A 56191-nucleotide genomic window follows, 5' to 3' on the forward strand; every position below is an offset into this window, starting at 1 on the left:
AGGGCTACGAGCCATGGCCCGCAACCCCACCCGACCACTCCAACTCCTCGGAATCCCCACCTGACAAGCCAAAATGACTTTGCCGGGACCCTGCCCGCCAAGGGGACCCCTGCTTTCATTTTTCCAGACAGGTCTGACAATTTCGGTCGGGCGACCGGTCAGCCCAGGTTGTTCGTGTCGAACGTGTTGCACCGCGCCGGGTCGCCGGTCTGCAGCCCGGTGTTGAACCACTTCTGCCGTTGCGCCGAGCTGCCGTGGGTGAACTGGGTCGTGTCCACGCGCCCGCCGCCGAGCTCGCTCTGGATGAAGTCGTCACCGATGCGCGACGCCGCATCCAGTGCCGCCGCGATGTCCTCCTGCGTGATGTTCGTGATCAGCGGCTGGCCGTTGGCCGACGGGGTCGTCGTCGCGGCCTTGCCCCACGCGCCCGCGTAGCAGTCGGCCTGCAGCTCGAGGCGCACCGAGCCCGAGGTCGGACCGGTCTCCCTGCCGACCCTGTCCGAGGTGCCGAGCTGGTTCTGCACGTGGTGGCCGTACTCGTGCGCCAGCACGTAGGCCTCGACGAACGGGCCGCCGGTCGCACCGAACTTGGTGCGCAGCTCGTTGAAGAAGTCGAGGTCGATGTACACCTGCGAGTCCGCGGGGCAGTAGAACGGGCCGGTCGCGGAGGTCGCGTTGCCGCAGCGGGTGTTGACGCTGTCGCGGAAGAAGTTGGTCTTGGTGACCTGGTAGCTCTTGCCGGAGCGGGCGAACTGGTCGGTCCAGAACGCCTGGATCGAGTTGATCGTGGCGACGATCCGGCAGTCGCCGTCGCGGTTCGCGTCGGCGCCGGTCTTGCACTTCTCGGCCAGCTGGCTCGACTCGACCTGGGTGTTGTTGCCCATGCCCTCCAGCCCGCTCGTGGGCAGCTGGATGCCGGTGAACTGCTGGACCAGGAAGTAGATGATCAGACCGACCACGCCGAGGCCGCCGCCGACACCGGCGACGCGTCCGCCGACGCCCCGCTGGTCCGAAACCTGAGAAAGATCGAGATCCGCGCCTTCGTTGAACTGCACCGCAATCCTCCTGTTAAGGACCCCATGGGTGCCGCAAACGATAAAGCACGAAACATGCCTTGGTGCGGAGCCCGACGTCGGGGCACCGCACCAAGGCTTTCCCATTTGGTAGTGACGACTACGGCCCACGAAGGTTGGCGTGGCGCTCGGCCGGTGACGCCATGAGACGTCAGCGATGCCGAGCTCAACAGCGTCGAAGTGCGCCGAGCGACGCCTGACGGCGCCTGGGCACCCGAAACCTCGTGTCCGTCGCTACGCAGTCGCGGTCGGACCGGTCACGTCCAGTCCGCTCGCGGGGATGCGACAGACCGCGTTTCGCCACAGCGAGGAGATACCTGCACAGCACCACCTACCCCTTCCGGGCGTGGCCCCCGGTGGTCTAGTTCATTCACCGTCCGGTTGCCAGCTCGTTATCGAGCATGCGCTTGATCACCCCATATCTCAACACCTCACGCCAAACCTGAATTGGTGAAGTCAACCGGGTGACCTGCGGAGATCGACTGTGCAGACAGCAATCGCCCGGTGAGTGGGCACTCACCGGGCGATTGTGGGAAATGATCAGGAATTGGTGATGCGACGTGCTCCGCGACGCGTCATCACGCCCGCGGTCATCAATCCGAGGCCGACCAGCAGGAACTCGAGCGGATCGGCGCCGGTCCGCGAGAGGCTCGGAACCGCGGCCGCCTGGGAGACCTTCTCCGACACCTTCTGGGACGCCTTGTCGCCGGTCTGCGGGGTACCGGCGCCCGAGTCGTCGCCGGTGTCCCCGCCGCCGGAGTTGTCACCGGTGTTCCCGTTGCCGTTGTCGTTGCCGCCACCGGGGTTCTGACCACCCGGCTGCTCCGGCTGCGGCTGTTCGGGCTGCGGCTGTCCGGGCTGCTCCGGCTCTTCCGGCTGGGGCTCCCCTGCCTGGGCCTCGCCGCAGTCGCCGGTTGCGGTGCCGAGCACGGCCGCGCTGGTGCCGCAGACGGTGATCGGCGCCTCGATCGTGCCGTCGGCCTGCTCGGGCTTCGTGTCGCCGCAGCTGCCGTTGCCGCCGCCGGCGACGCCGACCGCGTTGCCGCACACCGTGACGGGTGCGGAGACGAGCGCCTTGTCGGCCTGGACGCGCGCGGCGGGCTTCTCCTCGCACGTGGCGTCACCGGTGCCCAGCACGTTGATCGCGTTGCCGCAGATCTTGACCGGGACGCTCACGAGGTTGCCGACGCGGACCTCGTCGTCGACGTTGACCGGCACCGGGACCGCCTGGGCCCAGCCGGCGGTCGCGACGAGGATGCCGCCGGTCAGCAGAGCCGCGGACATCGTTCGGTTGAGGTTCTTGCGCATGACTGTTCTCCCTGACGCGTGAGGTGACTGATCCGGGTGGAAGCGCGGGAGATCAGTCGGGGGAGAACGTCGGTTCCTCCGCGCGCACGGTGCGCGGTGCGTCGCGTTGTTCGGTGCTGACGAGGGACGCCGTGGTGGTGGGCGGCCGCATCACGTGCGGCAGCGTGCCCGCCGGCGTCTGGGTGGTGCTCGTCGTCGCCCCGGCGCCGCTCTGCGGGAGCGTGCCGGTGACCGGCTGCTGCTCCGCCTGCGATCGCGGCTGCTGCGGGACGGGAACGGACTCCGCGGGTTCCGTCGCCGTTGTCGACGCCGGCGGGTTCTGCGCCTGTGGCGGTGTCTCGACCTGGACCGGCGCTTCGACGACTGGTGGTGCCTGCGGTGCGGGAGGTCGTTCGGGAACCTCGACGCGCGGGTCAGGTTTCGGCGGGACCGGTGTCTCCGGCGGCTGCGGCACGAGCCCGGTCTCGACCTCGAGCCCGATGTCCACCACGGGGAGCGCGACCTCGACCCGGAGCTGGTCGATCTCGATCGTCACGTCGGCGTTCGCCTCGCCTGCGCCGCCCAGCAGCCAGGCGCCGGTCACCAGACCGGCGAGCAGGAGGAGCCGACGCAACCACGACATCGACCCTCACCCTAGATCAAATGGAGCAACCGGACACGCGAAAAAGGCCATCCCGGCGACTTTCGCCGCCGGGATGGCCTTCGCACGCGTCCGCGGTTACGAGGTCTGCGTGATGCGGTCGAGCGCGGGCGGGGCCTGGTTCGGGTGCGCCGTCAGGTAGGCGGAGAACGCGTCCAGGTCGATGCCACCACCGGTGATGGCCGTGCCCTTGGTGAACTCGCTGAAGCCGTCACCGCCGCCCTGCAGGAAGCTGTTGATCGTCACGCGGTAGCTCGCGTTCGGGTCGAGCGGAGCGCCGTTGAGCGTGACGTTCGAGACCTTCGAGCCGAACGGGGCCGACGCCGACCAGGTGTACTTCAGGCCGGACGACGGCTGCAGCACGAACGTCCTGGCCGCGGTGAACTGCTGCTCCAGCACGGCCTTGATGTTCGTGCCGGTCAGCGTGACCGTCTGCAGGATGTTGCCGAACGGCTGCACGGTGAACGCCTCGCCGTAGGTCACCACGCCGTTGCCCTCGCCCGCGGGCGAGCCGGCGTAGGTGAGGTCCGCGCGGACGCCACCGGGGTTCATCAGCGCGAGCACCGCGCCGTTGCCGGAGGTGGCCGCGAGCTGCGAGTCCGCGATCAGGTTGCCGAGCTGCGACTCGCCGGCCGGGTTCTGCACCTTGAGGATGTCCGCGCTGATCGTGCCGACCTGCTTGTTGGCGATCGGGGCGGACTTCGTCTTGGCCAGGTCGATCACCGACTGGATGGCCGGGTCCGGCGTGACCGTGCGGGTGACGATCTTGTTGTCGGCCTTGGTCTCGCCGCGGATCACGTCGCGCGTGCGGCGGTCGATCTTCAGGTCGACGACGCTGAGCTCGCGGCCGAAGGCGAGGCCCTCGATGAACGGGCGCGGGTTGCCGGCCGGGTCCTTGACCACGCAGTTGTAGTGCTGGTGGCTGTGGCCGGAGAAGACCGCGTCGATCTTCGGGCTGACCTGCGTGGCGATGACGCTGCCGGGGTTGTTGGCCGCGACGTTGCACGCGTTGGGGCCGCCACCGGTGGAGGTGACCTGGTCGCCCTGGTGCACGAGCAGCACGATCGACTTGACGCCGATGGCGTCGAGGAGGTTGGCGTACTTGTTGGCCGCCTTCACCTCGTCACCGAACTGGATCTCCTTGATGCCGTTCGGGTCCACCAGGATCGGCACGTCCTTGAGCGGCATGCCGATGAAGCCGATCGGGATCCCGTCGCGGATCTCGACCCAGAACGGCGGCAGAGCCGGCAGCCCGTGCTTGGCGTCCGTGACGTTGGCGCCGAGGATGGGGAAGTTCGCGCCCTTGTACTTGTCGCTGAACTGGCACCCGTCGACCGGGTGGCACCCGCCGCGCTGGATGCGCAGGAGCTCCTTGTAGCCCTCGTCGAACTCGTGATTGCCCGCCGCGGTCGCGTCCATGCCGACCTTGTTGAGCACCTCGATCGTCGGCTCGTCGTGGAACAACGCCGACACGATCGGCGACGCGCCGATCAGGTCGCCCTGCCCGACGATGACGGAGTTCTTGACCTCCTTCTGGAGGTTCTTGATGTGCGTGGCGTTGTAGGCGGCGCCACCGGCGTCGACGGTCGTGCCGTCGGGAAGGATGACGCGTCCGGACGACCCGGTCGGCGGCTCGATGTTGCCGTGGAGGTCGTTGATGCCGATCAGGCGCACGTCAACCGTGCCCCGACCGCGCAGTGACTGGACATCGGCCTGGGCAGGCCCGGTAGCGCTGATGACAGTGGCCGCGGCGGCGGTGATCGCCAGAACGGAAAGCCGTCTGAACGAACTCATGGGTAGAGCCTTTCGAAGGCGTGGTTAACGCGCGTGTACGGCGGAGGAGTCTGCCTCCAGAAGGCCGCGTTTTCCAGAGGAATGACTGAACCGTCATCCGGCCGTCTAGCCTTGTTCCCGTGACACCAAGTGAGCACGAGCCGCACTGGCTCGACGAGGGCGAGATGCGCGCGTGGCGTACCTACGTGAGCGGTTCCTCCATGCTCATGGACCGCCTGCACCGAGAGCTGCAGGACGCCCACGGAGTGTCACTCGCCGACTACGAGGTCCTGGTCCGCCTCTCCGAACAGCCCGAGCGCCGCATGCGCATGACCCAGCTGGCAGAAGACGTCGCCTCCTCGAAGTCCCGCGTCTCCCACCAGGTCGCCCGCATGGAGAAGGCGGGCCTCGTCTCCCGCCGCGAGTGCACCGAGGACGGCCGAGGCGTCCTGGCCGAGCTGACCCCCAAGGGAATGACCTTGCTGGTGGCAGCCGCCCCAACTCACCTGCGAGGCGTGCGCGCTCACATCGTCGACCTGCTGACGCCCGAGGAGGGCGAGGTGCTGGCCAAGGTGTTCGACCGGGTCATGACACACCTGCGCGAGGCGAACGGCTAGGCTTCTCGCCGGACGCCCTCGGCGTCTTGGAAGCGTGGCAGAGCGGCCGAATGCACCCGCCTTGAAAGCGGGAGACGGGCAACCGTCCGGGGGTTCAAATCCCTCCGCTTCCGCAGTTCAGAGGGGTTGTGAAGGCTGTCGGGAGGCCTTCACGACCCCTTTGGGGTTCAAGGAGGCGCATTGGCACCCGGTGTGTCCGGGGGCTGACATGGCATCGACCTTGTCTGCGTGTGCGCCAGAGAGCATCAGGAAAACACCGCGACAGAAAACGAGAACTGAATTAGGCGAAGCGCGGCGACGAGAAGCGGACCATGTTGCCGGACGGGTCGCGGAACGCGCAGTCGCGGACGCCGTAGGGCTGGTCGACGGGCTCCTGCAACACCTCGGCGCCGGCTGCGCGGACCTGCTCGAACTTCGCGTCCACGTCCGGGACCGCGAAGATGATGCCCTGCAGGGAGCCCTTGGCCAGCAACGCGTGCAGCGCCTCGTAGTCGGTCGGCGGCACGGGCGGACCGATGTGGGACAGGCCGATCTCCAAGTCCGGCTGGTCGGCGGGACCGACGGTGAGCCAGCGGTAGTCCTCGATTCGCGCGTCGGTGCGGACCTCCAGGCCCAGGGCGTCGCGGTAGAACTTCAAGGCCTCGTCCTGGTCGCGGACGAAGAGGAACGTGTGCGAGAGCTTCATGTTCCGAGACGCTAAAGAGGACGGGCACCCGGCGCTTCTCGAAACCTGCTCGGTCTCGTGAGGCCGGAAAGACGGCACCCCGGCACTCCGGCCAGGGACGAGTGAGAACGGGCGCGGTAGGCCGAGGGGGACTCGCCGACCAGCTCGGTGAAGCGGGCGGAGAACGAGCCCAGCGAGGTGCAGCCGACCTCGACACATACCTCGGTGACCGTGAGCTTCCCAAGGCGCAGCAACGCTTTGGCGCGCTCGATGCGTCTGGTCATCAGGTAGCCGTACGGGGTCTCGCCGTAGGCCGCGCGGAACCGGCGGGAGAAGTGCGACGGCGACATCAGGGCGGCGCGGGCCATCGCGGGTACGTCCAGCGGTCTGGCGTACTCGCGGTCCATCAGGTCGCGTGCCCGGCGCAGGTGCGCCAGGTCCTCCGGGGTCACGCCGGCCAGCATGCCACCCGGGTCGAGCGGAACTTCACAGATCCATTGAAAGTGGAAGAAACAGGCTTTCGCGGGTGCGGTCGCTCAGGTAGCTTGGCCGCGGTTCTGCCGACGCGTGCGGGGGCTTGACGTCGGCGAACGATCATCGACGTTCTTAATGGGGGATTCATCTTGTCCGAGAGATCGGTCAGCCGTGCCCTGCTCAGAATCGGGGCACTGACCACCGCTGTCGTCCTGTCGTTCGGCGCGGCCACCGCCGGTGCGTTCGCGCAGGACGAGCCGGAGACGCCGTCGTCGACCAGCGTCGAGCAGGCGCCGACCAGCGTCGAGCAGACGCCGACGAGCGTGCCGAGCACTCCACCGTCCACATCGGAGTCGACGCCGCCGTCGAGCACCGAGTCGGCGCCGCCGTCGACCTCGGAGCAGTCGACGCCTCCCTCTACGCCGGAGAACGCGCCCGAACCGCCGAAGGGCGACGAGCCCGACAAGGCCGCGGCCGTCGGCAGCTTCAAGGTCAGGACCTTCCAGGACAAGAACGGGAACGGGTACTTCGATCCGGGCGAGCAGCTCGTCGGCGTCAAGGTCGCCTTCAGGGACAAGCGGACCGGTGCCGTCGCGGAGCGCAGCAGCGGTGCCGACGGCTGGTCCGAGTTCACCGGTCTCCCCGTCGGCGGGTACTGGCTCACGATCGACCCCGCGTGGAAGTTCACCAACGGGAGCGCCGGCCTGGACGTCCAGGTCACCGAGTCCGGTGGGGAGACGACGCTCGCGCTCGCGCCCGGTGCGGCCCCGCCGAGCCCGCGCGGCACCCTGTGGTTCGAGAAGTCGAGCTACCAGTCGCACGAGACCGTGCGCTTCTGGCTGAACGTCACCAATGTCGGCGGGCAGAACGCGGAGCACGTCAAGCTGGACTTCCCGATCTTCGACGTCACCACGCCGGAGGAGCAGTGGGGCGACTTCGGGTACCGCGGCGCCGGCATCCTGCTCGCTCCCGGTGAGTCCCGCACGTTCGAGGCCACGGGCACGATCCGCGAGTTCCGGGACGGCAAGCTCGTCCTCTGGGGCAGCATCGCCTACGACGGCCGGCCGAACCCGCACCAGAGCGGGTACCACGGTGAGGTCGCCGTCGTGCAGAGCAAGGGCAGCATCACCGGTGTCGTCTACAACGACAAGAACCGCAACGGGCAGCAGGACGCCGGCGAGGCCGCTGCGGACGCGGTGGTCGAGGCCAACGGCGGGGCGCCCTACGGCTACTTCAAGACGACGACCGACGCCAACGGTCGCTACTCGTTCAACGACATCCCGTCGGGCGACTACTACGTCGGCTACACCATCGCCGGCGGCTGGGTCGTGCACTCGGACGGCACGGAGTCGAAGGCCCGCGTCCAGCCGGGTGCACCGCTCGAGCTGGTCGCCCGCGCGGAGCGTCCGTACAGCGAGTCGCTGAGCGCGACCCTCACGCTCGACAAGGAGGTCTACCAGGCCGATGAGGACGCCCGGATCACGATCACGCTGACCAACTCGGGCGACCGGGCGATGACCGCCATCCAGGCCTGGTGCAACCGGATCGGTGACGAGAACCAGTTCGGCGGGCGGATCAGCGAGCCCAACCCGCCGGGCTGGGGCGATCTGCGCGGCGCTGGCGTGACGGTCGAGGCCGGTGAGACCAGGACGATCGTCGTGGTCGAGAAGGTGCCGCCGGCCGGCATCACCTTCGGCAAGGTCATCGCGTCCTGCGGGTTCGCGCCTCACGCCGGGTGGAACACCGACGCCGCCGAGGCGTTCGACTCGGCGCGGGTTCCCGGCGGGTTCGGTTCCGTCGCCGGGGAGCTCTACTACGACCGCAACGGGAACTGGACGGTCGACGCGGGCGAGGCGATCGGCAACACCCGGATCGTGCTGCGCGACCGGGAGCTCGGCGTGGACGTCGCCGAGACGTTCTCCGACGACAAGGGCCACGTGCGCTTCGACCGCGTTCCCGCGGGGACGTACTTCGCGTGGGTCGACGGGCCATGGCAGTTCGAAGGCGAGTGGGGCGGTCACGTCGCCGTTTACGCCGGCAGCGAGTGGAAGTACGGCTTCCCGGTCGTTCCCGGCCCTGCTCCGGACCACGGTGGCGTCACCGGGCCGGCCGCTCCCGCCGGTGGCGCGGGTGCCGGTGGTGGCAGCGTCGACGCGCTGGCCAAGACCGGTGCCAGCGTGCTGGGGCTCGGAGTCCTGGGCGCGCTGCTCGTCGCCTTCGGCGTCGGCGCCAGCGTGATCGGCAGGCGCCGGATCGCCTGACCCCGCCGGAACGGAACGGGCCGCCACTCACGCTGAGTGGCGGCCCGTTGTCATCAGCGCCACAGTTCGCTGGTCCGAACGGAGTGTTAGCGTCGCGAACCATCGGGTATCTGGGGGTGACATGACGGTCTGGGAAGCAATCGTGGTGGTCATCGCGGGTGTGTTCGCAGGCGGCATCAACACCGTCGTCGGCAGCGGCACGCTCGTGACCTTCCCGGTGCTGCTCGCCGTCGGCTACCCGCCCGTGGTCGCCAACGTGTCCAACAGCCTGGGATTGGTGCCCGGTTCGCTGTCGGGTGCCTGGGGGTATCGCGAGGAGCTCAAGGGGCAGGCCGGGCGGATCAAGAGGCTGCTGCCCGCGTCGATCTTCGGTGGCATCGTCGGCGCGATCCTGCTGGTGACGTTGCCGGACAAGGCCTTCACCGCGATCGTGCCCGTGCTGATCGTGATCGCGCTGGTCCTGGTGGTCGTCCAGCCGTGGCTCAACCGCAAGCTCGCGGACCGGCGCAACGACAACGACGGCGGCGTGCTGCTGTGGTTCGGCGTGTTCGCGGCGGGCATCTACGGCGGCTACTTCGGTGCGGCGCAGGGCGTGCTCGTCATGGGGCTGATGGGCGTGCTCGTCAGTGAGCACCTGCAGCGGCTCAACGCGCTGAAGAACGTGCTGACGGCGTTCGTGAACCTGGTCGCCGGGGTCATGTTCATCTTCATCGCCGACGTGGCGTGGCTGGCCGTGCTGCTGCTGGCCGTCGGGTCGGTCGTCGGCGGGCAGATCGGGGCGAAGATCGGCCGCAAACTCCCACCCGCCGTGTTGCGCGGCGTCATCGTGGTGGTGGGAGTCGCGGCGATCGTTCAGCTGCTCACCAAGTAGCTACAGCGCGAACGCGCGGGCGGCGGCCAGGAAGGCGTCGTTCTCGTCCGGCTCGCCGATCGTCACGCGGGCACCCTCGCCCACGAACGCGCGCACCACGACCTTGTGCGCCAGGCAGTGCTCGTTGAACTCCGCGGTGCGCTCGCCCAGCGGCAGCCACACGAAGTTCGCCTGGGTCTCCGGCACCTGGTAGCCCATCGCCAGCAGCTCGCCGCGCACGCGGATGCGCTCGGCGACGATCGCGCGGCAGCGGACCATCAGCTCGTCCTCGGCGTTCAGCGAGGCCAGCGCGGCCACCTGCGCCAGGGCGTTCACCGAGAACGGCACGTACACCTTGCGCAGCACCTCGGCGACGGCCGGCGGCGCCACCGCGTAGCCGATCCGCAGGCCCGCGAGACCGTAGGCCTTGGAGAACGTCCGCAGCACCGCCACGTTGTCGCGGCCGGTCGCCCACAGCTGCTTGGCCAGCTCGACGCCGTCCGGGACGTGCGCGTCGTCCACGAACTCCTTGTAGGCCTCGTCGAGCACCACCAGCACGTCGTCGGGCACGCGGGCGATGAACGCCTCGATCTCCTCGGTGCGCAGCGCGGTGCCCGTCGGGTTGTTCGGGTTGCAGACGAAGACCATGCGCGTGTTCGGCGTGATCGCCGCCAGCATCGCGTCCAGGTCGTGCGTGTGCTCCGAGTTCAACGGCACGCGGATCTGCTTCGCGCCCGCCACGTGCGTGACGATCGGGTAGGCCTCGAAGGACCGCCAGGCGAACAGCACCTCGTCGTTCTCGGTGCAGGTGGCCTGGACGAGCTGCTGGCACAGGGTCACCGAGCCGCAGCCGAGGGCGAGGTGGTCCGCGGGCACGCCGAGCTTCTCGGACAGGCGAGCGGTCAGCTCGGTGCTGCCGGAGTCCGGGTACCTGTTGATGGCGGTGGCGGCGTCGGCGATCGCCTGGACGACGCTCGGCAGCGGGCCCGCCGACACCTCGTTGCTCGCGAGCTTGATGGCGCCGGGGATGGTCCTGCCGGGCACGTAGGACGGCAGGGACGCCAGGTCAGCACGGGTTCGCACGGTCATGGTCCGATCCTCGCACTGCTCCGTCCGATTGGTCACGTTGACTGGAGTTCACCCTGACGTGCGAGGGTGGGTCATGACCACTACCCGCATCGAGACGCTTTCCCTCACCGACGGCCGTGAGCTGCGGGTGACGATCGCCGAACCCGACTCCGCCGTACGGGGTGGTCTCGTGGTGCTGCACGAGGCCCGCGGCATCACGACGGGCGTGCGGACACTCGTCAGCAGCCTGGCCGCCGAGGGCTGGCTCGCCATCGCACCGCACCTCTACGACGAGGACCGCGTGCACGGCGACGACATCCGGGACCGGGTCAGCAAGCTCTCCGGCGACCGCCTGCTCGCCGACACCGACGTCGCGTTCGTGTGGCTCGGGCAGCAGGGCGTCAGTGCGGACCGGATGGGCGTCGTCGGCTTCGACACCGGCGGCACCGTCGCCATGGTGGTCGCCGCGAGCCGCTCGATCGGCGCGGCCGTCACCGTGCAGGGGCCCGGCATCCTCGAACCGCTCTCGGACGGGCTTCCCGCGCTGGTCGACGTCGCCGCGGACCTGTCGTGCCCGTGGCTCGGCATCTACCGCGACGACGACTCGGAAGAAGTGAGCAAGCTTCGTGATGCTGTGATCAGTTCGGAAACCGCGTCAGATCTCATCCGTTTCGACGTTTCGAGTGACGAAGCATGGTCTCGTGCGTTGAACTGGTTCGACGCACACATGAGGTAAGGGTCTTTCCGGCGGATTGGAACCGAACAGGCGTCCAGGTACATCTAAGAAGTGCTTCGGACGGCTGACTGGGTGTGGTGATCGGTAACGCCCAGTGCTGCGGTGACGAGTTATGCAGTGCAGGGGGTTGTGAGGGATGGCTGAAGGCACTGGGACGAGTGGGACGACGACAGGCACGGGGGCGGCGCCGGTGGTGACGCCCGATCCGACTACGGCGACGACCACGTCGACCACCGTGCCGATCACGGCGGAACAGCTGGCGGCGGTGAAACCCGCGCTCCAGCAGCAGATGCTGGCCGACAAGGCGGACGCGAGCCACGCCGCGGCCAAGCTCGACCAGGCAGCGGACAGCGGCAAGCTGACGCTCGACTTCGAAGCGGCGGACGCCCTGATCAAGGCCGTCGACGCCGCCCGCGACCAGGTCATGGACCTGTGGAAACGCGCGACCGACCAGCTCGCCACGCCGCTGCAGCTCGGGGAGAACCCCGTCGCCAAGGCGATCAGCGCCCGGTTCAACGACCTCGCCGTCGGCGAGGACTCCGGTGCCGCGAAGGCGTTGCTCGACCTCTTCAAGGTCCTCGACGACATCAGCAACGCACTGAGCCGCAACCGCGACACCATGCGCGACGCCGACGAAGAAGCCGAGAAGTCGATGAAGAACGCCGGGGGGTCCTGGTGAGCTACGGATCGAACAACAAGGGCGGCAACGGCAACGGGTCGCACCACGGCGACGACCGCAAGTACGACCGCAGCGACCTGCACGAGCCGGTCGACTGGATGACGTACACGCACGAGCAGCTCTACAACATGGTGCACACGGGCGTGAACCTCGACGGTGCCCAGGCCGCCGCCACGAACTGGGCGAAGATCGGCGAGGACATCGCCGGCGTGCGGTCCAACCTGCTCAAGGCCGTCGAGGACTCGAGCGTCGGCTGGGACAGCGAGTCCGCGCGTCTCGCCCGCGACGGCCTCACCGAGGTCACCAACTGGGTCGACGACACCGCGAACTACGCCACCAAGGTCTCCGCGGCCATCACGACCGAGACGAACAACGTCGAGGCCGCCCGCGCCGCGATGCCGCCACCTCCGGCCGCTCCGGAGGCGCCGGTGGCGAACGAGACCGTCAAGCCGGTGCTGCGCGACCGGCTGCTCGCGTCCGAGCAGCTCGACAGCTACAGCGCCGTGCAGGACGCACGCCTGGTGCGCACGACCGGCGAGTTCGCGAACTTCGAGGCGATCGGCACCAGCCCCGTCGACACCCTCGCGGCCAACGACGCCTCGCACCGCCGTGCCGCGGACGTCATGGCGGCGTTCCAGCGCAACTCGGCCGCGGTCGACCAGACCGTGCCGACGCAGTTCACGCCTCCGGTCAACCCGATCAACCCGACGCCGACCACGCCTGACCTGGGCGGCACCAAGACGCCGGGCACCGACACGACCCCCGGCGGCGCGACGGGCGCTCCCGTGGCGACGACCGGCACGAACAACCAGAACCGCGGCACCACGAGCACCTCGTCGCGCGGCGGCGGTGGCTTCGGCGGTGGACGCGGTGGTGGCGGCGGCTTCGGTGGCGGCATGGGCATGGCCCGTCCGTTCAACTCCGGCTCCGGTGGCCAGGGCGGCGGCGGTGGCGCGGGCGGTGCGGCCGGTCCCGGCATCTCCGGTGGCACGGCGGGCGTCAACGAGACCACCCGCGGTGGTGCCGGTGCGGCCGCGGCTGCCTCGGCGGCCGGCAACCAGACGAAGGCGTTCCAGAACCCGCTCGCGATGGGCGGTGCGCCGATGGCCGGTGGCGCGGCCGGCGCAGGTGGCCGTGGCGACGACGCGCGTGAGCACAAGAGCGCGAGCTACCTGGAAGAGGACGACAACGTGTTCGGCTTGGACCGCAAGGCAGCTCCGCCGGTGATCGGTCAGTGAGCGAACGCCAGTTCACGGTGAGCTCGCAGGAGTTCTTCCTGCTGTGGCAAGCCGTGCACGGCGAGGACCGCACCGTGCCGCTCGGGACGCCCCACGTCGGGGCCACCCGTGCGGCGCGGCAGCGCCTCGTCGAAGCGAGCTCGCAGACCCTGCTGGCTCGTCGGCTCGGCACGGTCCAGCGCCCCGATCCCGACCTCCGCGCGCTGGTCGCGGGCCTCGGCGAGTTCGACAGGGCGCTGGAGATCGCGTTCTTCAAGGGCACCGAACTGGCCCGCGGCATCGCCTGCGCGGGCTGGGGCGGCGCGTTCGGCGCCCGCGTGAACGGCGAGGTGCACCTCTACCCGTTCCGCCCCACGTCGCTGGCCTCGGCCACGGTGTCCTCGTTGCCAGGCCTCGCACCAGGCACGGGACGCGCCGTGAACGTGCGCTGGGACGACTACGTGCGCGCGGGCAGGGCGGGGGAGCAGGAGGGCAAGCAGGCGTTCCTCGACGTCCTGCGCGACGCCGGCGTCCGCGAACCCGAGGCGCACACGCTGCTGCGCCTCGTCACGTCCCGCATCGGCGGCGGCGAGCTCGGTCTGACCGCCCGCAACCGCGACGGCGTGCCGCGCCCGACCGGCCGTTCGGTGTCGTGGCTCGACACGCGCGAGGGCCGCTACCTCCTGCGCAAGCAGGACGGCTGGCTGGTGCTGGCGCCCGCCGACGCGTCGCGGTTGACCAGCGCCGTCGACGAGCTGCTCGCGGCGGGATAGGTCCACACAGGCGGGTGTGCGCAAGTCCGCCAATCACACATGGACGTGCGGTTCTGCCTGGGTTAGACATGGGGCATGACCGACACCGACGTCGAACTGCTGTGGCGCCCGGACCCCACGAGGGACAACGGGATGACCGCGTTCCGCTCCTGGCTCGCCGAGCGGGGCCACGACTTCCCCGACTACGAGTCGCTGTGGGAGTGGTCCGTCGCCGACCTCGAGGGGTTCTGGGGCGCCATCGCGGAGTACTTCGACGTCCGGTTCCACACGGCTCCCGAGCGCGTGCTGGGCTCGGCGGAGATGCCGGGCGCGCAGTGGTTCCCCGGCTCGACGCTGAACTACGCCGAGCACGCGCTGCGCCGAGGTGACGACGACGACCTCGCCGTGATCTTCCACCGCGAGGACGGCCTCGCCTCGTCGCTGACGTTCGGCGCGCTGCGGTCGCGCGTGGCCGCTTTCCGGGCCGCGCTGGCCTCGCTGGGCGTCTCGCGGGGCGACCGGGTGGTCGCACTCGTGCCGAACGCCCCCGAGGCCCTGATCGCCTTCCTGGCGGCCGCCTCGCTGGGCGCCACGTGGTCGTCGTGCTCCCCGGACTTCGGCGCCCGCGCCGTCGCCGACCGCTTCACCCAGATCGAGCCCGCGGTGTTCGTCGCGGTCTCCGGCTACGTCTACAACGGACGGTCGTTCGACTGCCGCCCGGTCGTCGAGGAGATCCGCGCGCAGCTGCCGGGCCTGCGCGCCACCGTCCTGGTCGACTACCTGGACAACGGGTCCACGCTGCCGGACACGCTGTCGTTCGCGGAACTGCTGAGCTCGTTCGAGGGCGCGCCGCTGGAGTTCACGCCGGTGCCGTTCGACCACCCGCTGTGGGTGCTCTACTCGTCGGGCACCACGGGCCTGCCCAAGGGCATCGTCCAGGGCCACGGCGGCATCGTGGTGGAGCACCTGAAGATGCTCGCCCTGCACGGCGACCTCGGCCCAGGCGACCGCTTCTTCTGGTTCACCACCACCGGCTGGATGATGTGGAACTACCTCGTGGGCGGCCTGCTGGTCGGCGCCACGATCGTCCTGTACGACGGCAGCCCGGCCTACCCGTCGCTGAACACGTTGTGGCACCTGGCCGAACAGCACCGCGTCACCTACTTCGGCACCTCGGCGCCGTACGTCCAGTCGTGCCTCAAGGAAGGCCTCGACCCGTCGGCGACCTACGACCTGACGGGCCTGCGCGTGGTCGGCTCGACCGGCGCACCCCTGACGCCGGAAGGCTTCCGCTGGATCGCCGCGGCCGTCGGCAAGGACGTCCAGATCGCCTCGGTCTCCGGTGGCACCGACCTCTGCACGGCGTTCGTGGCCTCGTCCCCCGACCGCCCGGTGTGGCTGGGCGAGCTCTCCTGCCGGGCGCTGGGCGCCTCGGTCTTCGCCTTCGACGAGTCCGGTGCGGCCTTGGCGGACGAGGTCGGCGAGCTCGTGATCACCAAGCCCATGCCGTCGATGCCGGTGTTCTTCTGGGGCGACTCCTCCGGCGAGCGCCTGCGCGACGCGTACTTCGACACCTACCCCGGCATCTGGCGCCACGGCGACTGGATCCGCATCACCCCGCGCGGCTCGGCGGTGATCTACGGTCGCTCCGACTCGACCCTGAACCGCGGCGGCGTCCGCATGGGCACGTCGGAGTTCTACCGCGTCGTCGAGTCCGTGGACGGCGTCGCCGACTCGCTGGTGATCGACACGTCCGGCGTCACCGAAGGCGAACTGCTCTGCTTCGTGGTCCTCGACGGCGTAGCGCTCGCCGACGTGGAACCGGTGCTGCGCCGCGAATTGCGTTCGTCGCTCTCACCCCGCCACGTCCCGAACCGCTTCGTCGCCGTCGCCGAGATCCCGCGCACCCTGAACGGCAAGAAGTGCGAGGTCCCGGTCAAGAAGATCCTGGCCGGCGCCGACCCCGAGAAGGCCGTCAGCAGGGGAGCGCTGCGCAATCCCGAGTCGCTCCAACCGTTCCTGGAACTCGCCTCGGAATGATCTAGGTCACTCCGTTCCCCGCGACCAGGCGTTTAACGCCCTTCTCCGGCCCTGCGCACGTGCTCTGACCAGCGCGGACGGGGTTGGGAGGGGGGCGTTTTGCAAGTCGGTTGAGGACCTGTGTAACCTATGCGTCGTGGCCAAGGATGGTCCCGGGAGGCTTCGCCTAGTCTGGTCTATGGCGCCGCACTGCTAATGCGGTTTGGGGTAACCCCCCATCCCGGGTTCAAATCCCGGAGCCTCCGCAAGGCCGAGCCTCTAGGGGATCGGTTACAATTGAATAGCTCGCGCTCGTAGCTCAACGGATAGAGCATCTGACTACGGATCAGAAGGTTGCAGGTTCGAATCCTGCCGAGCGCACTGCATCAGCCCCGGTCAGACTTCGGTCTGGCCGGGGCTTTGTCGTGGCCGGACCGAATTTCTCCGATGCGCCGAGGAGCTGGACTTCCCGTGAAACCCCGTTCTCTCCTCGGCATCGCACTCGCCGTGCTCGTCGCAGCGGGCTGCGCCGACGAACCGTCGTCCGAACCGGAGCAGGCCGTCTCGGCGCCACCGACCGCGCCGGGCGTGCAACTGCCACCCGAGAAAGCGATCCTCGACTACCAGCTCGGCGCCGCCTACCCGCCACCGGAGAAGGTCACCCTGGTGGTGCGCGACAGCACCGCCGAGCCCGCGCGCGGCCTCTACTCCGTCTGCTACGTCAACGGGTTTCAGTCCCAGCCGAACGAGCGCGACGTGTGGCTGGGCGAGCGCAAGCACCTGCTGCTCGGCGACTCGGCGGGCAAGCCGGTCGTCGATCCGAAGTGGCCGGACGAGTTCCTGCTCGACACCTCCACGCCCGCCGCGCGCGGGGAGCTGGCGGCGATCTTCGGGGCGACGATCGACCAGTGCGCGGCCAAGGGGTTCCAGGCCGTGGAGATCGACAACCTCGACTCGTTCCTGCGCTCGGACGGGCGCCTGAAGGCCGACGACAACCTCGCCTACGCGAAGGCGCTGGCGGAGCGGGCGCACGGCAGGGGGCTGGCGATCGGGCAGAAGAACTCCGCCGAGCAGGCCGGGCGCGGGCGGGCCGAGGTGGGGTTCGACTTCGCGGTCACCGAGGAGTGCCACCGGTGGAGCGAGTGCTCGTCCTACACCGACGTGTACGGGACGCACGTGATGGACATCGAGTACACCGATGACCTGCGCGGGACGTTCGGCGACGTGTGTGCCGACCCCGCGACGCCGGCGACCACCACGTTGCGCGATCGGCTGCTCGTGGCGGCGGGTGGGAAGGACTACTCGTTCCAGCACTGCTGAACTCGGACGTGCCGGTGATCACAGCACCGGAAATCGCAGGTGGTCGTTGGTGCGCCGGGATCGTGGACAAGTGGTTGAACCGGACACTACGTTGCCTTTCGCCGAAGCTGGAGCAGAGATCCTGAAAGGCCGGAACTGGTGAACACCACTGTCGAGCAGCAGGTTCGCGAGTACTACAACCACGCCGGACCCGCCTACCACGCGCTCATGGGGCAGTTCTGGCACCACGGCGACCTGGAGGCCGAGCAGACCGGTCTGTCGCCGGAGGACGCGGCGAAGGCGTTGGCGCGCAAGCAGGTCGACGCGGCCGGGCTGCCGGCCGGTGGGACCGCGCTCGACTTCGGCAGCGGGGTCGGCGGCACAACGGTCTACATGGCCGAGATCGCCGAGGCGCACGTCGTGGGCATCTCGAACAACGAGTGGCTGTCGGCCACCGCGCGCGACTACGCCGACCAGCAGGGCCAGACCGCGCGGACCGCGTTCCTGACCGTCGGCGACGAGGACTACAAGTCGCTGATCTGGTGGCCGGACTCCTCGCTCGACATGGTCAGCTTCTTCGAGTCGGTCTGCCACCTGCCCGAGAAGGGCGAGTTCTTCAAGGCCGCGTTCCGGGTGCTCAAGCCCGGCGCCTGCCTGGTCGGGGTCGACTGGATCGCACGGCCGTTCGGCGAGCACCAGACCCCGGAGCAGGTCGCCGAGTTCATCGGACCGGTCGAGCAGGTCATCTCCATCCCCGAGCTCGGCACGCTCGACGGGTACCGCGACCTGATGGTGGCGGCCGGGTTCGAGGTCGAGGTGTCCGAGGACCTCTACGCCGGCGTCGAGTGCTGGGGCAGCACGCCGCCGGACGACGGCCAGGGCTGGGGCGAGTACGAGGGCGAGCAGAACACCGTCATCCACGACGGCAAGCGCGTGCTCGACGCCGCCCGCGCCGCCGGGGTCTTCTCCGTCGCGCGGTGGGTGGCGCGCAAGCCCGCCTGACCCGGAGGCCCGGCGCGCCGATGCGTGCCGGGCCCTTTGTCCGGAACGGGCCGACGAGGCAGAGTGACCGCGTGGACCAGCGGGAGATCATGCAGCGGGCGCTCGGCGTCCTGACGCTCACCTACGACGGCGCCGGAACCAACGACTACCTGCGCACGGCCCTCAAGTCGTTGCAGGAGGGCGTGTTCAGCTACGAGGTCAAGGTCGACGGCGAGCTCAACGAGGCCGGCGCCCAGGCCCTCAAGCAGGCGATGGACCAGGTGCTCTCGCAGTTCGGCTGGTTCACCGCCGGTCTGCTGTACGCCTTCCACGGCGTCGCGCAGGCCTACGAGAACGACTACGAGGAGGCCGACGTGCAGGAGGTCCTCCGCCAGCTCGCGCTCAGGCTCGCCGACTGACCAGCTCCGCGCGGACGCCGTCGGAGAACGGCGTCCACGCCTCGACCGCCCACGGGCCGAAGCGCAGGTCCGTCAGCGCGACGCAGGCCGCGGAGATCTCCGGGTCGACCCACAGGAACGTGCCGGACTGGCCGAAGTGCCCGAACGTGCGCGGCGAGTGGGTCGTGCCCGTCCAGTGCGGCGACTTGCCGTCGCGGATCTCGAAGCCGAGGCCCCAGTCGTTCGGCTTCTGCATGCCGTAGCCGGGCAGCACGCCGTTCAGGCCGGGGAAGACGACGGACGTGGCCTCGCGGACCAGCTCGGCCGACACCAGCGACGGCGACAGCAGCTCGGCCGCGAACAGCGCCAGGTCCGCCGCGCACGACTCGGCACCGGCGCCCGCCGAGCCGACCAGCGCGGACGACTTCATCCCCAGCGGCACGAAGACCGCCTCGTGCAGGTACGTCGCGAACGGCATCTCGCACGCCTCGCCGACGAACGACGCCAGCACGTCGAACCCGGCGTTGGAGTAGATCCGCCGCGTCCCCGGCTCCGCCTGCACCTCGGCCTTGTCGAACGCGTACCCGGCCGTGTGCGCGATCAGGTGCCGCACGGTCGCTCCAGGAGGCCCGGCCGGCTGGTCCCACTCGACCGCGCCCTCCTCGACGGCCACCAAGACCGCGTAGGACGTCAGCAGCTTCGTCACCGACGCGAGCGGGAACACGCGCTGCTGATCACCCAGCGAGCCCACCACGGCTCCGTCCGACACGACGGCCACCGCCACGTTCTCGACAGGCCACGACGCCGCCACTTCCACGCTCCGCATGGGACAGACGTTAACGTCAGGGTGTGACAGTCCGGGAACTGATCGTCCTGGGAACGGCCAGCCAGGTTCCCACGCGCCAGCGCAACCACAACGGCTATCTGCTCAGGTGGGACGGCGAAGGCCTGCTCTTCGACCCCGGCGACGGCTCCCAGCGGCAGATGCTGCGGGCGGGCGCGGCTGCGAGCGACATCACCCGGATCTGCATCACGCACTTCCACGGCGACCACTGCCTGGGCGTTCCCGGCATCGTCCAGCGGCTCAGCCTCGACCGCGTCCAGCACACCGTCCACGCGCACTTCCCGCGCTCGGGCGCCCACTTCTTCGAACGCCTCCGGTACGCCAGCGCCTTCTACGACGCCGCCGACATCAAGGAGGAGCCGGTCGAGCAGGACGGGGAGTTCGCGAGCGGCCGGTTCGGCACGCTGGAGGCGTACCGGCTCGACCACGGCATCGACAGCTTCGGCTACCGGCTCGTCGAACCCGACGGCCACCGCATGCTCCCGGACAAGCTGAAGGAGCACGGCATCCAGGGCCCGCAGGTCCGCGTGCTCCAGGCCAGGGGCGAGCTCGACGGCGTGCGGCTGGAGGACGTCAGCGAACCCCGCAAGGGCCAGCGGTTCGCGTTCGTGATGGACACCCGGCTCTGCGACAACGTCTACGAGCTCGCGGACAACGCCGACATGCTCGTCATCGAGTCGACCTACCTCGCCCGCGACACCAAGCTCGCCGGCGACCACGGCCACCTCACCGCCCAGCAGGCCGCCCGCGTCGCGCAGGAGACCCACGTCCGCAAGCTCGTGCTTACCCACTTCTCCCAGCGCTACGACGACCCCACCGAGTTCCACGCCGAGGCGGCCGCGGAGTTCGACGGGGAGATCGTCATCGCGAAGGACCTGGACCGGGTTCCGGTGCCGAAGCGAGCCACTGGTCCCTGACGATCTCCGTCAACGACGAGTGCCGCGGCTCCCAGCCCAACGCGCGCAGCCGCGCCACGTCGGCCCGCTGGAACCGCACCTCGCCGGGGTGCGCGGGCTTCCACTCGACGGGCACCGCCCGTCCGGTCACGTCGTGCACGGCCGCCAGCACGTCCCGCACGGACGCGGCGGTCCCGCCGACGTTGTAGACCGACGACGTGCCCACGGAACACGCCTCCAGCGCCACGACGAACGCGGCCGCGACGTCACGCACGTGCACGAAGTCGCGCACCGCCGAGCCGTCGCCGTAGACCTCCATCCCCGGCGCCTTCCCGGCGGCGGACGCGACAGCCCGGGTGATCACCCGAGTGGTGTCCGTGTCACCTCCTCCAGCGACGTTGAAGAGACGGAGCGTGGTCGCGCCGATCTGCCCCGACCGCGCCGCCCACGCCACGAGATCCTCGGCGGCGGCCTTGGAGGCGGCGTACGGCGACGACGGCTCCCGGACCGACTCCTCGGTCAGCGGCACGTCCGACGGCCGGTAGACGCCACCAGTCGAGGCGAGCAGGAATCGTTGCCCCTTCAGGGCTTTGAGGAGGTTCAGCGTCCCGCCGACGTTGGTCTCCCAGTACGAAAGCGGATCAAGGAAAGACTCGCGCACACGGGCCGCGGCGGCCAGGTGGACCACGGCGTCCACATCCGGCGGCTCGAACGGCTCGGACAGGCGCTGACGGGACGCAACCGGTTCATGACCGTGAACCCGCAGCTCACGCACCACGGCCCTGCCCACGTACCCGGTGGCGCCGGTCACAAGAACTCGCACAAGTTGACCCTAAAGGTCCCACTCGGGTGAGCCGATAACACCCATGTGAGTTATCCCCATCGCGCTGTGCACACAAGCATCGCCGGGCTCCTGCACGATCACGCCGTGCACGAGTTCAAGCGGCAGGAGTTCCTGCGCAACGTGGCCGAGATCGTGGGCGCCGCGCCCACCCCCGGACCCACCGAGCTCACCGCGCCGTTGCCGTCGATCAACCCCAAGCGCAGCTTCCTCAACCGCGTTGACCAGGTCCTTCGGGACGCGGCCCGCTCCTAAGGGGCACCAGGATCCTCAGCTGATCCACTTGCCGCGGAGCTTGAGCCGACAGGCCCGCCGCAAGATTCATCCGGCCGTTGCCGGACCGTGCTTCGACACACATACCGGGTGGCTCTACGCTACGCGTCACCCGGCGATCGCCGGTTCATCTTCTGCTTCTTCTCAAAGCGGGTTCTCGGCGATGAATCATGTTCTCGCAGCGCTCAACGAGCGCCTCGGCAGGTTGTTCGGTGACAGGCTGGTCGTTCTGGCCGGTGGGACGCGTCTGGCAAAGCGCGCGCATGAGCTCCATGCGCTCGGTGCTCGCCATACGCTCGTGCTCGATACCGATGATCATGCCCCGCTCCATGATTCCCGGATCGCCCGCTGGGTCTCGCTGGGCATCAAGGGCAGCCTCGTCGCCGTCGAGCAGCGCCGCCTGGGCAAGCTGCTGACCAAGCCGAGTGCCGAGGTCAAGACGATCCTGCGCGAGTTCGACGCGCGCCGCGAAGCCGTCGTGATCAGCACGCCCTACAACGAGATCGGCGACTTCCAGGGCCGCCCGGTGCTCAACGCCCGGCAGCACGACTGGGTCGCGCTGGAGAACAAGACCACCATCGACGCGCTGTGGGACGAGCTGTCGGCCCGCCGCGCGCCCGCGATGGTGTTCGACCTCGACTTCGAACGCCTCTGGGGCGCCTCGGAGATCCTGGACCGCGGCGCCGGCGTCGTCTGGTCCGGTGACGGCCCCGCGATCAACGGCGGTGCGAACTTCGTGCGCCGCGTGCGGTCCTACGAGGAGGCCAAGGAGGCCTTCGAGGTCCTCGCGCCCAAGTGCGAGCAGGTCCGCGTGATGCCGTTCCTCGAGGGCATCCCGGTCAGCGTGCACGGCATCGTGTTCCCCGACGGCACCGCGGTGCTGCGCCCGATCGAGATGGTCGTGCCGCGCCGCCAGGGCCAGGCCAAGTTCCTCTACGCGGGCTGCGCGTCGTTCTACGACCCGCCCGTGTGGATCCGCGACGAGATGCGCAACCTGGCCCGCCGCGTCGGCGAGCACCTGCGCGGCACCGTCGGCTACCGCGGCACGTTCACGCTGGACGGCATCGCGACCGAGGACGGCTTCCTGCCGACCGAGATCAACACCCGCTACGGCGGCGCGATGGTCTGCTTCGAGGACGCCGTCCCGACGCTGCCGCTCGCGCTCGTCCAGGTCGCCCTGGTCGCGGGCTGGGACCTCGGCATCTCGTCGATGGAGTTCGAGGAGCTCGTGCTCCAGGCCGCGGACAACCACCGCGCCGGCGCGGTCGGCGCCAACGTGCGCGCCATCGCGCCGACCGAGGTCGACGAGCGCCGGGTGATCTTCACCGGCTGGGCCTGCCGCCTCGCGCACGCCGACGAGCCCGCGCACGCCACGCTGCGGCTGAGCCCGTCGCCGATCGGCGGCAGGCTCGACCTCGACCTGCACCGCGAGAACATGCCCGTGGGCGCTCCCGTGGCGGCGTTGACGGTCGCGGCGTTCGCGCTGGCGGACCAGGAGTGGGGCACGGGTCTCGGCGCCCTGGAACCCGCTATCGCGGTCGAGGACACCGTTCCGGTGGAGGAGACCTTCGAAGAGGCCGTGATCGCCTAGGACACGACCTGAGGCCTACCAGGCGCCCTCGTCGCCGTACGCGGAGTCGAGGGCGAACCGGTAGCCCATCAGTGCCGCGGCGACCTCACGTGGCTGGTGCGCCGGACGCACCAGCCCTTCGCCGAGCACCTTCGGGCGGTCGACGCCGAGTAACTCGGGCGACCGCCTCAACAACGCCGTGGCGATCTCGGCGGCGTCGGCGAGCATCTCCTCGCCGGGCAGCTCGGCCATCTCGCCCATGAGCCCGCCGACGAACGACGGCAGGCTCTCCGGCACCGCGCACGCCAACGCGACGAGACACGCCACCCGTTCCGACGCCAGCGCCTCGAAGATCTTCGGTGCGCCCTGCGCGACGGCGTGACGTGTCTGCGTGAGCCAGTCGGGAGCCGTGCGCGGCAGTTCGCGCCCAAGGGCGTTCCACCGGCGGTGCGTTCGCCGTCCGTCCTCGGTGAAGCCCTTGCCCGCCAACGCCATGGCGGCCAGCAGGAAGATCACCCGGTCGCGCACGTCCCCGGCGACCTTGTAGGACGCCCCCAGCTCCACCAGGAACGGCACGGCGCAGAACGACGCCTCGGAGACCGTGTCGTCGGTCAGCAGGCGGTCGGCGAGCGAGGAGAGCGCTTCCAGGCGCACGCCCGCGTCGGAGTCCATCAGGGAGCGCAGCAGGCGGGGCACGCGACCGGCGCCACCGCGGCCGTCGTAGACCTCGACCCAGGAAATCCTGTCGAGTCCGCGCAACGGGTCAGGCCGTTGCCAGGCACGCGGCAGCTCCATAGGGCGGAAAGGTACGGGATGTCACGGAAAGGTCATCGGCGCCTCGCCCGTACGATCTCGCCGTGTCCTTCACGGTGGCCGACATCTTCTCGGGTGCGGGCGGAATGAGCTACGGCTTCCACGCCCATCGCGACTTCCGGGTGGTCGGTGCCGCCGACGCGCAGATCGGCAAGCCGAGCTCGAAGCTGGGGTCGCTGCGCTGCAACGACACCTACCGCGTGAACATCGGCGTCGACCCGCTGGAGGTCGACCTCGGCAGGGTGTCGCCGGCGGCGTTGCGCGAGGTCTGGGGCCTCAAGCGCGGCGAGCTGGACGTCCTGCTGGCGTGCCCGCCGTGCTCGGGCTTCAGCCGCATCACCTCGCAGAACCACCTGCGCGACGACCCGCGCAACTCGCTGGTCGGCCGGATCGCGGTCTACGCGCAGGAGCTGCGCCCGAAGGTCGTGCTCGTCGAGAACGCCCGCGAGCTCGTGAAGGGCAAGCAGCGCCACCACTTCGACAGCCTCGCCGAGGAGCTCACCCGGATCGGGTACTCCGTCTGGGGCGGCACGCACATGCTGTCCCGCTTCGGCCTCCCGCAGCTCCGCGAGCGGACGCTGATGGTCGCCGTCGACGCCGGTCTGCCCCTGCTGACCTTGGACGACCTGTGGGAGGGCAGGGTCATCCGCCCGTCGGCGATCACCGTGCGGCGCGCGATCGGCAAGCTGCCCGCCCTGGAGGCCGGCGTGGCCGACCAGGACGACCCCATTCACGTCTCGCCGACTTTCTCCCAGGGCCGCAGCCTCGAAAGAATGCGCGCGATTCCCGCCGACGGCGGATCGTGGGCCGATCTGCTCCGCTCGCCGGAGACGGCAAAGTTGTTGAATCCTGCACAACACAAGATCGTCGAACAGCAGAACTGGGGTTCGCACCCCGATGTCTACGGTCGCATGTGGTGGGACGAACCGGCGCGGACGATCAAGAGGGAATGCGGTCACGTCGGCAACGGGCGCTATGCCCACCCCGTTCAGCACCGCCTCTGCACGGTCCGCGAGATGGCTCTGCTGCAAGGGTTTCCGAGGCAGTTCCGGTTCGACGTCTCGATTCTCGGGAACGCGTACCGGCATGTGGGCGACGCCGTTCCGCCGTTGATCGCCTACCAGTTGGCCGGACTCACCAGGTGGATTCTCACCGGCCGCCGTCCGGAGCCCCGCGAGATGTGCCTGCGCGGCACCTCGCTGCGTCCCGGCGACATTCGTCCGGTGGAAGTCACCGAATTGGTCGCCTGAACGTTGAACCGCGAACGCCCGCCATCCGTAGCGGGCTGCACGCAATTGATAACTGTTCAGCAACGAATCTAACGTCACCTGACAAAATCATTGCATCGCAACCCTATCCAAAGTGGACACCCACAGTAGCTTTGCGCTGGTCACACCCTGTGTATACCCGTCTCAATACCTCACTCAGTCGTGTGTAACCCGATCGGTTAGTGTCCGGTCGCTTCCTGTCGGTTCAGTGTCGACGTAGACGTGCCGACCGTCCCGACGGATGACTGACTTCCCGCCGCGTTCGGGCTAACTTCACGCGATCAAGGAGACCCATGGCTTCCCGGTTGAGGATCGGCGCGGCGCTGCTCGGCGCCACCGCCGCCCTGTCGTTCTCGGCCCTTCCGGCCCACGCCGAAGTGAAGATCACGCCGGACCGCGGCGGCCAGGAACAGGGCCACGACGTGTGGCTCAAGGACGGCGACAAGGCGCAGAAGCAGGGCACCTCGGTCATCAAGCTCCGCATCGAGGACGACAAGGACCGCACCAACGTCCTCGCGTACTGCGTCGAGCTGCCGACCCCGCTGAAGGACGGCGACGTCCTCAAGGAGGTGCCGTGGGACAAGCACCCCAACCCGAACACCAAGTTCAAGGGTGACAACCCCGGCAAGGTCCTCTGGATCCTGAACCGGTCCTACCCGAACAAGTCGGTCGAGGACATCCGCAAGACCTTCGGCATCGACAAGCTCGACAAGGAAGACGTCATCGCCGCCACCCAGGCCGCGCTCTGGCACTTCTCGGACAACGCCGAGCTCGACGCGAAGAACAAGAAGAACGACGCCGAGGTCGTCGAGCTGTACAACAAGTTCGTCAACGACGCCAAGGTCGAGGAGGCTCCCAAGCCGACCCTCGAGATCGACCCGACGTCGCAGTCCGGCAAGGCCGGCCAGAAGATCGGCCCGTTCAAGGTCACGACCACGGCCAGCGAGGTCAAGGTCACCGCGAACCTGCCGGAGGGCGTCACCCTGGTCGACGGCAACGGCAACCCGCTCGCCGTGCAGAAGAAGGGCGACGAGCTCGCCGTCAAGGGCACCGGCCAGAAGGTCTCCGAGTTCTTCGTGAGCGTTCCGGAAGGCGCGAAGGACGGCAACGCCACCTTCAAGCTGTCGGCCGAGGCCGAGATCGCGCTGGGCCGCCTGTTCGTCTCGCACAACGGCCAGGACGACAACGTCGCGCAGTCGCTCGTCGTCGCGCAGCCGCAGAAGGCCAAGGTCCAGAAGGAGGCCAAGGCCGACTGGAAGGCCGCGGTCGTCCCGACCCAGCCGTCGTCGACCCAGCCGACCACGCCGTCGTCCACGGCTCCGTCGTCGTCCACGCCGGTGACCCCGTCCTCCACCACCCCGGCCAACCCGGCTCCGGGTGGCGGCGAGGACGACCTGGCCTCGACCGGTGCCTCGATCCTGTGGCCGCTCGTCGGTGGTCTGGTGCTCGTCGGCGCCGGTGTCGGTGCGCTGTTCGTGGTGCGCCGCAAGAAGGCCGGTGCCTGATCTAGTCGGCACCCCCTAGACGAACGCCCCCAGGTTCCGCGCCGGTCCTGGGGGCGTTTGCCGTTTCCCGGCTATCGGCGGCTCAGACCCGCCACCGTGATGTCGCCGTCGGCGATCGCGACGTCCCGTTGTGAGGACGCCCCCGAGAAGATCGCCCGCGCCGGGTCGCGGAAGTTCTCCACGACCTCCACGCGCTGCACCGGCTTGGCCGTCGGGATCACGGTCTCCGCGTCCCAGGTGCGGCCGAACCGGACCAGGTACGTGTTCACGTTCGGCAGACCGTCCTCGGTGGCGTAGACCCGCCACGTGAACGGGTCGATCTCCTCCATGTCGCGGACCCTCAGCCCCCGCGCGACTTCCCTGGTCTCCCACGCGCGGCCGTTCCACGTGGACAGGTGGTCGTGCAGCGGCCCGCCCGCGTCGTCACCGGAGAACCACAGCAGGAACGGACGGCCGAGCGTCGTGCCCACCAGCTGGATGTAGTCGGGCGACTTGACGTTGTTCGGCAGGGTCAGCGGGGTCTCCGCGACCTTCAGGTACCGCTCCTGGTCCGCGTCGTCGATCTGCGTGCCCAGATCCTTCCCGGCCGCCGAGAAGAAGTGCAGCGTCCTCGGGTCGAACGACGCGTAGTAGATGTTGCGGTGGTAGCGGTCGTGCTTGTGGCCCTCGGGACCGCCGCCGGCCAGCGTGTAGACGATCCGCACCCGGCCGGTGTCCTCCAGGCGGAGCTGGCCGATGTAGATCTCGTTCATGTTGTCCGCGCGGGACGTCGACCCGATCGCGAACCGGTCCCCGGTCAGCTCCGTGGAGGTCTTCCACGTCTTCCCGTTGTCCTTGGACACGACGTAGAGCATCGGACGCGTGTCCGTCGGGACGGTCGGGTCGAGGTCGCCGGACGTCTCGCGGAAGAAGACGTAGATCGTGCCGTCGCGCGTGACGAACGGCATCGGGTACGTCGCCGCGTTCTTCGAGATCAGCGTCTCCTCCCAGACGCCGTCGGCCGAGTGGGCCTGAGGTGAGCGGGACATCCGCAGCTCGACGTTGTGCATGCCGCGGAAGACGAGCAGGTGCCCGTCCTTCGCCTGGACCATGGTCGGGTAGTTGTGCGAGTCGGCGTCACCGTCCGCGACCCGGTTGGGCGCGGACCACGTCGACCTGCGGTGGTCGTACGACTGGACGTAGCTGTCCTCGTACTGACCGGCCCACGAGATGAACGTCCTGCCGACCTCGCTGTCGTACACCCCGCCCGCGACGGGACGGCGGTCGCTGCGAGCCGCGACGTTCGTGGCCGTGGTCGTCACCGCGAACTGCGCCCTCCCTTGCGCCTTCCCCTGCGCGTTCTTCTGCGCGTCGGCCGTGGCGTGGGCCGAGGGGACAGCGACGAGCGGCAACAGCAGCACTGCGGACATAACTCCACGCAGGAGCCGTGTCATGTGGCGTGTCCTCCTGGTTCTGGCCGCGAAGGCGGCCGACCAGGCGGCGGCACGGACATCTTGCGTTTCGGACAGCCGACTTGTCCAGGCGCGGTTAGCGTGATCGCGGCTATCAACACGCGGGGCTCGCTCGGGTACCCTGCGTCAGGAGCGGAGGAGCACCACATGAACTTCGACGAGATCAAGAACAAGGCGCTTGACCTGGCCGAGCAGAACCACGAGAAGGTCGACCAGGGCATCGACGCCGCGGCGGACTTCGTCGCGGGCAAGTTCGGTCACGAAGAGCAGGTCGACTCGGTCGCCGAGAAGATCAAGGACATCCTTCCAGGTGGATGAGTGAACTCCTTCAACACCACTGACGCCGAGCGGGCCACCTCCGGTGCGGAGACCCGCTCTCCTTCTGCCCGCAGGCCCGAGATGATCACCTGGCAGGGCATCCACGAGCCACGGCTCGAACAGGTGCGCCTGCTGCTGTCGAGCGACCACCGCCTGCGCGCGTCCGGTCGCCTGGTCGCCGCCGGCCCCGACGAGCAGTTCAACGCCTCCTTCGAGGTCGTCGTGGGCGAGAGCGGCCAGGTCACCCGCCTGCTGCTGCGCACGGCCACGGTCCTCGAGGAGCGCCAGTGCTCCCTGTCGAGGACGGAGGACGGCGCCTGGCTCGTCGACCACGGCCAGGGCAGCAAGCGCGAGACGTTCAACGACGCCCTCGACGTCGACGTCCAGTTCGCCGTGCTGTTCAACGCCATCCCGATCCGCCGCCTGGCCCTGCACCGCGAGCCGGCCGAGCACGCGCTCCCGGTCGTGCGGGTGTCGCTGCCCGACCTCTCCGTCAAGGCGGTCACCCAGACCTACAAGACGGTGTCGGTCGGCGACGACGGGTCGGTCGTGCGGTTCAAGAGCGGCGGCTTCGAGCAGAACATCAAGGTCGACGCCAACGGCCTCGTCACCGAGTACCCGCTGATCTCGAAGCGGATCTAGCCGCGGGTTTGGAAGCCCTCCAAGAAGTACTTCCTTCGTGGCGAGTCGCGCCGTGACGGTGGAAGTGCTTCGGCCTGCCTTCTAGCTTGCCGTTCATGCCGAAACGATTCTCGAGCGTGGTGGGGCGCTCGTTCGGTGATGGCGTCCGCGACGCCATCCGGTCCACCGGGTTGACGCAGCGCCGCATCGCCGGGCTGCTCGACTGGGAGGAGGCCAAGGTCTCCGACCTGGTCAGGGGGAAGGGCGGGGTCACCGAGGTCGAGGTGGCCATGCTGCTCGGGCTGTGCCGGGTGGAGGCGGAGGAGTCGCGCCGGCTGCTGGCGCTGTTCAAGGAGACCCGCGAGAGGGGCGCGCTGCTCTTCTACGACGGTGGCGTGCCAAGCCAACTCCAAAACCTGGGCAAGCAGGAACGCCTCGCCGACGAGATTGTGGTGTGGTCGGCGCTCCTCGTCCCCGGCCTGTTGCAGATCGCCCCCTACATCCGCGCGGTCGTGCAGGCCGCACCTCTGGTGAAACCCGATGACGTGGACGCGGTCGTCGCAGCGAAGCTGGAGCGGCAAGCCGTCTTCCATCGCAGCCGCGAGTTCATCTTCTACATCCACGAGCAGGCGTTGCGACTGCCGGTCGGGGGTCAGGAATTGATGCGGGAGCAGGTGCGCCACGTGCTCGCGATGTCGGTCCGTCCCTACATCACCATCAGGGTCGTGCCCACGAACATCGGCGTGCACGGCGGCCTTGGCGGCTCCTTCGTGAAGCTGGCTTACGACAAGCACGAGCCGGCCGTCTTCGCCGAGACCAACGACCCCGGCCTGATCATCGAAGACAAGTGCTCGCTGGCCGGCTACGACGCGGTGCTCGCGCGGCTGAACCGCGAGGCATTGGACGAGGACCACTCGCGGACCTTGATCGCCGGCCTTCTGCCAGATGCACCGCCCGAAAATGTCAGACCTGCTTGAGACGATTGGAGTGGGACCCGTGTCCCCCCAGGGGGCGGTCTAGTCTGTATCGATCCCGTAGCAGCGAAGGCGCCGACCGCCCCTGCTGCGTCGGCCAGGAGCGGTCGATGATGCCGTGCTGTCAAGGCCGGTCGCTAGACCATCTCGCCCAGCACCTCGGGGTCGATCACGATCGGCGCCGGTCGGTACGCCGGCGGTTCGACGCCCATCAGCGTGCGCACCAGGAAGTCCCAGCAGCGCGTCCGCACGTAGGCCAGCCGGTCGATGAACAGGTGCTCGGCGCCCGGCACGACCAGCAGCTCGAAGTCCTTGCCGGCGTCGATCAACGCGTCGGCCAGTCGCAGGGTGTGGTCGGGGTGGTTGGTGTCGTCGAGCTCGCCGTGGATCAGCAGCAGCTTTCCGCGCAACTGGTCGGCCAGTTCGATGTTGGAGGCTCGGGCCCAGGCGTCCGGGTTGTCGGCGCCGTCGCAGGCCTCGGCCCAGCCCAGGGCGACGAACCTGGCGTCGTGCGAACCCGAGAGGGCGACGCCGGCGTGGAAGGTGTCCGGGAAGGCGAGCATCGCCCGGCCTGCCGCGAAGCCGCCGCCGGAGTGGCCCATGACGCCGACGCGGTCGAGGTCCATCCACGGGCGTGCCTCGGCCAGCTGGTGCAGGGCGGCGACGTGGTCTTCCAGACAGCCGGCGTCGGAGAGGTTGCCGTACGACTCGTCCAGGAAGGCCTTGGAGCGGCCCGGGGTGCCGCGGCCGTCCAGGGCGACCACGACGAAGCCGAGTGCTGCCAACGGTTCCGCGTCCAGGCCCATGCCGCCGGGGTCGAAGCACGGGTCGACCCTCGTGACCTGCGGGCCGGGATAAACGCTGTCCACCACGGCATAGCGGCGTGACGGGTCGAAACCGCGCGGCTTGTAGAGGATGCCGTAGATGTCGGTCACGCCGTCGGCTGCCTTGACGCGGAAGCGTTCCGGGGCGGTCCAGCCGGTCGCGAGCAGACGGGTGATGTCAGCGCGTTCCACCGAGACGAGCTCGCGGCCGGACCAGTCACGCACGCACGTCACCGGGGGAGTGTCCACAGTGGATGCCGAGTCGACGAAGCAGCGACCGTCCGGGGAGACCGTCACGACGTGGTCGAGCGAGTCGGAGGTGACGATCGCGAAACCGGTGCCGTCCAACGAAACCCGGCACACCGTGCGGCGGTACGGGTCCTCCGGGACCAAGCCGGACGCGGTGAAGTAGACGACGTCGTCGGCCACGTGCAGGATCTCGCGAACGAGCCATTCGCCCGCGGTGACCTGGTTCAGCAGCTCGCCGGTGTGCAGGTCGTAGCGGTAGAGGTGGCCCCAGCCGTCGCGCTGGGAGAACCACAGCACCTCGTCGTCGAGCACGTGGACGAGCGGCAGGCCGTACATGAACTGGTTGGGGCTCATCCGCCCCGGCCCGGTCTCGCTCACGACCACGCGGACCTCGCCGGTCACGGCGTCCATCCGGTTCAGGGTCAGGGTGTGCTGGTCGCGGGTGCGGCGCAGGAAGTAGACGGTGGAGCTGTCCGGCGCCCACCACGCCCAGCCCGCCATGATCGGCGAGAACTCCGGCATGAGCAGCGGGTCGCACTGGGCGTGGACCGTCGTGCCCTCGGAAACGTTGAACACCACCAGTTCCGCCAGCGGCAGGTGTTCGTCGCCGGGGTAGGCGTAGTGCTGGACGCGAACCGAAGGGGCGCTGCCGTCTGCCGGGCGTGACTCGGTGAGGTAGGTCTGGCGGACGTCGCGCTCGTCGGTGCGGTGGGCGAGGACCTTGGCCGAGTCGGGCGACCAGGCCAGGGCCGGCGGCATGTGCGGGAGGCCGAACTTCCGCATCAACGTCTGGTAGCTCATGGCGTCCGGGCCGTAGCCGTACCCGTGAGCCTCCGCGCCGTCGGTGGTCAGCGCCCACTCGCGGTCGCCGGAACGGGCCCAGAGGTCGTTGCCACGGCGGGAGACCGCGGTCTTGCCGTCGGGCGACCGGACCTCCAGCGGGTTGCCGAAGGAGGGCAGGAACGGCGTCGGGTCGAAGTCCGGCGTGCGGGTGCCCGCGGCCGGGTCGACGACCACGAACCGCCGGTCGTCACCGTCGCGGACCTGGTACCAGAAGCGGGCACCGCCGTCGATCCACTGTGGACGGACTTTGTCGCCGACGACGAGCTCGCCGGGGCGGGCGGTGCGGCGGAGGAGCTGTTCTGCGGCTTGGTAGTCGGCGGTGGTGCTCATGGTCTCTCCCCAGGTGGTCCGGTGTTTCCGATGGGCTAAAAGCTACGTTGCGTTTCCAATACTCGACAACAAGCTTGTTGCTCTGAGGAGAGGTAAAGCCAGCTCAAGGCTGTCAAATCATTGCAACCAGGCGTAAATCTAACGCAACAATTGTTGCAATGGGATGTGGCTGAAAGCTATGCTCGGCGCCATGCCAGGAGGTCGACTCACCCAGCAGGAACGCCGCCAGATCGCGATCGGCCTGGCCGACGGCCTCGCCTACGCGGAGATCGCGCGCGGCCTGGACCGTCCCACCTCGACCGTCACGCGCGAGGTGATGCGCAACGGAGGTCCGGCCGGCTACAAGGCCGATCTCGCCCACCTCGCCACCGAACGCCGGGCCCAGCGGCGCAAGCCGGCGTCGGCCAGGAACCGGCAGGCGGTCGAACGCGCCGACGGCCGCGACCCGGAGGCCGTGCGCGAGTTCGAGGAGGCGTTCTCCGGCATCTTCATGGCCCAGGGCCTGCCGAAGATGACGGCCAGGGCGCTCGCCTGCCTCTACGCCACCGACTCGGGCAGCCTCACCGCGTCCGAACTGGTCGCGCACCTGCAGGTCAGCCCGGCGTCGGTGTCGAAGGCCATGGCGTACCTGGAGAGCCAGGGCCTGATCGGGCGGGTGCGCGACGAACGCCGCCGCGAGCGCTACGTCGTCGACGAGGGCGACATCTGGTACCAGTCGATGATCGCGAGCGCCGACGGCACGTCACGGCTCGCCGACGCGGCACGGCAGGGCGTCAGCAGCCTCGGGCCGGGCACCCAGGCCGCGACGCGCCTGGAGAACATCTCGCGGTTCCTCGACTTCGTGTCGGAGAGCATCGTCCGTGCCGCCGAGCAGGCCCGCGACATCCTGCACCCCAAGGCTTAGACCCGCACCGCCACCGCGACGCCCTGGCCGACGCCCACGCACGCCGCCGCGATGCCGACACCGCCACCGCGCTGCCGCAGGTGGCGGCACACGTCGACGATCACGCGCGGCATCGAGGCGCCGAGCGGGTGGCCGTAGGCGATGGCGCCGCCGTGGACGTTGACCTTCTCCCGGTCGATCTCGGGCAGGTGGTGCAGCACCGACAGCGCCATCGCGGCGAACGCCTCGTTGATCTCCCACAGGTCGATCTCGGCGGCGTCGAGGTGCAGGCGCTTCAACAGCTTCCGGATGGCCGAGACGGGCGCGATCGTGAACCGGTGCGGTTCCTCGCCGGTCGTCGCGCTGCCCAGCACCTCGCCCAGCGGGTCGACGCCCAGCTCCTCGGCGATGGCCTCGGTGCCGAGCAACGCGGCCAGCGCGCCGTCGTTGAGCGGCGACGCGTTGCCGGCCGTCACCGAGCCGTTCTCCGAGAACGCCGGCTTGAGCTTCGCGAGCTTCTCGACGCTCGTGTCCGCCCGCACGTTCTCGTCGCGCCGGACCGCGGTGCCGTCCGGCAGCTGCACGGGGAACGCGAACCCCTCGTGCACGCCCGCGTCCCAGGCCGCCGCGGCACGCCGGTGCGACCGCAGCGCGAACGTGTCCATCTGCTCGCGGGTGATGCCGAGCTCGTGGGCGACCGTCTCCGCCGCCAGCCCCAGCGGCACGGTGTAGTGCTTGGGCATGCGCGGGTTCACGAGCCGCCAGCCCAGCGCCGTCGACACGGTCTCCATGCGGTCGGGGAACGCCTTGTCCGGCCGGGCCGTCACGAACGGCGCCCGCGACATGCCCTCGACCCCGCCGGCCAGGATCAGGTCGGCGTCGCCGGCGGCCAGCGCCCGTGCGCCCTGGATGATCGACTCGCCGCCGGACGCGCACAGCCGGTTCAGCGTCACGCCCGGCACGGAGACCGGCAGCCCCGCCAGCAACGCCGCCATGCGCGCCACGTTGCGGTTGTCCTCGCCGGCGCCGTTCGCGTCGCCCAGCAGCACGTCGTCGATGCGCGCGGGGTCGAGGCCGGGATGCCGGCGCAGCAGGTCGACGATCGGCAGGGCGGCGAGGTCGTCCACGCGGATGCCGGACAGGCCCCCTCGGTAGCGGCCGAACGGCGTGCGGGCGGCGTCGATGATCAGTGCACGGGCCATGGCACCCATCTTGCGGCACTCAGGGCTTCAGCAAAAAGGGGACGTAACCCGTTTCGGGCTGCACCGCTGAATCGGTGCTGAAGGCCTTCACCTCGATGGCGTGGGCTCCGGCGGACATCGCGCCCGTGTTGAGTGAAATCCGCCACCGGCCGGCCGCGGCGGGTCCGTCGGCCGCGGTCGGGATGGTCGCCACGTGCGTGTCGTCGATCCTGACCTCGAACCCGGCGAGGCCCGCCACGGCCGCGTCCAGGGCGTTGATCCGGACCTCCAGCACGACCCGGCCGCGGGTGAACGCGGCGCCGTTGTCGATGGGCTGACCGCTCGCGTCGAGGATCTCGGGGAACGGGTCGGCGAGCGTCGCCCGTCCGTCGACCAGGGGGGTGCCTGGCTGGCGGCGTGGCGGGCTTTGAGCGCCGGTCAGCTCGACGTCGGTGTGCGTGACCTGGATGCGGTCGGGGGTCGGCAGCTGCACGTTCACCGGGTCCGCGAACGCTTCCTTCGGCAGGTCGGCGACCGCGGGGTACTCCGCGCCGGGCTTCCACTGCGCGCCTTCGACGGCCGGTCGCAGCGGTGTGTCCACGCCGTTGATCTTCAGGGAGGTGAGCGCGGCGCTCTCCCGCGCCGGGATCAGAGCGATGCGGAGCTGGCCCGCGGTGACGCCCTCGATCGGGGTGACGGCGGAGGACGGCCCGTCCACGCGGACCTGCGGGACCGGTCCGGCGGGCGGGGCCTCGGCGTCGCCCGCCCGGTAGCCGATCAGGTCGATGCCCGCGCGGACCCGGTCGCCCGCGAGCGCCGCGACGCCGACCAGTGCCGTCGCCTCGCGCCACTGCGGCACGAACGGCGAGGTGGCGACGACGTCCCCGTCCCGCTCCACCCGCACGCCGGTGGAGGTCAGCACGATCTCCCAGCGCACGCTCACACCCGGCAGCGACGCCGGAACCGCCTTGGTCGTCGTGCCGTCCGGGGACAGCTCGACGATCGAGTTGCCCGCGACGTCGGTCGAGGCGGTCACGCGGACCGTGTTCGCGGGCACCGGGTCCGCCTGGACGCTCACCGGGCCCGGCACCAGGTCGAGCAGCAGCTTGCCGCCGTTGCCCGGCGCGTCGGTCTCGATCACGAACCGGCTCTCGCCGTCGGTCCGGACGAACGGCGTGCGGGACCTCAGCGTCACCGGGCGCGTGCCGCAGCTGCTGCTGATCACGAGCCGGTCGTGGTCGTCGCCGTCGCCCGAGGTCGCGCGGGCGCAGTCGGTGCGCTTGGCGAGCCTCCACCGCTGCAGGTCGGGCTCGTCGGAGCCGTCGAAGCGGTCGACGAACGTGTACGGCGCGTTGTCGGCGTTCGGGGTCGCCCTGGTCCTCGCGGGCTGGGAGTACTGGCCGAACGCGTCGACGCCGCGGATCTCGATCTGCTGCTCGCGCCCGTTCTCCAGGCCGTTCAGCTGGGTGCCCTGCCGGGTGACGAGCTTGGTGCGCTCGCCCCAGCGCACCTCGTACGCGGGCGCGTCGCCGTTCCAGGTGAGCTTGATCCGGTGGTGCCCGCCGCGCGCGACGACGTTAGACGGGGTGGCGGGACGGCCCTGCGGACTCGGCACGAGCACCTGCTCCGCGACGAACGGCTTGAGCTTCGTCGGCGGCGGGGGAGCCGTGGGCAGGCCGGAGTCGCTCCCGCCGGTGTCGCGCAACAGGATCACGCCGACCACCAGCGCGAGGCCCGCGACGGCGAAGGCGACCCGCTTCACAGCTGTCACGCTAAGGCGTTCACCCCAGCTGGAACACGGTTTCGGTGGTAACGGGTTCGCCATGGTCATCCGGAAGGACGCTGAGCTTGAGCCGAGCGTCCGAGCTGGAGGCCAGGTTCCGCGCGTCGAGCCAGAACTCGTGCCTGCCGGGGACGGCGTCGCCCTGCTCGTTCGTGGGCAGCGCGACGATCCGCCTGCCGTCCAGCTCCAGCTCGATGCCGCGGTGGCCGATGTCGTTGACCTCGGCCGTCACGAGGATGCGCCCGGAGCGCGGCAGCTTCTGCGGGGGCTTGGTGCCGTCCTCGTGCATGACGTGCAGACGTGGGCCGCCGGTCTTGATCCCGCCGGGGCGGTCCGCGAGCCGGGGGAGGGCCTGCGGACGGCTCTCCGGCTTGCGGATGACCACGAGCTGCGACTCCTGGGCGGCCGCGACCTTCCGCGCGACGGCGACGTCGGTGATCTTGACCTGGTTGCCCGGTTCCGGCGTGACGACCTTCGCCGCGATCGCGTCGTGGGGGACCTCGATGTCCTGCACGAGCGGGATGACCTCGGTGGGCACGACCCGTTCCGGCACGCCGCCGACGCCGAACGTGTCGAGGAACCCGCCGCCGTCGATGCGGATCCGCGGGTGCACGAGCGGCGAGCTGATCGCGACCGGTTCGTAGGCGACCACGACGCCGTCCCGCAGCGCGACGACCGCGTCCGTCAGCACCCGCATCTCCCACCGGTGCCGCACGCCCGCGACGAGCCCGGTGATCTGCGAGTCGCCGAGCGCGACCTGCTTGCCGGTGCGGGGCAGGTCCGGGTCGGCGATGATCCGCGTGCCCTGGGTCGTGATGTCGAGGCTGACCGCGCCGCGCGGCTGGACGTCGTTCTCCTTCAGGTACTGCCAGGGGTCCGGCAGCATCGTGAGCCGCACGTGGCTCGACTCGACGGCGCCGGCGACGCTGATGATCGCCCTGCCGACCGCGGCGTCCGCCGCGGGCAGGCCGAACCTGATCGGCGTGTTCGACTGGAACGCCGCCATCGGGCAGTCGACGTCGACCCGCTTGCTCGACCCGAACGGCCGCAGCCCCAGGCACTCCGGTTCCGCCTCGACGCGCCACTTGCGCGGGTCGAGCGCCTCCGGTCCGTCGAACCGGTCGGTCTGCCCGACGAGCTGGTCGTCCCAGCGGTCGTCGTAGAGGTCTTTGGGCGTGGCGGCGATCTTGAGCGGCTCCGACCGCTTGCCGGTCGCGCTGACGGCCCTGACCTCGACCTCGACCGGCGCGTCCGGGTTCAGCCCGGCGAGCTCGACCTCGGGACCCGGCACGAGCTGCTGGTTGCCGTTCCAGCGCACCTCGTAGGCCGACGCGGAGCCGTTCCACGCCACCTGCAAGGCGTCGGCGTCCAGCGCCCTGGCCTTCGCGTTGGCGGGCTTCGTCGGTTCCTGCAGCGCGACGACCTCGACGCCGTCGGCGATCTCCCGCTTCAGCGTGTCCGGTGCCTCACCCGCGCGCAGGGCCACAACGGCACCGACGACGAGCGCGAGTCCACCGAGCCCACCCGCGAGCGTCCGTCGATCCACTGGGCGACCCTACGACGTTTCCGCCGAGGCGGTGCTGCCGTTCAGACCAACCACACGTCCTCCACGAGATCCAAGGTTCCGCAACGCCGCCAGCGCGCCCGGCTTCGTCAGGTCGATCGTGACCGGCGTGCGTTTCGGCTGGTTGACCAGCACGTTTCGGCCGTCGTGGCCGGCCTCGATGGTCTTCGCGAGGCCGCCGGTGGACGCGAGCGACCCCCGAGCGGCTCCGAGCCGTCCGAGTGCGTCGTCGACGGCCATCAGCAGCGCGTCCCGGTTGCCCTCGCACATCGCGCGGACCAGCTCGGGCCTGCTGCCCGCGACCCGCGTGCCGTCACCGAAGCTGCCCGCGGCGAGCGCCATGGCGAGCGGCCCGCCGTCGGCCCCGACCGCCGCGAGAACCGCCGCCATGACGTGCGGCAGGTGGCTGATCCGCGCCACGGCCTCGTCGTGCTCCTCCGGCGTGGTGGGCACGACGTGGGCCTTCAGGTCCAGCGCGAGCCGCATGACGTCGTTGAGGTGCTCGCCGGCCTCCTCGGGCGTGACGACCCAGGCGGCACCCTCGAAGAGCGTCGCCGACCCGGCGTCCCAGCCGCTGCGGCTCGTGCCGGCCATGGGGTGACCGCCGACGAACCTGACGTTCTTCGCGTACCGGTGCACGGCGTCGTGCACGGGCCCCTTCACGCTGGTGACGTCCGTGAGGCGGGTGCCCTCGGGAACCTTGCGCAGCAGGTCGGGCAGGGCGGGCAGCGGCACGGCGAGGACCACGAGCGCCTCGGGGTCGCGGTGCAGGGCCTCCTCCACCGACGTGATGTCGAAGCCCTCGGCGCGCGCCTTGTCCGCGTCTTCTCTGCTCGCGGTCGCACCCCACACCGTGCGTCCGGCAGCCTTGGCGGCCCGCAGCACGGAGCCGCCGATCAGTCCCAGTCCGATCACGCACACGTCTCGCACGCGTCCATCATTCCGTGTGAGGGGTGATCGGACTAACAGCGTCCTCCGGTACTGGTCAGTTGGAGCCGGCCGGCTCTTGTGTGCTGAACCTGGACAGGAACGTCATCCACGTACCGGCGCCGTCGGTCACGAACACGAGTCCGTCGCCGTCGGCGTCGATGACGCCCTTGAGGATCTGACCCTCGTCGAGGTCCGTGGTGACTTGCTCGAGGTGTTCTGCGCGCACCCAGCACTCGACCTCGTACACCACCACCTGCCACCAGGTCGTGCCGTTGACGGACACATCACCCAGCATCTGGCAGTCGGGGGTGACCAGTCTCGTGGAGACCAGGTACTCCATCAGCGGGTAGGTGAGATCCAGGCGGATCCAGCCGATGAACACGTCTTCGTGCATCACCAGGATGTCGTCACGGGTCTCGCACCGCTGGAGGAGATGAGTGGCGACGCGAATGCCCGACGAGGTCTCGATGACGTACAACTCGCCGAGCATCGTGAGGAGGACGCACTGCCGGGTCGCTCGGTGCAGGTCGTGCACGAGGACCACCTGCCCCTTGTGGTCGTTCGGGCCGATCACGATCCGCATGTACAGGTGGGGTTGCGTGACCTCCGACTCGGGGAGCCACGGCAGGCTTTCGAAGACCTCAGCCGGAAGCGGGAAGGTCGACTTGTCCGGGAAGCTGAGCAACTGGCTGGTCTGGTCGTACACCGCCCGCCGGAGCTTCTTGTCGCTCTTCCACGCTTGGCTCGGGTCGAGCTGTTCGAGGACGGACATGTCGAAATAAACCTTCTTCTTGTTGCTCGCTCGGAGGAAGAACGCGGGTTTCTGGAACTCGTACGCCTTCTTCCGGTCGTTTTCGATCCTGTTGTCCGGGAGGTGGAACAAGAGGCCTTCCACCAGTACGAACTTCCGCTTGGTGTCGAACTCCCCTTCGGGAAGCTTCTTCTCCCAACTGGCCAGTGCGCCATCCGGAACGGGATACTCGAGGTTGGTTCCCGTCTGCTCCCCGGTGAGCTTCGTCGGGTGCACGAACGTCAACAGTTCGATGGCGCAGAAACCTCCACTGCCCGGGTTGGTCCGCACGATGCAGCGCGGCAGTCTTTTCGCCTTGAGGTTGAAGTCGAGAGCCATCGTCGAAGCATCGTCACGGGTGTGGTGGGTGTTGTAGAAGTACCAACCGCTCCGCTTGACCAGGCCACCGACGGACGGCAGGAAGACGTGGCCCGGTGCGTGACCTTCCGGCTCGACCACGTTCGCGACCAGGTGTTCCAGCTTCTGCCGCTGTCGCACGATCTCCTGCATCGCGGCATGGGATCCCGGATCGTCCATCTCGACCGGTGTGCAGTGTTCGCGCGGTGCGGCCCACGCGACACGTCCTTTGGACGTCAGCGCTCCGTGCACGAAGAAGAACCGCGAGACTTCATTCTGGCTCAACAGGCTCTTGAACTTCTGGTCCGGAAGCGGCTTGTCCTGACTTTTGGTGGACGACCACACGACCACCAGATGGTGAAACGAGATGGACCACTTGCTGTAGTCGCAGACGAAGTGGACGGTCCCGTCCTGCTGGGCCATCGCGTCCGGGAAGTTGAGCGAGGCGTGGTCGAGCAGCTTCCGCACCCGGAGCAACCGCTTCTGCAGTCTTTGTTCGGCCGCCGCGTGTTGCTTCTGGCTCACCGCCGCGTTCTCCTGGGCCTGCTCCCACTTGGCCGCGTTCTTCTTGGACGGCTCAGCCGGGGCCGAGGAGGCCTGTGCTGCCGGGAAAGCCGCTGTCTTCGCGGCGCTGAGCCGGACATAGGCCGCCGCCAGCAGTTCCTGGATGAACCCGCGATTGGTCAAGTACCACTGGCGCGCGGCTTCCTGCTGGGGCTTGGTCAAGGCGTTGTAATGCTCGGCGCCCTGGTGGAAGTTGTGGTCACCGTCGCGCCAGAGGTGCAGGTTCTCGAACACGGGGTTGTTCGGAGTGGCGTGCACCTGCCCGCACACCGTCGTCCTGAGCGGCTTCCGCAGGTTCAGGGTGAGGTGGAAGCCGGGGTGGTTCGCGCACTGGTACACGGCCGATGTCGCTGAACCGTTGTTGGTCCTCATCCACGTGGTGCCGTGGAGCTGGAGTTGAGCGGGAGGGAACTGGGCTCCCGTGGCAGCCGTCATGAGGTCCAGGGTGGGCAGCGCGGGGCCGCTCGGAGGTGCCCTGGAGGGCACCGATCCGGGCGACCCGCGATCACCTCAGGGCGTCCAGCGCGAACGCCGCGTACGTCGCCACCCCGTGCTCCATCGCGGCCTCGTCGAACAGCACGCGGTTGGAGTGGTTGGGCGCCGCGTCGTCCAGCTCGATGCCGCGCGGGCAGGCGCCGAGGAACGCCATCGCGCCCGGCACCCGTTGCAGCACGTAGGAGAAGTCCTCCGCGCCCATCAGCGGGTCGGCCATCGGTTCGCTCCACGACGGCCCCATCGCCTTGGCGGCCACGTCGAGGACGTGCGGCCCGACGACGTCGTCGTTCACCGTCACCGGGTAGCCCGGCACGATGCTGACCTCGGCGTGACATCCGTACGCCGCGGCCGTGTGCTTCACGACCTGCTTGAGCTCCTTGTGCACGAGCGCGCGCGTGGCCTCCGAGAGCGTCCTGATCGTCCCGTCGAGGGTCGCGACCTCGGGGATGATGTTGGTCGTCGTGCCGGCGTTGATCTGCGCGACCGTCACCACGGCCGGTTCGTGCACGCTGACCCGCCTGCCGAGCATCGTCTGGATCGCCCCGACCATCGCCGCCGTCGCGGGCACGGGGTCGAGCGCGTTGTGCGGCATCGCGCCGTGGCCGCCGCGGCCCTTCACGTGGACGTGGAACGTGTCCGCGGACGCCATGATCGAGCCCGGCCGGCACGTCACCACGCCCGACTTCATCGTCGAGGTGACGTGCAGCGCGAACGCCTTCTCCACGCCGTCGTCGAGCAGTCCTTCCTCGATCATGTACCGGGCGCCGTGGTACCCCTCCTCGCCCGGCTGGAACATGAACAGGACCTTGCCGCGCAGGGCGTCCCGCCGGTCCACCAGCAGCCGCGCGGACGACGCCAGCATCGCGACGTGCGTGTCGTGCCCGCAGGCGTGCATGGCGCCGTCCACTTCGGACGCGAACGGCAGCCCCGTGTCCTCCTGGAGCGGGAGCCCGTCCATGTCGCCGCGCAGCAGCACCGTCGGCCCCGGCTCGTCGCCCTCGAGCACCGCCACGACGGAGCTCGTCGACTCACCCTTGGTGATCTCCAACGGCAACCCCTCCAGCGCGTGCAGGATCGCCGCCTGGGTCTTCGGGTTCTGAAGTCCCTGCTCAGGCTGGCGGTGGATCTGCCTGCGCAGCGCCACCGTCCGTGGCTGGAGCGCACGCGCCCCTTCGAGCAGTCCGACGAAACGGGGGTCCGGCGTTGATGTGCTCATCTCCCGATAGTGGCACCACCTCGGCTACCGGGAAGGTCGTCTGGGCCCTACGGTGTGCTCATGACACAGCAGGAGCCGGTCAACGGCTTCGCGGTCGCGGTCGTCCGGGAGGACGGCCGCTGGCGGTGCAGCAGGATGGACAGCTCCGCGCTGTCGGAGCTGGACGCGGCGATCACACAGCTGCGCCAACTGAGGTCGACCGGAGCCGTGTTCGGACTCCTGGCCGTCGACGACGAGTTCTTCATCGTCCTGCGCCCCGTGCCGGGCGGGGTGGCGCTGCTGCTCTCCGACGCGGCCGCCGCCCTCGACTACGACATCGCCGCCGACGTGCTGGACCTGCTGCGCGTGGAACCCCCGGACGACGAGGACAACGAGATCTGGCCGGAGGGTGACCTCGCCGTGCTGGCCGACCTGGGCATGCCCTCGCACGAGCTGCAGATCATCGTCGACGAGGTGGACCTCTACCCGGACGAGCAGCTCCAGATGATCGCCCAGCGCATCGGCTTCATCGACGAGCTCACCAAGCTCCTCGACACGATCCAGGCGTGAACCCCTCCCCGGAGGACATGGTCCGAGCGGCCCTGAAGGCGGCCGCCGGCTCAGGCGCGGACGTCCCGATCGGCGCCGTCGTCTTCGCTCCGGACGGTTCTGTGCTGGCTGAGGCCTGCAACGCCCGTGAGGCCTTGGGCGACCCGACCGCACACGCCGAGATCCTGGCCCTGCGTGCGGCGGCTGCGCGCTTTGGCGACGGCTGGCGGTTGGACGGCTGCACCCTGGCCGTCACCTTGGAACCGTGCACGATGTGCGCCGGCGCGTTGGTGCTGGCACGTGTTTCTCGTCTCGTCTTCGGCGCCTGGGAGCCCAAAACGGGCGCCGTCGGGTCCCTGTGGGACGTCGTGCGCGACCGCCGCCTCAACCACCGGCCCGAGGTGCAGGGCGGCGTGCTGGAGGACGAGTGCGCTGACCTGCTCGAACGCTTCTTCCGGACCCAGCGTTAACCCGGTGGATCCGGCTGTGTATTGTTCTTACCGGTGGCGTGTCCGAGCGGCCGAAGGAGCACGCCTCGAAAGCGTGTGAGGTGCAAGCCTCCGTGGGTTCAAATCCCACCGCCACCGCTGACGAAGGGCCCCGGATCACTCCGGGGCCCTTTTCGCATCTTCAGAACCTCACCGCGGCCAGGAACTTCTCCGCCAGCCCCACGTCTCCGGTCACGTCGAGCGCCTCCGCTCCACGCCGTTGGTAGAGAGCCAGCACGAGGTCGGTGACCGAACCGCGCACGGCCACGTCGCACGCCTGCTCGCCCTCCACCGCCCGCGGCCCGGTGAGATCGACCGTCCACGCGCACGACGGAGCCTCGAAGTACAGCGACCCCGCGCCGAGCAGGTCGGCGGCGTCCGGGCGGATCGTGAAGATGAACGGCAGCAACGTCGTCATCCACTCCCGCACCGTGTCGCGGAGGACCGTCTCGTCGGCCGAGAACGGCAGGCCGAGCGCGTCCAGCGCGTCGAACCGGTGGACCACCGTCTCGTGCGCCATGCGACGGCTCCAGAACCGCGGGCCCGGCAGGCCGAGCATGACCGCGATCGGGTCGTCGATGCCGACGCCCAGCAGGGCGTCGGACAGGAGAGCCGCGCCCTCGGTCAGCCACGGCGCCAGCTCGGCGGAGGTCTCGCCCGCGTACCCGGAGACGGAGTGCGCCCTGCTGAACGACCTGTCGGTTTCCGGCACCCGCCGTTCGACCATCTCCGCGACCCACCGGTGGGCGTACCCGAGGTGGCGCAGCAGCTGGTTCAGCGTCCAGTCCGGAGTGGCCGGCACCGTGATCGACAGGTCCGCGCCGTCCAGTGCGGACACCAGCGCCGCGGTCTCCGAGACGATCGTGGCCGCGCGGTCGGGGTAGCTCAGCATCAGAACCTCACCCGGTCCAGCATCAGCGACAGCAGCTCCCGATCACCGAACACCTCCAGCCCGTACACCGACCGACGCCGGTACACGGCCAGCACCAGGTCGACCACGGAACCACGGACCGCCACCGAAGCCTTCTCGTGCCCCTCCCGCACCACCGGCCCGGCACCCGTGAAATCGATCACGAACTCCGCCTCGGCATCCGTCGCATGTAGGTGCACAGACCCGGCGCCGAGGAGCGGAGCGGTCTCGGACGGCCACCGCTGGAACGCGTACGGCACCGCGAGACCGGTCCACTCGCGCAGCGTGTCCTGGGCGATCTCCACGTCCAGCGAGTACGGCACGCCCAGGGCGTTGAACGCGTCCCACCTGTGGATCGCCGTCTCGTGCGTCATCCGGCGCGACCACACGCGCGGGCCCGGGAAGCCGTTCACCGGGGCGATCATCTCCTCCGGGTCGACCTCGCCGAGCACCTCGCTCAGCGACGCGGCGCCCTCCCGCAGCCATGGGATCAGGGTCGCGGCGGTTTCACCCACATACGACGACAGGTGCTGCGCCTGGTTGCGGGAGAAGTCGATCTCCGGCAACCTCTCGCGCAGCATCGTGTCGGCCCAGCGGTGGGCGTGGCCGAGGTGGCGCAGCAGCTGGTTGAGCGTCCAGTCCGGGATCGACGGGACCTGAATTCCCAGGTCAGCGTCGTCCAGAACAGACACGAGCAGCGAGGTCTGGTTGATGATCTCGGCGCGGCGGCGGTCGTAGCTCGGTATCCCCATGCGTCACAACGTAGGGACGCCGGCCAGCGCCTGGGAGGGGCCCACCGGCCGGCGTTCCGAGAATGAGCATACACCATGATCGAACACTTGTTCGAGTGATGATTGATGGGCCAACCGGTTAACCGTTAGTAACAACGGCTACCAATGATCACTCGATCGGGTAAGGATGCGTCGGTCCGCCGCATCCCCTGGAGGAAGTTTTGAGACCCACCCTGCCCGTCGTCGGGACAGCGGTGGCGGCACTCGTGCTCGCCGCCGCACCCGCCGTCGCAGCACCCAGCACCGACGCGCTGATCGCCGAGGTCTACGGAGGCGGCGGCAACTCCGGCGCCACCCTCAAGCAGGACTTCGTCGAGCTCGCCAACAAGGGCACCACCCCGTTCGCCCTCGACGGCTTCAGCGTGCAGTACATCTCCGCCAGCCCCGGCGCGAGCACGCAGTGGGGCGTCACCCCGCTGACCGGGTCGATCGCGCCCGGCAAGACGTTCCTCGTCGCGGAGGCCAAGGGCACCGGCGGCACCGTCGACCTGCCTGCTCCGGACGCCACCGGCACGATCGCCATGAGCGCCACCGGCGGCACGATCGCGCTGGTCAGCGGCACCACGGCCCTCACCTGCAAGACGGCCGCCGACTGCGCAGCCGACGCGCGGGTCAAGGACCTCGTCGGCTATGGCACGGCCGCGGTCCGCGAGGCCACCGCGACGGGCGCCCTGAGCAACACCACCTCCGCGTCGCGCAAGGCCGGTCTCCCGGACACCGACGACAACTCGGCGGACTTCGCGGTCGGCGACCCCACCTCGACCAACTCCAAGGGCGAGACCACGGGCGGCGGCGACCCGGATCCCGACCCGGAGGACCCGACCCCCGGCGACAAGCGCATCCACGACATCCAGGGCGTCTCGCGCATCTCGCCGTTGCTCGGCCAGAAGGTCACCAACGTTCCCGGCGTCGTCACCGGCGTCCGCACCTCGGGCGACCGCGGCTTCTGGATCCAGGACGTGACCGGCCAGGACAACGACCCGCGCACCAGCGAGGGCGTCTTCGTCTACACGTCGGGCAGCGCACCGGCCGTCGGCGACAGCGTGCTGGTCAGCGGCACGATCGCCGAGTACCGGCCCGGCGGTGACACGGGCTCCAACCAGACCCTCACCGAGATCACCTCGCCCACGACGATCACGCTGTCGAAGGGCAACCCGCTCCCGGCGCCCGTCGTCGTGAAGAACGTCCCGGCCGGCTACCTGCCCGCGCCCGGCGGCAGCATCGAGCAGCTCCCGCTGGAGCCGGAGAAGTACGCCCTCGACTACTACGAGTCCCTCGAGGGCACGCTCGTCCAGGTCGACGACGCCCGCGTGGTCGGCCCGAGCAACACCTTCGGCGAGGTCTGGGTGACGGTGAACCCCGACCAGAACCGCACCCAGCGCGGCGGCACCATCTACACCGGCTACGACCAGCCGAACAGCGGCCGGTTGAAGATCAAGACCGCTGGCCCGCTGCCCGCCGCGAACGTCGGTGACGTGTTCACCGGCGCGACCGTCGGTGCCATGGAGTACACGAACTTCGGCGGTTACACGCTGGCCGCGTTGAGCCTCGGCACGCACGTGTCCTCCAACCTGCAGCGCGAGATCACCGCGCAGCAGAAGGAGTCGGAGCTGTCGGTCGCGACCTACAACGTCGAGAACCTCGACCCGTCCGACCCGCAGGAGAAGTTCGACCGGCTCGCCGACGGCGTCACGACCAACCTGCGCAGCCCGGACGTGCTGGTGCTGGAGGAGATCCAGGACAACAACGGCGCCACGAACGACGGTGTCGTCGCGGCGGACCAGACGCTGCAGAAGTTCTCGGACGCGATCGCGGCCAAGGGCGGCCCGCGCTACCAGTGGCGGCAGATCGACCCGGAGAACCTCAAGGACGGCGGCGAGCCCGGCGGCAACATCCGCGTCGGCTTCTTCTTCAACCCGCAGCGGGTGTCCTTCGTGGACCGTCCGGGCGGCGACTTCAAGACGCCCGTCCAGGTCGTGAAGAAGAACGGCCGCGCCGCGCTTTCGGTGTCACCGGGCCGGATCGACCCGCTCAACGACGCGTGGACCGCCAGCCGCAAGCCGCTCGCCGGCGAGTTCAAGTTCCGCGGCCGCACGGTCTTCGTCGTCGCGAACCACTTCAACTCCAAGGGCGGCGACGAGGCCATGCACGGCCGCAACCAGCCGCCGACCCGCTCGTCCGAGGTGCAGCGCGCCAAGCAGGCCGCGGCGCTGAAGGCGTTCACGGAGCAGATCCGCGCGATCGACAAGGGCGCCAACGTGGTGCTCGCGGGCGACCTGAACGACTACCAGTTCTCGCCCGCGCTCAAGACCCTCACCGGTGACGGCAACCTGAAGGCGCTGATCGAGACGCTGCCCGTGAACGAGCGGTACAGCTACGTCTTCGAGGGCAGCTCGCAGACGCTCGACCACCTCGTCATGAGCAAGAACATCACGCGGTTCAGCTACGACGTCGTGCACATCAACGCCGAGTTCGCCGACCAGGCGAGCGACCACGACCCGCAGATCGTCCGCGCCCGCCCGTCCACGGGCGACGCGAACGTCGACAAGATCGTGTTCGCTCTCGAGGACATCCTCGACTGCCTGAAGAAGTAACGGCCTCTACCGCTGCCGTCGCCGTGTCACCCAGATGACGCGGCGGCGGCAGCTGTCGTCGCGGCCATGACCCCGGCCTGGATCGCCTGGATGGCCTTGCGCACGGCGTCACCGGCCCAGTTGCCGTCGGCGATGTCCTTGGCGCGCTTCTTCAGTTCGCGCTTGTCGCCCTCGAACACCCTGTGCACGCCGTTCGCCGCGTGCAGCAGCGTGATCAACGACCCCGTGCGCGCATCCGCCCCGCGATACCCGCGAACGACCTCGCCCACGGACTTGTGCACCTCGTCGTTCGTGCGCTCGTCGGTGATCGCGTAGCTCCTGCAGGGGAAGATCCCGAGCTTCTTCCGCTGCTCCACCCGCACGGCGCCGCGGGCCTCCAACTCCGCGGTCACGTTGTCGCGCACCCGTTTCCGCAGCCGCTCCACCGCCTTCTGCGGCTTCATCGGCTTGTCGATCCTCGACACCGACTCCTGGAGCAACGGGTTCTTCAACGGCGTGGGGTCGACGACCCGGAGCTTCTTGCCGTCGGGCTCGAACGCGACGCGGCCCGAGTTCACCAGCTCGACGAGCACCGCGCCGGCGAGCGCGTTCTCCGCCGACGTGGAGTCGACGTGGAGCTTTCCGGTCTGCTGGTTGATGAACAGCAACATGAGTTCTTCGTGCAACATCAGCTCGAACCTCCCCCTGAGGTGTACGCGAACGTGGTGTCACGTTAACGCCAGAAGGGCGCCGAACGTTGAACGTTCGGCGCCCTTCAGCTGAGCGGAGGATACGGGATTTGAACCCGTGAGGGGGTGAACCCAACACGATTTCCAGTCGTGCGCACTAGGCCGCTATGCGAATCCTCCGTGGAGAACCTTACCGGACGGGGGTTCGGCGGCCCAAAACGGGGGTCGCCGAAAAAACTCTGGGCATCGTGTCGATCTGGCGCCCGCCCGCTCGTCGTGGTCCCGTAACACCGACCGAGGAGGGCACACCGTGAAGTACATGCTGATGATCTACGCGGCCGCTGACCAGCAGGTGAACTGCACCGTCGAGGACTGGATCGCCTACGAGAAGGAGATGAGGGACGCGGGCGTCCTCGTCTCCGGGCACTCGCTGGCCGACCTCGTCACCGCGACCACCGTCCAGGTCGGACAGGACGGCAAGCGCACGGTCACCGACGGGCCGTTCGCCGAGACGCGCGAGGTGCTGGGCGGGTACGACGTGATCGACGTGCCGGACCTCGACGCGGCGCTGGAGTGGGCCGCGAAGTGCCCCGGTTCACGCGACGGCGGGGCAGTGGTCGTGCGGCCGATCGCCGAGTTCGACTTCTGAGCCGATGAACGTCGAGCAGGTGTTCCGGGAGGAGCGCGGCAGGCTGCTCGCCACCCTGGTCAAGCGCTTCGGCGACCTCGACCTGGCCGAGGAGGTCACCTCCGACGCGATCGAGGCGGCGCTGCGGCACTGGCCGGTGGACGGGGTGCCGGACCGGCCCGGCGCGTGGTTGCTCACGACCGCGCGCCGCAAGGCCGTCGACCGGCTGCGCCGCGACCAGGTGCACGCGGCGCGGCTGGCGGTGCTGCAGGTGGAGGTCGACCGCGCGGACCCGCCCGCGGGTGACGGGCTGCCGGACGAGCGGCTGGAGCTGTTCTTCACGTGCGCGCACCCGGCGTTGCCGGAGGAGGACCGCGGAGCGTTGGTCCTGCGGTGCCTCGCGGGCTTCACGACGCCGGAGGTCGCGCGGGCCTACCTCGTGCCGGTCACGACCATGCAGCAGCGGATCGTGCGGGCGAAGAAGAAGATCAGCCAGGCGCGCATCCCGTTCCGCGTGCCGGACCCGCACGAGCTCCCGGAACGCCTGCCGGGTGTGCTGCTGGCCGTCTACTCGATCTTCACCGAGGGGTACGCGGCCCAGCGCGACGACCTCGCGGACGAGGCGATCAGGCTGGCCAGGATCCTGCGGAACCTGCTGCCGGGGGAGCGCGAGGTCACCGGGCTGCTGGCGTTGATGCTGCTCGTCCACGCCCGCCGCGCCGCCCGTGCCGAGCTGCTGGAGGACCAGGACCGCACGCTCTGGGACCGCGACATGATCGACGAGGGCAGTGCGTTGGCCGAACGCGCACTCACAGGCGGATACGGCCCGTACGGCGTGCAGGCGGCTATCAACGCGTTGCACGACGAGGCACCGAACGTCGAGACCACGGACTGGCCGCAGATCGTCGCTCTCTACGACGTCCTGACCAAACTCGCGCCGTCACCCGTGGTCGCGCTGAACAGGGCCGCGGCCATCGCCATGCGGGACGGGGCGGAGGCCGGGCTCGCGTTGCTCGACGAGCTGGCCGGCGAGCCGAAGCTCCGCGACTACCACCCGTTCCGGGCGGCCCGAGCCGACCTGCTGCACCGGCTCGGCCGCGACGCCGAGGCGGAACAGGCCTACCGCGAGGCGATCGAGCTGGCCGGCACCGAGTCCGAACGCGACCTGCTGCGCCGCAGGCTGACCGCCGTCGAGGAGCGACCGTGATCATGCAGTGGCTGGAGGCGGAACGGCTCGGCGTCGCCGACCTCCTCGAGGACCTGACCGAGGACGAGTGGCGGCAGGAGACCCTCTGCGCCGGCTGGACCGCCCACGAGATGGCCGCCCACCTGACCACGTCGACCCGCACCGGCTGGCGCGACGTGCTGACGGGTGTGGTGAGGGCGCGCTTCGACTGGGAGCGCATGGAGGACGAGCGGGCTCACACGATCGCGGCGCGGTTCACCCGCTCGGAGTTGATCGCGCAGATCCGCGAGACCGCCGCGTTACCCCGGCGTGCGCCGATGGCGTCCCGGATCGACCCGTTGGTGGACTTCCTCGTCCACGGCCAGGACGTCGCCCGCCCGCTGGGCCGCGTCAGGGTGATGCCGCCCGACGCGGCCGAGGCGGCGCTGGCGCATGTGATGAAGAGCCCGTTCTGGGGTGCCCGCAAGCGTTTCCGGGAGTCCGGAATCCCCGATCTTCCCGTCCCTGACCTGCTGATGCTCGCCACCGGCAGGGAGTTGTCCACACCTGGGGACAACACTGTGGGCAACTCGAACGTTTGTTCGACCTAGACCCTTCGCTACACTTGCGTCGGACCTCGTGCGGCACACATCTCGCGAACCTCCCCAGGGCCGGAAGGCAGCAAGGATAAGCGGGCTCTGGTGGGTGCACGGGGTCCCCTTTTTGTGTCGGTGCCCACCGGTACTGTCTCGGGCGTGGCGCTCGCTCTGTATCGCAAGTACCGGCCGGCCACGTTCTCCGAGGTCGTCGGCCAGGAGCACGTGACGGATCCCCTGCGCACCGCTCTGGCGGCAGGCCGGGTGAACCACGCGTACCTGTTCAGCGGCCCGCGCGGCTGCGGCAAGACCTCGTCGGCCCGCATCCTGGCCCGCTCGCTGAACTGCGTGAAGGGCCCGACGCCCGACCCGTGCGGCGAGTGCAACAGCTGCGTCGGCCTCGCGCCCAACGGCACGGGCAGCGTCGACGTGGTGGAGCTCGACGCGGCGTCGCACGGTGGTGTGGAGGACGCCCGCGAGCTGCGCGACAAGGCCTTCTACGCCCCGGCCGAGGCCAAGTACCGCGTCTTCATCATCGACGAGGCGCACATGGTCACCACGCAGGGCTTCAACGCCCTGCTGAAGATCGTCGAAGAGCCGCCGGACCACCTGATCTTCATCTTCGCCACCACCGAGCCGGACAAGGTCCTCCCGACCATCCGCTCCCGCACGCACCACTACCCGTTCCGCCTGATCCCGCCCGGCGTCATGCGCAGCCTGCTCGAACGCAACTGCGCCGCTGAGGGCGTGGCCGTCGAACCGGCCGTCTTCCCGCTGGTCATCCGCGCGGGCGGCGGCTCCGCCCGCGACACGCAGTCCGTCATGGACCAGCTCCTGTCCGGCGCGGGCCCCGACGGCGTGCGCTACGACAGGGCCATCACGCTCCTGGGCGTCACCGACTCGGCCCTGATCAACGACGTGGTCGACGGCCTCTCCGCAGGCGACGGCGCGGCCGTCTTCGGCACCATCGACCGCCTGGTCGACGCGGGCCACGACCCACGCCGCTTCGCGAGCGACCTCCTGGACCGCCTCCGCGACCTGGTCCTGCTCTGCGCGGTCCCCGACGCCGCCGACCGCAACCTGGTCAGCGCCCCGGAGGACGAGCTAGCCACGATGGCGGGCCAAGCGGAACGAATCGGTCCGGCAGCCCTGACCCGCTACGCCGAGATCGTGCACGCGGGCCTGGTGGAGATGCGCGGCGCCACCGCCCCGCGCCTGCTCCTGGAACTCCTGGTCTCCCGCATGCTCCTGCCGTCGGTGAGCCAGTCCGAAGCAGCCCTGCTCCAACGCCTCGAACAGCTGGAACGCCGCCCTCCGGCCACCATCGCCGCAGGCTCCCCCGGCGAGGCCCCCGCAGCGGCAGGCGGCCCGGTCTTCACCCGCAGGTCCCAGCAGCCCGCGGCCCCGGCCGAACAACCGCCGGCCCCGCGCCCGACCCCGGCCGTCCCCACGACGGTCCAGGTCCAGGCGCCCCCACCACAGACCCCGGCGCCGGCGGCTCCGACTCCGGTGGAGACCCCGGCACCCACGCAGGCCGCAGCCCCCGCCCCGGCTGCCGAACCGACGCAGCCGGCCCCCGCCACCACGTCTCCCGCAGCCGCGGTTCCCACCCCCGCCACCACGACCGGCGGGATGGACGCGACCGCGGTGCGCAGGGTCTGGTCGGAACTGCTGGCCGCGGTCCGCTCAGCCAGCCGCAGCACCGAGGCGATGCTGACCAACGCCGTGGTCAGCGAGGTGGACGGCAACGTCGTCACCGTCACCCACACCTCGGCCCCCCTGGCCCGCCGCCTGGCAGAACCCCGCAACACCGAGGCGATCGCCACCGCCCTGTCCGCCGTTCTGGGCGGCACCTGGCAGGTCCGCTGCACCCACGGCACCCCCGGCGCCACCCCGCAGGCGACCACCCCGGCCAAGGCCCCGCGCCCAGCCCCCACCCGCCCGAGCCAACAGGGCCAACCCCAACAGCCGAAGCAGCCGGACCCACCCCAACGCCCGGCCCCTCGCCCACCGGCGGACGACGTCCCACCGCCCCCGGAACCCCCCGAGCCCGACGACCCCCTGCCGCCAGAACCGGACGACGAAGAGGCGATGCTCGCCGAAGCCGCCCGCCCGGCAGACCCGTCCGCGGTCCAGCACGCCCAGGACCCGGAGACGGTGATGCTCAAACTGCTGGCCGACGAACTGGGCGCCCGCCCGCTGAAGAAGGCCTGACAGCCCGGCCACCCGACGTCGCCTCACGACTGGGGCGGCGCGGAAGGCACGCTCGCGCAGGGGTCCCCTTGGATTTCAGCTCCCCCGCGACCCAACGTACAGATGGGGTCTGACACTTCCGCAAGGCCGAAGGCAGCCGCCTCACCCGCGAGGCCGAAGGCGAGCCGAAGCGAAGGCGAAGCCGAGCAGCCTTGGTTTTGCTCTTGGCTTTTTCCATGCGCTCGGGTGGGGTGGTCCCGTCACGAGCAGTGCTGACGCGTTTGGCCGCGCGCGAGGAGGGGTGTCAACCCGGCACGCTTTTCGCCGGGTTGACACCCCTCCTCGGGTGTGGCTGCATCGAGCACTGCTCGTGACGGGACCACCCCACGGAATCGCGCCCCACCTACGCAACAGCAAGCCGCCCAAAGCAACAGGCGTGCCATCAACCCGCAGACGGCGCTGGCCGGTCTTTGATCAGTTGGCGGGGTCCGGGGCAGCGCCCCGCTCTTGAAACAGGAACCCGCCCGCTCAACGCATGCCACCACACAGCCCGTGCCCCCAAACTCACGGCCACAACGCACCCCCACCCACCGACGCCCGTACGCTGGACCAACAACACAAGCAACCCCCGAGAGGACCAGCGGTGCAACCCGGTCAGTTCGACATGCAGGCCCTTCTCCAGCAGGCCCAGTCCATGCAGCAGCAGATGGCGGAAGCCCAGCAGCAGCTGGCCGAGACCGAGGTCACCGGCGACGCGGGCAACGGCCTGGTCCGCGCCACCGTCACCGGCGGCGGCGAGCTCGTCACCCTCGCCATCGACCCCAAGATCGTCGACCCGGAGGACGTGGACACCCTCCAGGACCTGGTGATCGCGGCGATCAAGGACGCGAACCAGAAGGCGCAGCAGCTCGTCGAGCAGAAGCTAGGCCCGCTCGCCCAGGGCGGCCTCGGCGGACTGCTCGGCTGAGAGCCCGGCACGATGTACGAGGGCCCGGTACAGGACCTGATCGACGAGCTGGGCAGGCTTCCCGGCGTCGGGCCGAAGAGCGCGCAGCGCATCGCCTTCCACCTCCTCGCCACGGAGCCGGCTGACATCGAGCGGCTCCAGCAGGCGCTCCAGAAGGTCAAGGAGGGCGTCGTGTTCTGCGACGTCTGCGGCAACGTCTCCGCCGAGACCACCTGCCGCATCTGCCGCGACCCCAAGCGGGACCTCAGCCTGGTCTGCGTGGTCGAGGAGCCGAAGGACGTCCAGGCGATCGAGCGCACCCGTGAGTTCAAGGGGCGCTACCACGTCCTGGGCGGCGCGCTGGACCCGCTCAGCGGGGTGGGGCCGGACCAGCTCCGCATCCGGCAGCTGCTCAACCGGATCGGCACGGCCACCGACGGGGTGGACATCTCCGAGGTCATCATCGCCACGGACCCCAACACCGAGGGCGAGGCCACGGCCACCTACCTCGTCCGGATGCTCAGGGACTTCCCTGGGCTCACCGTCACGCGGCTGGCCAGCGGTCTGCCGATGGGCGGCGACCTGGAGTTCGCGGACGAGCTGACGCTGGGGCGTGCGCTATCTGGTCGCCGCAGCATGTAGAGCAGACCCCACCGCGACTGGGCACGACCCGCCTGGTCGCGGTGGACGGTCCGTCGGGCGCCGGCAAGACGACGTTCGCCGAAGAGCTCGCGCGCACCCTCGGCGCCCAGCTGATCAGCACCGACCACTTCGCCACGTGGGACGACCCCACGACGGGGTGGTGGCCGCGGCTCGCCCGAGCACTCGAAGAAGTCAAGAACGGCCGCGTAGCCACCTACCGGAAAACCGATTGGTCTCAAGGCTTTCCGTGCATCGCGGAAGGCGACGAGGTCACGATCACTCCACAAGGGACGATCGTCCTGGAGGGCTTCTCCTCGGCCAGGAAGGCGAACACCCACCTGAGCTACCGGATCTTCGTCGACCACGGGGACGAGAAGGCCAGGCTGGAACGCGCGGTCAAGAGGGACGGCGAGAGCCAACGCGAGCACTTCATCCGTTGGCAGGAGTACGAAAGAGGCTGGTTCGCGGTCGACGAGACCAGGGCCAGGGCCGACTACGTGGTCACCTCGAGCTGAGCGCGGACGACGGACGCCTCCGGCGTGCCGATCGCGCTGAACACCTCCAACGCCGACGACCAGTGCGCACGGGCGACGTCGACGTCCCCGAGCGCGAACGAGGCGTCGCCCGCCAGCAGCAACGCCCGCCCGAACACCCACCGGTGCCCGGAGTCGAAGCCGACGGACGCGGCGCGCAGAGCGCACTGCAGGGCCTGGGCGGCGTCCGACGTGTCGAGGTGGATGCGCCCGAGCACGAGCAGCACCTCCATCTCGGCCAGCCGGAACTGCGACCGGCCCGCCTCCACCAGCGCCGCCGACGCCATCTCCAGCGCCTCGGCATAGCGGCCCGCGGTGCGGTGGGCAGAGGCCAGACCGCGCCGGGCCGAGCAGACCCCCCACGAGTAGCCGGTCTCCGCGGCGATCGTCAGCGCCGACGAGAACTGCTCGACGGCCTCCTCGTACCGGCCGCCGCCCTCCAGCGCACGGCCGAGCAGGTTGCGCGCGTCGCACACGCTCTTGACGTTCTCCATCTCCTGCGAGATCCGCATCGCGGCGGTCGCCTCCACCGCCGCCTCCTCGTACTGGCCGCGCATGATCAGGGTGATGGCCATGCCCTCGTGCACGGTGTGGCCGAAGTTGCGGGCGGCGGCGCGTTCGTACAGCTCACTGGCCCGCACGAAGTAGGAGGCGCCGAGGTCCGGTCCGCCGCGCCACGCGTGCACCTCGCCCAGCGCCCGCATGGAGTTCGCCTGGGTGGTCCACGAGTCGATGCGGATGCCGGCTTCCAGGGCTTCCTCGAACGTCGCCGCGGCGCGGTCGAGCTGGCCGAGCTGCATGTAGACGCCGCCGAGGTTGAACAGGGCGTTGGCCTGGACCTGGAACGCGTCGGTGCGCCGGGCGATCACCAGCGCGCGTTCGAGGTGGTCGGCGGCGTGCTCCAGCTCGCCCAGGTCGATGTTGACGCTGCCCGCGTTGGACAGCACGGCGGCCTCGGCCTCCGGCAGGTCGATGTGCTCCTGCAGCGCGATGGCCTGCTGGTAGTAGCCGAGCGCGTTGCGGTGCTGGCCCGTCACCCAGTACAGCGTGCCCAGCGACGAGAGCATCGCGAGCTGTCCCATCTCGTCGCGCGGCGCGCGGGCACCCAGCAGGCCCGCCCTGGCCGTCTCCCGCCACTCCGCGGTCAGGCCCTGCGAGTAGAAGTAGCCGCGCAGGGCGTCCGCCAGCTGCCACGGCGCGTTCTCGGGGTCGCGCTCCACGCAGTGCGCCACCAGCGCGACGAGGTTGGCCCGCTCGCAGTCGAGCCAGGTCAGCGCCTCGGTGCTGGTGCTGAACGTCCTGGGCACCACGCCTTCC

The 56191-nt window shown here is 69.6% G+C and carries 53 protein-coding genes, 5 tRNA genes and 1 other RNA gene (1 of these 59 cut by a window edge); 35 read left to right on the forward strand and 24 right to left on the reverse strand.

Going from position 1 to position 56191, the window contains the following annotated elements; all coding sequences use genetic code 11:
- Positions 1-158 precede the first annotated feature (158 nt).
- From ACFWV3_RS28240 to ACFWV3_RS28255, 4 genes are all read right to left on the reverse strand, one after another.
- Positions 159-1055, reverse strand: coding sequence for a neutral zinc metallopeptidase (locus tag ACFWV3_RS28240; protein ID WP_382415376.1), 897 nt, complete (start codon positions 1053-1055; stop codon positions 159-161).
- Positions 1056-1613: 558 nt separating this feature from the next.
- Positions 1614-2381 (reverse strand): hypothetical protein, encoded by a 768-nt coding sequence (locus ACFWV3_RS28245; RefSeq protein WP_382415378.1) that lies wholly within the window; start codon positions 2379-2381, stop codon positions 1614-1616.
- Positions 2382-2433: 52 nt separating this feature from the next.
- The gene (locus tag ACFWV3_RS28250) at positions 2434-3003 is read right to left on the reverse strand and encodes a hypothetical protein (protein ID WP_382415379.1); all 570 of its coding nucleotides are present in this window, start codon (positions 3001-3003) and stop codon (positions 2434-2436) included.
- Positions 3004-3099: 96 nt separating this feature from the next.
- Positions 3100-4815: a bifunctional metallophosphatase/5'-nucleotidase gene (locus ACFWV3_RS28255; RefSeq protein WP_382415381.1), complete on the reverse strand. Its 1716-nt coding sequence runs from the start codon at positions 4813-4815 to the stop codon at positions 3100-3102.
- Between the two features lie 164 nt (positions 4816-4979).
- On the opposite strand from ACFWV3_RS28255, the gene ACFWV3_RS28260 reads away from it, so the two are divergent.
- Entirely contained in the window at positions 4980-5411 is a 432-nt protein-coding gene (locus ACFWV3_RS28260; protein WP_382415744.1) for a MarR family winged helix-turn-helix transcriptional regulator, read from the forward strand.
- 28 nt (positions 5412-5439) lie between these two features.
- A tRNA-Ser gene (locus ACFWV3_RS28265) sits at positions 5440-5524 on the forward strand.
- Positions 5525-5691: 167 nt separating this feature from the next.
- On the opposite strand, the gene ACFWV3_RS28270 is transcribed toward ACFWV3_RS28265, so the two are convergent.
- Both ACFWV3_RS28270 and ACFWV3_RS28275 read right to left on the reverse strand, forming a co-directional pair.
- Complete coding sequence (locus ACFWV3_RS28270; RefSeq protein WP_382415383.1) at positions 5692-6096, reverse strand: VOC family protein; 405 nt, start codon at positions 6094-6096, stop codon at positions 5692-5694.
- A gap of 11 nt (positions 6097-6107) precedes the next feature.
- Complete coding sequence (locus ACFWV3_RS28275) at positions 6108-6539, reverse strand: helix-turn-helix transcriptional regulator (RefSeq protein ID WP_382415385.1); 432 nt, start codon at positions 6537-6539, stop codon at positions 6108-6110.
- A gap of 159 nt (positions 6540-6698) precedes the next feature.
- Here ACFWV3_RS28275 and ACFWV3_RS28280 point away from each other — a divergent pair, with 159 nt between their 5' ends.
- Both ACFWV3_RS28280 and ACFWV3_RS28285 read left to right on the forward strand, forming a co-directional pair.
- The gene (locus ACFWV3_RS28280; protein ID WP_382415387.1) at positions 6699-8810 is read left to right on the forward strand and encodes an SdrD B-like domain-containing protein; all 2112 of its coding nucleotides are present in this window, start codon (positions 6699-6701) and stop codon (positions 8808-8810) included.
- Positions 8811-8931: 121 nt separating this feature from the next.
- Positions 8932-9681, forward strand: a complete 750-nt coding sequence (locus ACFWV3_RS28285) for a sulfite exporter TauE/SafE family protein (RefSeq protein ID WP_382415388.1) — start codon at positions 8932-8934, stop codon at positions 9679-9681.
- On the opposite strand, the gene hisC is transcribed toward ACFWV3_RS28285, so the two are convergent.
- Positions 9682-10749 carry a histidinol-phosphate transaminase gene (gene hisC / locus ACFWV3_RS28290; RefSeq protein ID WP_382415390.1) on the reverse strand — a complete coding sequence of 356 codons (1068 nt, stop codon included), beginning with the start codon at positions 10747-10749 and terminating at the stop codon, positions 9682-9684.
- 73 nt (positions 10750-10822) lie between these two features.
- On the opposite strand from hisC, the gene ACFWV3_RS28295 reads away from it, so the two are divergent.
- From ACFWV3_RS28295 to ACFWV3_RS28340, 10 genes are all read left to right on the forward strand, one after another.
- The gene (locus ACFWV3_RS28295) at positions 10823-11464 is read left to right on the forward strand and encodes a dienelactone hydrolase family protein (RefSeq protein ID WP_382415392.1); all 642 of its coding nucleotides are present in this window, start codon (positions 10823-10825) and stop codon (positions 11462-11464) included.
- Positions 11465-11600: 136 nt separating this feature from the next.
- On the forward strand, positions 11601-12143 hold the full coding sequence (locus tag ACFWV3_RS28300; protein WP_382415394.1) for a hypothetical protein: 543 nt from the start codon (positions 11601-11603) through the stop codon (positions 12141-12143).
- Entirely contained in the window at positions 12140-13381 is a 1242-nt protein-coding gene (locus tag ACFWV3_RS28305) for a hypothetical protein (protein WP_382415396.1), read from the forward strand. Before ACFWV3_RS28300 ends, ACFWV3_RS28305 begins: the two co-directional genes overlap by 4 nt.
- Positions 13378-14133, forward strand: coding sequence for an ESX secretion-associated protein EspG (locus ACFWV3_RS28310; protein WP_382415398.1), 756 nt, complete (start codon positions 13378-13380; stop codon positions 14131-14133). The genes ACFWV3_RS28305 and ACFWV3_RS28310 overlap by 4 nt, the downstream gene beginning before the upstream one ends.
- 75 nt (positions 14134-14208) lie before the next feature.
- On the forward strand, positions 14209-16152 hold the full coding sequence (locus ACFWV3_RS28315) for an acetoacetate--CoA ligase (protein WP_382415399.1): 1944 nt from the start codon (positions 14209-14211) through the stop codon (positions 16150-16152).
- A 155-nt stretch (positions 16153-16307) separates the two neighbouring features.
- A tRNA-Ser gene (locus ACFWV3_RS28320) sits at positions 16308-16397 on the forward strand.
- 42 nt (positions 16398-16439) lie between these two features.
- Positions 16440-16512 (forward strand) — tRNA-Arg (locus ACFWV3_RS28325).
- A 90-nt stretch (positions 16513-16602) separates the two neighbouring features.
- Positions 16603-17451: an endo alpha-1,4 polygalactosaminidase gene (locus ACFWV3_RS28330; protein ID WP_382415401.1), complete on the forward strand. Its 849-nt coding sequence runs from the start codon at positions 16603-16605 to the stop codon at positions 17449-17451.
- A gap of 138 nt (positions 17452-17589) precedes the next feature.
- Positions 17590-18432, forward strand: a complete 843-nt coding sequence (locus tag ACFWV3_RS28335) for a methyltransferase domain-containing protein (protein ID WP_382415403.1) — start codon at positions 17590-17592, stop codon at positions 18430-18432.
- A 71-nt stretch (positions 18433-18503) separates the two neighbouring features.
- On the forward strand, positions 18504-18830 hold the full coding sequence (locus ACFWV3_RS28340) for a hypothetical protein (protein WP_382415405.1): 327 nt from the start codon (positions 18504-18506) through the stop codon (positions 18828-18830).
- Here ACFWV3_RS28340 and ACFWV3_RS28345 read toward each other — a convergent pair.
- Complete coding sequence (locus ACFWV3_RS28345; RefSeq protein WP_382415407.1) at positions 18814-19635, reverse strand: serine hydrolase domain-containing protein; 822 nt, start codon at positions 19633-19635, stop codon at positions 18814-18816. The two genes, ACFWV3_RS28340 and ACFWV3_RS28345, sit on opposite strands and share 17 nt — an antisense overlap.
- 23 nt (positions 19636-19658) lie before the next feature.
- Between ACFWV3_RS28345 and ACFWV3_RS28350 the strand changes: the two genes are divergently transcribed.
- Positions 19659-20570, forward strand: a complete 912-nt coding sequence (locus ACFWV3_RS28350) for a ribonuclease Z (protein WP_382415409.1) — start codon at positions 19659-19661, stop codon at positions 20568-20570.
- On the opposite strand, the gene ACFWV3_RS28355 is transcribed toward ACFWV3_RS28350, so the two are convergent.
- Positions 20515-21372: an NAD-dependent epimerase/dehydratase family protein gene (locus tag ACFWV3_RS28355; RefSeq protein ID WP_382415411.1), complete on the reverse strand. Its 858-nt coding sequence runs from the start codon at positions 21370-21372 to the stop codon at positions 20515-20517. The two genes, ACFWV3_RS28350 and ACFWV3_RS28355, sit on opposite strands and share 56 nt — an antisense overlap.
- 66 nt (positions 21373-21438) lie before the next feature.
- On the opposite strand from ACFWV3_RS28355, the gene ACFWV3_RS28360 reads away from it, so the two are divergent.
- Positions 21439-21645 (forward strand): hypothetical protein, encoded by a 207-nt coding sequence (locus ACFWV3_RS28360; RefSeq protein WP_382415413.1) that lies wholly within the window; start codon positions 21439-21441, stop codon positions 21643-21645.
- Positions 21646-21790: 145 nt separating this feature from the next.
- On the opposite strand, the gene ACFWV3_RS28365 is transcribed toward ACFWV3_RS28360, so the two are convergent.
- Positions 21791-21982 carry a hypothetical protein gene (locus ACFWV3_RS28365; protein WP_382415414.1) on the reverse strand — a complete coding sequence of 64 codons (192 nt, stop codon included), beginning with the start codon at positions 21980-21982 and terminating at the stop codon, positions 21791-21793.
- On the opposite strand from ACFWV3_RS28365, the gene ACFWV3_RS28370 reads away from it, so the two are divergent.
- Complete coding sequence (locus ACFWV3_RS28370; protein ID WP_382415416.1) at positions 21962-23254, forward strand: hypothetical protein; 1293 nt, start codon at positions 21962-21964, stop codon at positions 23252-23254. The two genes, ACFWV3_RS28365 and ACFWV3_RS28370, sit on opposite strands and share 21 nt — an antisense overlap.
- A gap of 15 nt (positions 23255-23269) precedes the next feature.
- Here ACFWV3_RS28370 and ACFWV3_RS28375 read toward each other — a convergent pair whose 3' ends face one another.
- Positions 23270-24028, reverse strand: coding sequence for a hypothetical protein (locus ACFWV3_RS28375; RefSeq protein ID WP_382415418.1), 759 nt, complete (start codon positions 24026-24028; stop codon positions 23270-23272).
- Between the two features lie 62 nt (positions 24029-24090).
- On the opposite strand from ACFWV3_RS28375, the gene ACFWV3_RS28380 reads away from it, so the two are divergent.
- Entirely contained in the window at positions 24091-25296 is a 1206-nt protein-coding gene (locus tag ACFWV3_RS28380) for a DNA cytosine methyltransferase (RefSeq protein WP_382415420.1), read from the forward strand.
- 311 nt (positions 25297-25607) lie between these two features.
- Positions 25608-26819 carry a thioester domain-containing protein gene (locus ACFWV3_RS28385; RefSeq protein WP_382415422.1) on the forward strand — a complete coding sequence of 404 codons (1212 nt, stop codon included), beginning with the start codon at positions 25608-25610 and terminating at the stop codon, positions 26817-26819.
- A 71-nt stretch (positions 26820-26890) separates the two neighbouring features.
- Here ACFWV3_RS28385 and ACFWV3_RS28390 read toward each other — a convergent pair whose 3' ends face one another.
- Positions 26891-28228: a BNR-4 repeat-containing protein gene (locus ACFWV3_RS28390; RefSeq protein ID WP_382415424.1), complete on the reverse strand. Its 1338-nt coding sequence runs from the start codon at positions 28226-28228 to the stop codon at positions 26891-26893.
- Positions 28229-28417: 189 nt separating this feature from the next.
- On the opposite strand from ACFWV3_RS28390, the gene ACFWV3_RS28395 reads away from it, so the two are divergent.
- The 3 genes from ACFWV3_RS28395 (at position 28418) to ACFWV3_RS28405 (ending at position 30186) form a co-directional block, all read left to right on the forward strand.
- Entirely contained in the window at positions 28418-28588 is a 171-nt protein-coding gene (locus ACFWV3_RS28395; protein WP_089907918.1) for an antitoxin, read from the forward strand.
- Positions 28589-29230, forward strand: a complete 642-nt coding sequence (locus ACFWV3_RS28400; RefSeq protein ID WP_382415426.1) for a putative glycolipid-binding domain-containing protein — start codon at positions 28589-28591, stop codon at positions 29228-29230. It begins immediately after the preceding gene.
- Positions 29231-29325: 95 nt separating this feature from the next.
- Positions 29326-30186 (forward strand): Scr1 family TA system antitoxin-like transcriptional regulator, encoded by an 861-nt coding sequence (locus ACFWV3_RS28405; RefSeq protein ID WP_382415428.1) that lies wholly within the window; start codon positions 29326-29328, stop codon positions 30184-30186.
- Positions 30187-30320: 134 nt separating this feature from the next.
- Here the strand turns inward: ACFWV3_RS28405 and ACFWV3_RS28410 are convergent, their stop codons facing one another.
- Complete coding sequence (locus tag ACFWV3_RS28410; RefSeq protein ID WP_382415430.1) at positions 30321-32429, reverse strand: DPP IV N-terminal domain-containing protein; 2109 nt, start codon at positions 32427-32429, stop codon at positions 30321-30323.
- A 190-nt stretch (positions 32430-32619) separates the two neighbouring features.
- On the opposite strand from ACFWV3_RS28410, the gene ACFWV3_RS28415 reads away from it, so the two are divergent.
- Positions 32620-33333: a helix-turn-helix domain-containing protein gene (locus ACFWV3_RS28415; protein ID WP_382415432.1), complete on the forward strand. Its 714-nt coding sequence runs from the start codon at positions 32620-32622 to the stop codon at positions 33331-33333.
- Here the strand turns inward: ACFWV3_RS28415 and ACFWV3_RS28420 are convergent.
- From ACFWV3_RS28420 to ACFWV3_RS28445, 6 genes are all read right to left on the reverse strand, one after another.
- The gene (locus ACFWV3_RS28420; protein WP_382415434.1) at positions 33330-34514 is read right to left on the reverse strand and encodes a thiolase family protein; all 1185 of its coding nucleotides are present in this window, start codon (positions 34512-34514) and stop codon (positions 33330-33332) included. The two genes, ACFWV3_RS28415 and ACFWV3_RS28420, sit on opposite strands and share 4 nt — an antisense overlap.
- Positions 34515-34533: 19 nt before the next feature.
- Entirely contained in the window at positions 34534-36255 is a 1722-nt protein-coding gene (locus ACFWV3_RS28425; RefSeq protein WP_382415436.1) for a hypothetical protein, read from the reverse strand.
- A 19-nt stretch (positions 36256-36274) separates the two neighbouring features.
- A complete protein-coding gene (locus ACFWV3_RS28430; RefSeq protein WP_382415438.1) occupies positions 36275-37822 on the reverse strand; it encodes a fibronectin type III domain-containing protein in 1548 nt (515 codons plus the stop codon).
- A 9-nt stretch (positions 37823-37831) separates the two neighbouring features.
- Positions 37832-38770, reverse strand: coding sequence for a prephenate dehydrogenase (locus ACFWV3_RS28435; protein WP_382415440.1), 939 nt, complete (start codon positions 38768-38770; stop codon positions 37832-37834).
- A 55-nt stretch (positions 38771-38825) separates the two neighbouring features.
- A complete protein-coding gene (locus ACFWV3_RS28440) occupies positions 38826-40916 on the reverse strand; it encodes a hypothetical protein (protein ID WP_382415442.1) in 2091 nt (696 codons plus the stop codon).
- Between the two features lie 70 nt (positions 40917-40986).
- Positions 40987-42192, reverse strand: coding sequence for a M20 family metallopeptidase (locus ACFWV3_RS28445; RefSeq protein ID WP_382415444.1), 1206 nt, complete (start codon positions 42190-42192; stop codon positions 40987-40989).
- A gap of 60 nt (positions 42193-42252) precedes the next feature.
- On the opposite strand from ACFWV3_RS28445, the gene ACFWV3_RS28450 reads away from it, so the two are divergent.
- The 3 genes from ACFWV3_RS28450 (at position 42253) to ACFWV3_RS28460 (ending at position 43307) form a co-directional block, all read left to right on the forward strand.
- On the forward strand, positions 42253-42741 hold the full coding sequence (locus ACFWV3_RS28450; protein ID WP_382415445.1) for a tRNA adenosine deaminase-associated protein: 489 nt from the start codon (positions 42253-42255) through the stop codon (positions 42739-42741).
- Between the two features lie 17 nt (positions 42742-42758).
- Entirely contained in the window at positions 42759-43190 is a 432-nt protein-coding gene (locus tag ACFWV3_RS28455) for a nucleoside deaminase (RefSeq protein ID WP_382415745.1), read from the forward strand.
- 32 nt (positions 43191-43222) lie between these two features.
- A tRNA-Ser gene (locus ACFWV3_RS28460) sits at positions 43223-43307 on the forward strand.
- 43 nt (positions 43308-43350) lie between these two features.
- Here ACFWV3_RS28460 and ACFWV3_RS28465 read toward each other — a convergent pair.
- Together ACFWV3_RS28465 and ACFWV3_RS28470 are read right to left on the reverse strand one after the other, a co-directional pair.
- Positions 43351-44100, reverse strand: a complete 750-nt coding sequence (locus ACFWV3_RS28465) for a maleylpyruvate isomerase family mycothiol-dependent enzyme (RefSeq protein WP_382415447.1) — start codon at positions 44098-44100, stop codon at positions 43351-43353.
- Positions 44100-44870: a maleylpyruvate isomerase family mycothiol-dependent enzyme gene (locus tag ACFWV3_RS28470; protein WP_382415449.1), complete on the reverse strand. Its 771-nt coding sequence runs from the start codon at positions 44868-44870 to the stop codon at positions 44100-44102. Before ACFWV3_RS28470 ends, ACFWV3_RS28465 begins: the two co-directional genes overlap by 1 nt.
- 200 nt (positions 44871-45070) lie before the next feature.
- Here ACFWV3_RS28470 and ACFWV3_RS28475 point away from each other — a divergent pair, with 200 nt between their 5' ends.
- Positions 45071-47503 (forward strand): endonuclease/exonuclease/phosphatase family protein, encoded by a 2433-nt coding sequence (locus ACFWV3_RS28475; RefSeq protein ID WP_382415451.1) that lies wholly within the window; start codon positions 45071-45073, stop codon positions 47501-47503.
- Positions 47504-47529: 26 nt separating this feature from the next.
- Here the strand turns inward: ACFWV3_RS28475 and ACFWV3_RS28480 are convergent, their stop codons facing one another.
- Positions 47530-48171: a GPP34 family phosphoprotein gene (locus ACFWV3_RS28480; protein WP_382415453.1), complete on the reverse strand. Its 642-nt coding sequence runs from the start codon at positions 48169-48171 to the stop codon at positions 47530-47532.
- A gap of 95 nt (positions 48172-48266) precedes the next feature.
- A tRNA-Ser gene (locus ACFWV3_RS28485) sits at positions 48267-48351 on the reverse strand.
- A 130-nt stretch (positions 48352-48481) separates the two neighbouring features.
- Here ACFWV3_RS28485 and ACFWV3_RS28490 point away from each other — a divergent pair.
- From ACFWV3_RS28490 to ACFWV3_RS28525, 8 genes are all read left to right on the forward strand, one after another.
- Positions 48482-48820 (forward strand): YciI family protein, encoded by a 339-nt coding sequence (locus ACFWV3_RS28490; protein ID WP_382415455.1) that lies wholly within the window; start codon positions 48482-48484, stop codon positions 48818-48820.
- 4 nt (positions 48821-48824) lie between these two features.
- On the forward strand, positions 48825-50006 hold the full coding sequence (locus ACFWV3_RS28495) for an RNA polymerase sigma factor (RefSeq protein WP_382415457.1): 1182 nt from the start codon (positions 48825-48827) through the stop codon (positions 50004-50006).
- 2 nt (positions 50007-50008) lie between these two features.
- Positions 50009-50575 carry a maleylpyruvate isomerase family mycothiol-dependent enzyme gene (locus ACFWV3_RS28500; protein ID WP_382415747.1) on the forward strand — a complete coding sequence of 189 codons (567 nt, stop codon included), beginning with the start codon at positions 50009-50011 and terminating at the stop codon, positions 50573-50575.
- Between the two features lie 17 nt (positions 50576-50592).
- Positions 50593-50689: signal recognition particle sRNA small type (gene ffs, locus ACFWV3_RS28505), an RNA gene on the forward strand.
- Between the two features lie 30 nt (positions 50690-50719).
- Positions 50720-52774: a DNA polymerase III subunit gamma and tau gene (locus ACFWV3_RS28510; protein ID WP_382415459.1), complete on the forward strand. Its 2055-nt coding sequence runs from the start codon at positions 50720-50722 to the stop codon at positions 52772-52774.
- Positions 52775-53417: 643 nt separating this feature from the next.
- Positions 53418-53720, forward strand: coding sequence for a YbaB/EbfC family nucleoid-associated protein (locus tag ACFWV3_RS28515; protein WP_382415749.1), 303 nt, complete (start codon positions 53418-53420; stop codon positions 53718-53720).
- Between the two features lie 12 nt (positions 53721-53732).
- Positions 53733-54341, forward strand: coding sequence for a recombination mediator RecR (recR, locus tag ACFWV3_RS28520; protein ID WP_204761482.1), 609 nt, complete (start codon positions 53733-53735; stop codon positions 54339-54341).
- Between the two features lie 41 nt (positions 54342-54382).
- Complete coding sequence (locus ACFWV3_RS28525; protein WP_382415462.1) at positions 54383-54856, forward strand: uridine kinase; 474 nt, start codon at positions 54383-54385, stop codon at positions 54854-54856.
- Here the strand turns inward: ACFWV3_RS28525 and ACFWV3_RS28530 are convergent.
- A protein-coding gene (locus ACFWV3_RS28530) for a BTAD domain-containing putative transcriptional regulator (protein WP_382415463.1) crosses the window boundary here: on the reverse strand, positions 54835-56191 show its 3' end. Its footprint extends 1922 nt past the window's final position; only the last 1357 of its 3279 coding nucleotides appear in the window; the start codon falls outside the window, past its right edge — the gene reads right to left on this strand; it ends in the stop codon at positions 54835-54837. The two genes, ACFWV3_RS28525 and ACFWV3_RS28530, sit on opposite strands and share 22 nt — an antisense overlap.

The organism is Lentzea sp. NPDC059081, from assembly GCF_042738015.1.
GTDB lineage: Bacteria > Actinomycetota > Actinomycetes > Mycobacteriales > Pseudonocardiaceae > Lentzea.

What these genes read in the sequence shown, in the direction of transcription:
- ACFWV3_RS28500 (WP_382415747.1), top strand. Translation starts at nt 50,009, where the DNA reads ATGCAGTGGCTGGAGGCGGAACGGCTCGGCGTCGCCGACCTCCTCGAG.
- ACFWV3_RS28440 (WP_382415442.1), bottom strand. Translation starts at nt 40,916, where the DNA reads ATGACGGCTGCCACGGGAGCCCAGTTCCCTCCCGCTCAACTCCAGCTC.
- ACFWV3_RS28405 (WP_382415428.1), top strand. Translation starts at nt 29,326, where the DNA reads ATGCCGAAACGATTCTCGAGCGTGGTGGGGCGCTCGTTCGGTGATGGC.
- ACFWV3_RS28365 (WP_382415414.1), bottom strand. Translation starts at nt 21,982, where the DNA reads ATGATCATCGGTATCGAGCACGAGCGTATGGCGAGCACCGAGCGCATG.
- ACFWV3_RS28515 (WP_382415749.1), top strand. Translation starts at nt 53,418, where the DNA reads ATGCAGGCCCTTCTCCAGCAGGCCCAGTCCATGCAGCAGCAGATGGCG.
- ACFWV3_RS28245 (WP_382415378.1), bottom strand. Translation starts at nt 2,381, where the DNA reads ATGCGCAAGAACCTCAACCGAACGATGTCCGCGGCTCTGCTGACCGGC.
- ACFWV3_RS28250 (WP_382415379.1), bottom strand. Translation starts at nt 3,003, where the DNA reads ATGTCGTGGTTGCGTCGGCTCCTCCTGCTCGCCGGTCTGGTGACCGGC.
- ACFWV3_RS28345 (WP_382415407.1), bottom strand. Translation starts at nt 19,635, where the DNA reads ATGCGGAGCGTGGAAGTGGCGGCGTCGTGGCCTGTCGAGAACGTGGCG.
- ACFWV3_RS28390 (WP_382415424.1), bottom strand. Translation starts at nt 28,228, where the DNA reads ATGTCCGCAGTGCTGCTGTTGCCGCTCGTCGCTGTCCCCTCGGCCCAC.
- ACFWV3_RS28465 (WP_382415447.1), bottom strand. Translation starts at nt 44,100, where the DNA reads ATGCTGAGCTACCCCGACCGCGCGGCCACGATCGTCTCGGAGACCGCG.
- ACFWV3_RS28480 (WP_382415453.1), bottom strand. Translation starts at nt 48,171, where the DNA reads ATGTTGCACGAAGAACTCATGTTGCTGTTCATCAACCAGCAGACCGGA.
- ACFWV3_RS28295 (WP_382415392.1), top strand. Translation starts at nt 10,823, where the DNA reads ATGACCACTACCCGCATCGAGACGCTTTCCCTCACCGACGGCCGTGAG.
- ACFWV3_RS28255 (WP_382415381.1), bottom strand. Translation starts at nt 4,815, where the DNA reads ATGAGTTCGTTCAGACGGCTTTCCGTTCTGGCGATCACCGCCGCCGCG.
- ACFWV3_RS28315 (WP_382415399.1), top strand. Translation starts at nt 14,209, where the DNA reads ATGACCGACACCGACGTCGAACTGCTGTGGCGCCCGGACCCCACGAGG.
- recR (WP_204761482.1), top strand. Translation starts at nt 53,733, where the DNA reads ATGTACGAGGGCCCGGTACAGGACCTGATCGACGAGCTGGGCAGGCTT.
- ACFWV3_RS28395 (WP_089907918.1), top strand. Translation starts at nt 28,418, where the DNA reads ATGAACTTCGACGAGATCAAGAACAAGGCGCTTGACCTGGCCGAGCAG.
- ACFWV3_RS28495 (WP_382415457.1), top strand. Translation starts at nt 48,825, where the DNA reads ATGAACGTCGAGCAGGTGTTCCGGGAGGAGCGCGGCAGGCTGCTCGCC.
- hisC (WP_382415390.1), bottom strand. Translation starts at nt 10,749, where the DNA reads ATGACCGTGCGAACCCGTGCTGACCTGGCGTCCCTGCCGTCCTACGTG.
- ACFWV3_RS28420 (WP_382415434.1), bottom strand. Translation starts at nt 34,514, where the DNA reads ATGGCCCGTGCACTGATCATCGACGCCGCCCGCACGCCGTTCGGCCGC.
- ACFWV3_RS28270 (WP_382415383.1), bottom strand. Translation starts at nt 6,096, where the DNA reads ATGAAGCTCTCGCACACGTTCCTCTTCGTCCGCGACCAGGACGAGGCC.
- ACFWV3_RS28415 (WP_382415432.1), top strand. Translation starts at nt 32,620, where the DNA reads ATGCCAGGAGGTCGACTCACCCAGCAGGAACGCCGCCAGATCGCGATC.
- ACFWV3_RS28445 (WP_382415444.1), bottom strand. Translation starts at nt 42,192, where the DNA reads ATGAGCACATCAACGCCGGACCCCCGTTTCGTCGGACTGCTCGAAGGG.
- ACFWV3_RS28455 (WP_382415745.1), top strand. Translation starts at nt 42,759, where the DNA reads ATGGTCCGAGCGGCCCTGAAGGCGGCCGCCGGCTCAGGCGCGGACGTC.
- ACFWV3_RS28275 (WP_382415385.1), bottom strand. Translation starts at nt 6,539, where the DNA reads ATGCTGGCCGGCGTGACCCCGGAGGACCTGGCGCACCTGCGCCGGGCA.
- ACFWV3_RS28385 (WP_382415422.1), top strand. Translation starts at nt 25,608, where the DNA reads ATGGCTTCCCGGTTGAGGATCGGCGCGGCGCTGCTCGGCGCCACCGCC.
- ACFWV3_RS28450 (WP_382415445.1), top strand. Translation starts at nt 42,253, where the DNA reads ATGACACAGCAGGAGCCGGTCAACGGCTTCGCGGTCGCGGTCGTCCGG.
- ACFWV3_RS28410 (WP_382415430.1), bottom strand. Translation starts at nt 32,429, where the DNA reads ATGAGCACCACCGCCGACTACCAAGCCGCAGAACAGCTCCTCCGCCGC.
- ACFWV3_RS28470 (WP_382415449.1), bottom strand. Translation starts at nt 44,870, where the DNA reads ATGGGGATACCGAGCTACGACCGCCGCCGCGCCGAGATCATCAACCAG.
- ACFWV3_RS28285 (WP_382415388.1), top strand. Translation starts at nt 8,932, where the DNA reads ATGACGGTCTGGGAAGCAATCGTGGTGGTCATCGCGGGTGTGTTCGCA.
- ACFWV3_RS28260 (WP_382415744.1), top strand. Translation starts at nt 4,980, where the DNA reads ATGCGCGCGTGGCGTACCTACGTGAGCGGTTCCTCCATGCTCATGGAC.
- ACFWV3_RS28375 (WP_382415418.1), bottom strand. Translation starts at nt 24,028, where the DNA reads ATGGAGCTGCCGCGTGCCTGGCAACGGCCTGACCCGTTGCGCGGACTC.
- ACFWV3_RS28300 (WP_382415394.1), top strand. Translation starts at nt 11,601, where the DNA reads ATGGCTGAAGGCACTGGGACGAGTGGGACGACGACAGGCACGGGGGCG.